We start from the raw sequence: 57,019 nt of genomic DNA, 5'->3' as shown, positions 1-57,019 counted from the left end.
TCGCAGCGCGGCGTACGCAGTGTGTATCTGTCGGACAAGGATTCGGTGTTCGACGGTCAGGAAGCCAGCGACGTGCTGGCGTGGCTCAAGGCTTGCGCCGAGCCCGACCTGGACCGGCCGCTGCGCGCGGCTCTGGCCACCCGCACCCTTGCGTTGCCCCTGGCCGCGCTGGAACGCATCAACCAGGACGAACGCCATTGGGAAGACCGCGTCATGCAGTTCCGCCAGTACCGCGGACTGTGGCGCAAGCAGGGCGTGCTGCCGATGCTGCGGCGGCTGCTGCACGACTTCGATCTGCCGCGCGCATTGATGCAGCGGCCGGACGGCGAACGCGTCCTGACCAATCTGCTGCATCTGGCCGAACTGCTGCAGCAGGCGGCATCGGAGCTGGATGGCGAGCAGGCCGTGATCCGTCACCTGGCCGACCACCTGGGGCAACCCGGGCAGACCGCCGAAGAACAGGTGCTGCGACTCGAAAGCGACGAACAACTGGTGCGGGTGGTGACGGTGCACAAGTCCAAGGGGCTGGAATATCCCCTGGTGTTCCTGCCTTTCGTCTGCGCCTTCAAGCCCGTGGACCCCGCGCGCCCGCCGGTGCGTTTTCATGATGCGCAGGGCAACCTGGTCGTGCGTACCGCCCCCGACCTGGAAGAGGTGGCGCGTGCCGATGACGAGCGCCTGGCGGAAGACCTGCGGCTGTTGTATGTCGCGTTGACCCGCGCGCAGCACGCCTGCTGGGTCGGCGTGGCGGATATGAAGCACAAGGGGGATGCGTCGGTGCTGCATCGGTCGGCACTGGGCTATCTGTTGGGCGGTGGCGATCCGCTGCCGCACAGCGGCGCGCTGGCGGACTGGTTGAATGACCTGACAAGCGGACACCCGGCGCTGCGTGTCGTGCCCGCCCCCGACGCGACCCGAACGGTGGTGCATCAGCCGGCGGCGCCCACGCGCTTGCCGCATGTGCGGCGGCCGCAGCGCAGCAAGGCTGACCATTGGTGGATCGCGTCCTACAGTGCCCTGACGATCATGGATCAGCGGGTGGCGGTTGACGATATGCCCGGTGGAGACGTGATAGAGCCAAGCGACCGGGACGCCGCGACGGACGAGGGCGTTGGCGTCGGGGTAGGCGCCGGCGCGATCGGTCTGGAGGGAGCGGAATACGACCTTGGCGACGACCGGGGCGAGTCCGACCCGGGGCAGGCAGGCCACGGGCCTTTCGGCAGCGACGACGGCCTGGGCGGCGACATCGATGCCACCGACCTTGACGTGCTCGCCTTTGGCGACCGCGACCTGGACTTTGGGGATCCGCAGTACGGCGACCTGAGTCCCGACACGCCAGAAGCCCAGAAGGCTTTCGACGACGACGTGCCCGATGCCGGCGACATAGTGCACGCAGCCTATGCCACCGGCACGCCCGGCGTGGGACTGCACGGCTTTCCCCGGGGTCCGAATCCGGGGACCTTTCTGCACGGCTTGCTGGAATGGGCCGGTGACGAAGGCTTCGGCACGGCCGCCGCCGACCGGGCCGCCCTGGTCGACGCCGTTGCTCGCCGCTGCAATCGTCGCGGCTGGGAAGCGTGGATCCAGCCGCTGAGCGACTGGCTGGCGGCGCTGCTGGTCTGCCCGCTGCCCACCGGTCACGGCGCGCCGGTGCGACTGGCCGCACTGGAGGCGTATCAAGTTGAAATGGAGTTCTGGTTCCAGAGCACGCGGGTTGACGTCACGCGGCTGGATGCCTGGGTCCGCCGTCATACCCTGGGCGGCGCGCCGCGCGCGCCGGCCAATCCGGCGCTGCTCAACGGCATGTTCAAGGGGTTTGTCGATCTGGTCTTCGAGCATGACGGGCGCTATTACGTGGCCGATTACAAGTCCAACTGGCTGGGCGAGGACGACGCCGCCTACACGCAAGACGCCATGCGCAAGGAAATGCTCAAGAAGCGATATGACCTGCAATACGTGCTGTACCTGCTTGCGCTGCATCGGCAACTGAAGGTGCGCCTGCCTGACTACGACTACGACCGGCATGTGGGCGGGGCGCTGTACCTGTTCCTGCGGGGCAGCCGCGCACCGTCCAAAGGGGCATTCCACACCCGGCCGCCGCGGGCCTTGATCGAGGCGCTGGATGCATTGTTTGCGGGCCGGAGTCTGGCGGGAGTTCCACAATGAGGTCCGCGACGAGACCCGCGTCGATGATCGCCATTGCCAGCAAGGGGCCGGTATGAGGAAAAAACCTGTCGTGCCCGAAGGGCAGGGCGACCTGTTCGCAGGGATGGCCATGCCGGCTCTCGAAGAGGCTGGCAAGACTGACAGCAAGTCAGGCGGACCCGCGAACCTTGCCGGGAAAGACGCTGCTGCACAGGACCCTGCTGCAAAGATCCCTGCTGCAAAGATCCCTGACGCGAAGAAGCCCGCCGGGAAGAACCCTGACGCAAAACCACCTGCCGCAAACGACCCGGCTGCAAACAAGCCTGCGGAACAGGATCTAGACGTAATTGCCCGCGCGTATCCCGCGAGCCAGCTCACGCCTGATGACGGGGTCACGCCGCCCCCACATGCTGCCGCCGCGGCGCCATCCGGCCACCTGGACGACAGCGCGTCGCTGCTGACCGTGCTCGACCAATGGACGCAGCGCGGCTGGCTGCGGGCGCTCGACCTGGCGTTCGTCGGCTTCCTGGACCGGTTGCGGCCCGGGGCCGATCCGCGCCTGCTGGTTGCGGCAGCCCTCGCCAGCCACCAACTGGGCCATGGCCATGTCTGCCTGGACCTGGGGGCGACCCTCGACAGCCCCGACTTCGCGTTGTCCTTGCCGCCCGAAGGCGACACGGGTCGTGGCCCCACGCCGCTGCCGTCCGATGTGCTGGCCGGACTCGACGTGGAAACCTGGCGCGCCGCGCTGGCGGCCAGTCCGCTGGTCGAGCAGGTGGACGGCACGCACCTGATGGCCGGCAACGACCCGGCACTCGCTGACCGGCCGATGGTCCTGCTGGGCCACCGCCTGTATCTGCGCCGGTATTGGCGCTACGAACGGCGCGTGGGCGACGCCTTGCGCGCGCGGCTGAGCCTGCCGCCGGCGCCGCCGCCCGCGTTGGCTGCGAGCCTGGGTGCGCTGTTTCCGCGGCTGCCCGATGAAGCGTCCGCGGCCGCCGGCCACCCGTCCCGGACAGACTGGCAAAAGCTTGCCTGCGCGCTGGCTGCCCGGGGTGCCTTCAGCATCATCACCGGCGGCCCCGGGACCGGCAAAACCACCACCGTCATCCGCCTGCTGGCGTTGCTGCAACGTCCGGGCGTCGAAGCCGGGCAACCGTTGCGCATCCGCCTGGCAGCGCCCACCGGCAAGGCCGCCGCCCGCCTGTCGACGTCAATCGGGGAACAGGTCAGCCGCCTGGACGTGGCGCAAGACGTGCGCGCGGCCATTCCCACCGACGTCACGACGCTGCATCGCCTGCTTGGCAATCGCCCTGACAGCCGTCACTTCCGGCATCACGCCGGTCATCTGCTGCCGCTGGACGTGCTGGTGATCGACGAAGCGTCCATGGTCGACCTGGAAATGATGGCCTCCGTGCTTGACGCCTTGCCCTTGCACGCCCGCCTGGTGCTGTTGGGCGACAAGGACCAGCTGGCGTCGGTCGAAGCCGGGGCCGTTCTGGGCGATTTGTGCCGCGATGCCGAAGCGGGACGCTACAGCGATGCGACGCGTGCCTGGCTGGAAGCCGTCAGCGGCGACCCGGTGCAGGACCCGCAATTGCTGCCTGGCACCGAGGATGATTACCCGCTGGCCCAGCAGACGGTCATGCTGCGGCTGTCGCGGCGGTTTGGCGAAGGTAGCGGCATCGGCCGGCTTGCGCGCGACGTGAATGCGGCCGATGCCGACGCTGCCCAGTCCACCCTGGAAGCCCTGTCCAGGCATCCCGATAGCGACACGCGTCACATCGAGCTGGAACGCTCGGGCGCAAAGGCGCTGGAAACGCTGGCGCTGGACGGGTACGGCCACTATCTGGACGTCCTGCAGCGCGAACGCCCGCCTGTGTCCACCGGTGCCGACGATCCGGCATGGGCCGCCTGGGCCAGCGCCGTGCTTGCCGCCTTCGACACCTTCCAACTGTTATGCGCCGTGCGCAAGGGCGACTACGGCGTCGAGCGGTTGAACGCGCGTATCGAAAGCGCGCTGGCCGCCCGCGGATGGATCGATACCCGCCAGGCCTGGTACGAAGGACGGCCCGTGCTCGTCACCCGCAACGATTACGGTCTGGGCCTGATGAACGGCGACGTCGGCATTGCCTTGATGCTGCCCGAAGCCCAGACCTTGAACGGCGCCCCCCGCGAAGCGCGCCTGCGTGTCGCCTTTCCGCGCAACGATGGCAGCGGCGCCTTGCGATTCGTGCTGCCGAGCCGGCTCGGCGCCATCGAAACGGTGTACGCCATGACGGTGCACAAGGCGCAGGGGTCGGAATTTGCGCATACCGCGCTGATCCTTCCGGAAGCCTTGAACCCCGTCTTGACCAAAGAACTGATCTACACCGGCATCACGCGGGCCAAGACCCGCTTTACCCTGATCGAGCCACGACGCGGGGTGTTTCGCGATGCCGTCGGCCGACGCGTGAAGCGCTTGAGCGGCCTGGTCATGCATCTGTCGCAGGGCGATAAGGAAGCGACGTGACGGGCGATCTGTTCGATGCCTTGCCCGACGCACCCGGCGAAGCACAGCCGCTGGCCGAAGGCGCCTGGCTGTTTCCCGCGCTTGCCCGTGCCGACGCGGCAGCCTTGCTGGCCGCCATCCAGACCGTCGTCGATGCCGCGCCGCTGCGCCACATGGTGACGCCCGGCGGTCACACGATGTCGGTCGCCATGACCAACTGCGGTCCGCTGGGATGGGTGTCGGATGCCCGCGGCTACCGGTACGCGCCAACGGATCCGCACACCGGCCAGCCGTGGCCCGTCATGCCTGACGTGCTGCGCAAGCTGTCGATGCATGCAGCCGAGCGCGCCGGCTATCCGGGCTATGAGCCTGACGCCTGCCTGATCAACCGTTACGCGCCGGGTGCGCGCATGTCGCTGCACCAGGACAAGGACGAACGCGACGCGGCCGCGCCGATCGTATCGCTGTCATTGGGTTTGCCGGCAACGTTTCTATTCGGCGGCATGACGCGCGCCGATCGGCCGCAACGCTATCGGCTCGCGCATGGGGATGTCGTCGTGTGGGGCGGACCGTCCCGATTCGTGTTCCATGGGGTCGCGCCCCTGGCCCGCGGGCATCATCCCGAGGTCGGCGATCACCGCTACAACGTGACGTTCCGCAAGGTGACGTAAGCCAAGGTGCACCGAGGTCAGGTAAAGAGGGCGCCTGCCGAGGGCGCTTGCCTTTACACCGGTGCCTGGCTACGTACCCAGGCATCCACCGGTTCACGCGACGCCTCGATGAAGTCGGCCGCCTCGGCCAGAAACGACGAACCCTGGCGGAAATACTCGATCGACACCGCGTGCAACGCGTTCTTCAGGTCGCTGGGCGACAGATAGTCCGACGCAAGAAATTCCTGATACGCGGGCTGCGCGTCCAGACACAGCTCGACGGCCTGCCGATAGCTTTGATGCGCGACCGTGGCATTTGCCTCGCTCAGCATGTCATCGATCTCGGCCAGGTTTTCGCCCCGCGCGTTGTAGAACAGCTGCGCAAAGCCGCCCTGGTCCACGTTGTACTGGAAAAAACTTGCCAGGTAGACCATGAACACCCGCCGTGGTGGGCGCTGCGAGCTGTCGGCGTGCTGCAGCGTTTCCTGGATGACCCTGTTCAATTGTGCGAGCAGGTCGGTCGTATGGACAAGGGATTCGGGCGTCATGACAATTCCGTAGGCGAAGGACTATGCCATGACCTTACACGCTCCTGCCGAAGGGCAGGCTACCAAGCGTGACGACTGTCACTGACGTCTACGGCGGTGTTCCGGTCAGCCTAGCGACACGCGCAACATCGATGGCTCCGCGCCGCAGCAGGTGATGCCCAAGGTAGTGACCTGTGCGTCAATGGACGCAGCGCGGGTCGGGTCCTCGCCCGTGCCCGGATTGACGGGGTAGGCGGGAAAAGCCGATGCCGCGATCGACAGACGCAGCGATTCGCCCGCAGCCAGCGTGACGCAGGTGGCTTGCATGCTGACATCGACCACGTCCTTGGCAGGCGTGCTGCGACAGTGCCGAAAGCCGTCGGTCAGCGCAATCGCCTGGCCCGATGGCGTGACGCGCGACAGCACGCACGACACATCGAATGATGGCCGGTCGCTTGTGACCGACAGGCGGGCGACCACGTCGCCCGCAAGTGTCAGCGGCAAGTCCAGAGGCGCCGTCGTAAAGGTCAGCACGTCGCCACGTGCGTCGATAGCGGCGCGGTCAGCCGGTCCGTTCGGGACACCAAAGGCCCCGCCAAAGGCAGGTACCGGTCGCCACGGATCATGGGCCACGTAGGCGGTGATCGTGGCGGCCGCAAGCGCGGCTACGGGTGAGCCCTCGGGCGCCGATGGCGAAGCGCCAGATACACCGCCCGGCCCACCATCGTCCACTTTTGCAAGATTCGCAAAGCCATCGGGCCGCGCCCATTGCAGCTTTCCATCGGCCACATCGATCGACGCTTTGCCAGACGTCGACAGCGCCATGTCTGTCGACGCCTCGGGCCACGCGTCGAACGCACGCCACGTCTTGCTGCCCAGATCGAACAGATGAACGGGCGGCTCCTGATCGACGCCGTTGTCCACCCCCTTCAGCCAGCGGTCGAACCATCGCACCTGCAATTCATCCATGCCGCCATCGGCCGCCGGGCCAAAGTCGGTTCCGCCAACCTTGCGCACCCACGGAAAATGCAGCCACGGCCCGACGGCCAGGCGCGACGGCACGCCGGCATCGGCCACGGCGCGGTAGCCTTCGATCGTGGGTTCCAGGAACGTGTCATACCAGCCGCCTATGAACAGCATGGGCAGCTTGCGCGCTGCGACCTCAGGCAGCCGGGCGGCGGCGGACAGCGTCGTCCAATAAGGATCTTCCCCCGGCGTGTCGATCCACCGATGGTAATGACTGATCTCGCGATGCCGCTCGATATAGGCCGGCCGCGCCTGCACCGTTTCATACAGAGGCAGCCCGCGCGACGCGGCCATCAGTTCGGTAAAGGCCTGGGTCATGCCTTCGTGCCGCGCTGTGTCGGCGGCCAGCTGCGTTGCCCAGCCGAGCGATCCTTGCAAGCGCAATGCGCCGTTGACATGGCTCCAGCCTTCGCGCCCCTGCCACGGTCCCATGGCCGGGGCGATGGCTTTCAGGGCAGGGCAGTCGTCACCCGCCAAAATCAGCTGATTGAAGGCCTGGTACGAAAATCCGTACATGCCGACCACGCCGGTAGTGTTCGGCAAAGTCGCGGCCCACGCGATCGTGTCGATCCCGTCTTCCCGTTCATGTTCGCCAATGCGAAAAAAGCCCTCGGACGTGCCGCGTCCCCGGATGTCCTGGATGACGACGACATAACCGTGCGCGGCATACCAGGACGGATGCGCATAGCAGACGGTCGACGCCACGCCGCGCCCATACGCCTGCCGCATCAGCAGCACAGGGTAGGGGCCCCCGGTAGCGGGTTGCCAGATGTCGGCATCCAGGCGCACGCCGTCGCGGGTGGTCATGGACAGGGTGTGGGCAGGCAGAACAGGCAGCATGGACATCCTTGGATGGGCGGTTGGCGGGTGGTCGATGGCGGGTGGTCAGATGCCCGGGGTCAGGTGCTGGGCGCAACGCGAAAGGTCAAACGAGCGGGCAATTCGGAACGCTCGGGCTCATTCCGGGAACGCTCAGGGCCAGCAGCCGCCTTACGCCAGCAGCGTTGCCCGCTGGTCCCATGCCCGCAACTTGCCCGGATTGAGCAACCCTTGCGGATCGAAGTCGGCCTTCTTCGCTAGCACGGCCGGGTTCGGTTTTCCCTGTTTGCCGTCCTCGACCACATACACATGCGGATTGTTGATGTGCACGCCTCGATCGCGATGCATCTGCATCAGTTTCTGCAGACGTTCTTCGGTTGAAAAGCGGATCAGTTGCAGTCCGCTGCAATTGATCGCGCCTTCTTTCGTCCTCAAAAACTCCAGGTGCATCAACACCTCGCCATCCAGTTCGCGGTGGATGTCCTTGATCTGCTGGACATAACGTGTCGGGTCGAAAGCGCTCTGGATGTAGGTCAGCGACTTGTCGATCTTCATTGCGTGCAGCGTGGTGTGATTCCACGTGAATTCAATCAGCGTCTTGCGCGATTCGATGACTTCTTCGGCCGACTTGCGGTAAGTGATGCGGCCGCCAAATGCGTCGAGCAGGCCCAGCATGCCAGGCTCCGACGACTCGGAAAGAACCAGCAGCACGGCATGGCAGCCATCGGGCAGATGATCGGCCAGGGCGGTCATATACGTGGGAATCGGGGCGGCCAGCAGGCAGATTTCTTTCTTGATCATGCCCGGCCCGGCGGCCACGGCGGCAGCAAAGTCGACCGCTTCATCAAAGCCGTCGAACACCGCCACGCATTCCATCCAGGCCTGCACGGGCGCCAGGGCAACTTCGACTTCCAGCACGATGCCGTTGGTGCCATAGGCGTGATGAAGCAGCATGGCGTCGGCGCCGCGCAATTCCAGGATGCGGGGTTGCGGTTCGACGGTCATGACCTTGATGCCCAGCACATTTCCGGGCGCCGCCAGCGGGCCATAGGTAATGGACCCGGCACCGCCGAATCCGCCACCGAACAAGCCACCCAGCGTGGCGCTGCGGAAGGTGGACGGCAGCCAGCGCAATTCGAGGCCGGACTTGCGGGCGTATTCATCGAACTGCGCCAGCCGTATGCCCGCCTGCGCACGGCCGACACCCTGCCGCGCCCAACAAAAGCCGTTGTAGCCGCTCATGTCGAGCACGACGCCGCCGTGCAGCGGAATCGCCTGCCCGTAATTGCCGGTACCGCTGCCACGAATCGTGATCGGCACCTTCGCCGACGCGCAGGCTGCCACCAGGCTGCGCAATTCGTCTTCCGTCCGCGGCCGTACGGCAATGTCGGCGGTCTTGTCGGCCAATTGCCGTTTCAGCACGGGGCTGAACCAGGCAAAGTCCTGCGACAGGCGGGCGACGCGCGAGGTATCGGTCACCCAATCCAGATCGGGAAGCAGGCCGGGCAGGGCAGCGGCAGCGGAAGTGACTGCGGACGTATCAAAGGGCATGGCGGTTCCTGGACAGGTCCGGTTATGCGATCCAGAGGACTGGGCATCGCTGACCGATTGATTTGATCGTTCGGTCAGATTAAGCAATCGCCGTGCCATCCGGGGGTTGGCAGCAACCGTCCGCGGAAGGCAGGCTACGTCGTGCGGGCAGCTGCGCTAGAGCGGTGCAAGCCCACAACCCAACAGCACCAGATCGGTGATTTCGCGCACGACGGTGTCACGCGGAAGCTCGTCCGTCACCTGCAACATCACACGGACCTGCAGGGCGTAATCGGCGTAATGCTGCGTCATGGCCCAGATATGCATCAGCAGCAGGCGCGCGTCCAGGGGGCGCAGTTTTCCTTCGGCCACCCAACGCTCGATCAGGTCGATCTTGGTTTGCGTCGATGCAAGGGCGACCGGCCAATAGGTGCCCAGGTTGGGACCGCCATCCAGCAATTCCCGCGTGAACAGTCGGGACAACATCGGATTGTCGAGCGAGTAATCGACCTTCTCCCGGATGTACCGAATCAGCACGGCGCGTGGATCGTCTTCCTTGCCCTCGATCACAAAGACGTTCGACCATCCCGCCAGCACATCCCGAAGCAGCTGTTGGTAGAGCTCGTCCTTGCCGGCAATGTAATAGTGCAGCTGGGGTTTGGTCAGCCCGGCGCGCTGGGCGATCGCCTGTGTCGATGCGCCCTTGAAGCCGTGCTGACTGAATTCAATGATCGCGGCATCGCGGATGGCAGCCAGGATGCGGGCGCGGCCGGGGCGATTCCGGGTGCGGGGAGCGACAGCAACAGGCGATTGCATGGAAGCAGAAGACCGGGGAGGAGGGCAGGGAGCAAGGAAAGGACGCCCCGACGGCAGGGCGCGGGCAGGCTGCGTCGCCAGGAATTTAAGCATGAAACCTTGGCTGCGCCGAAGTGTGACGACCGGCAGCAGGCCCTATGATGTCGGACTGGTGCTTACGTCCCATCCCAGCACCTTCCCATCACAGCACGTTCCCATCCCCAGCACGTCCCATCCTCATCAAGGAAATTCGCCATGTCCCAGTCCCCGTTTGCCACCGTCCAGGCGCTGGTGTTCGATGTCTTCGGCACCGTCGTGGACTGGCGCAGCGGCGTGGCGACGCAGGCAGCGTCCTTCCTGAAAGCCCAGGGTCAGGCATCCGCAGATCCGTACGCGTTTGCCGATGCCTGGCGCAAGCGATATGCGCCGGCCATGGCCGATGTACGCAACGGCAGCCGGCCGTTCGTGCGGCTGGACGTGCTGCACCGCGAGAACCTGGAAGCGATCCTGCCGGACTTCGGCATTCAACGTAAGGATGTCGCCGAAGCAGACCTGGCGTCCCTCAACCTGGCCTGGCACACGCTGACGCCGTGGCCGGATTCGGTGGAGGGGCTGACGCGCCTCAAGACTCGCTACATCATCGCGCCACTGTCCAACGGCAACATCCGGCTCATGGTCGACATGGCGAAGCAGGGCGGTCTGCCGTGGGACGCCATCCTGGGTGCAGAAGTTGCGCAAGCCTACAAACCCGCGCCCGAAGCCTACCTGCGCACGGCCGATGTCCTCGGTCTGGACCCCGCGCAAATGTGCCTGGTCGCCGCCCACAACGCAGACCTGGCCGCCGCGCGCGCCTGCGGCTTCCGCACGGCGTTCGTTGCCCGGCCGACCGAGCACGGCCCGAACCAGACCACCGACCTGGCCGCCGCGCAGGACTGGGACGTCGTCGCCGACGACTTCCGCGCGCTGGCCACCGCATTCGGGGTCTGATCCATGGCCGCTGTCGTCCACGCCGTCCATCTCAGTCCGACCCACAGCTTCAGCAAGACGACGCAATTCAGCATCCGGGTGCTCGAAGGGCTGGGCGTGGAAGGGGACGCGCACATGGGCGTCACCGTCAAACACCGATTCCACGTCAAACGCGATCCCACCGCGCCGAACCTGTGCCAGGTGCATCTGATTCCCGACGAACTGCACGACACGTTGCAGGCCGCCGGCTTTCCGGTAACCGCCGGTCAGTTGGGGGAAAACATCACCACCCGCGGCATGACCCTGGCAAACCTGCCAGTCGGCACGCGTCTGGCCATCGGCAAGGACGTGGTGCTGGAACTGACGGCCATGCGCAATCCGTGCGTATGGATCGAACGGTTCATGCCGGGCTTGCTTGCCCAGGTCAAAACGACCGATGACAACGGGAACGTGGTGCGAAAAGCCGGGGTCATGAGCATCGTCATACGCGGTGGCGAAGTGCATGCCGGCGACGCCATCGAAGTCACCTTGCCGCCGTTGCCGCACCGCGTGCTCAAGCCGATCTGAGCGGGGCGAAGACGATCATCACTTCGGCGCTTGCCGAAACCAGCCGGCCAGCGACAGCCGGTCACGTGTCGACGGCAACACCTCATGCGGCATCTCGGCCGACATGAAAAGAACCAGACGACCCGCATCGGGCTGGACCTCGACCGGCAAGCCGCCGGGCGGGTGCAATCGCAGCGCACCGCCATCCGTCGCCGTCCACGCCTCATTCAGATACAGCACCGCCGACACGACGCGCGCATCGCTGTCCCGAAAGCGGTCCAGGTGCCGCACATAGCCGGCACCCGGGGCATAGCAGGCAAAGTGGGTTTCATAGTCCCGCAAGCCCAGAAAGAACTGACCGTTCAGGGCCTGGCGCACACCCTCCATGACCCCCAGATAGGCATCGCAGGCGTCTGACAGGCCCCGTTCCAGCCAGAGAATCCGATCGCCCCGCAACGTCGGCAGCGTGACTCTCCCGGATCCCGTCCCGACGCCAGCCAGCCGAAAACTGCCGTCATCGGCACGACGGCGGCATTCCGCGGACAGTGCATCGGTCAACGACGGGAGCAGGAACAGCGACTGTTCGGCCCAGGAATGGACAGAAAGATGTTCCAGCGTGTGGGCGGACAGGCACTCCGGTGTGGGCACGGGTACGGGTGCAAGCCCGACATCGGCCAGCGCAAGCGGCGCAGCCACGACGGCACCCGCAGCCTGCGGATAGACGGACGGCATAAGACAAAAACTTCCTGGCGATCGAGCGGTATTGCGACCTGTCGATAGCCAAGAACAGCTAGCGTCCTGAGTGCATCGTCGAGGTGGAAACGGCAACGCTCGACGGCGGGTGCGTGTCGGCCATTATGCACGGCTGGCAGTTCCAACGGGATGATCGGAAGGTGCATCGTGCAAAGGGTGGAGCCCGTCATGGCTGGCAAAAACGGATTTCGAGAGACGGCCGGGAAGCTAGACTGTCAGCAGCCCAAGGAGGCACGGGCGCGCACTTGAAGGACAAATAGAGGGCTGCACACCCTCCACCTGCCAGTCGCTCCATAACTCGCATAATGTATATTATGTCAACTCAATGATTTGGTCGAAGTATGGTTTCCCTGGGAATTCACTTTCTGCCTTCCTAGACGCTCCAACCCCACCCAGTCCAAGTGGCGCAATCCATGTCACCAGTCCAGCCTCCAGCCAATCTCATCTGCCCCGATCCAGACCCACCACTCACCACGCATGTCGAACGCCAATTCCAAGAAATACCCCGACACGCCCGACGGCCGATACTTCGTCGTGCGCAGCCGGCTGTGGCGCAAGTCCAACCCGTCGTTGCCGGCCGATGACCGCGCAGCGTTGGTCAAACAACTGATGGATGCCCGTCGTGCGCTGCGCGGCACGCCAGCACCGTCGGACCGCGACGCTGCTCACGCCGCCGTCGATCAGGCCAAGACGGCGCTGGGTGAACGCGGCCCTGTCTGGTGGACGGATGGCGCGCCCGACTACAACCGCAAGATGGTCAAGAACACGCCGTACTCGGAATGGTTCGACAGCCTGCCCGCCGACCGGGACTGAACCCTCCATTCCCTCAATCCGCATTTCTGCTTTGCCATCCCGGTGCTGGGACCGGGGGCCTTGCCTTCCTATACTCGTGCCAACTCGAAAGGCGCTCATAGCAGCCGACATAGCCGAGCACAGGAGACCGCATGACCCCACTTCGTTTCACGGCAACCGCCGTGGCCGCCGCCGTCGTTACGATCGCGCTTCCTCTTCACACCGCTTACGCTGCCGACAGCTGGCCCAGCCGTCCCATCCGCCTGATCGTTCCGTACGCTGCGGGTGGACCGACGGATGTCATCGCTCGCCTGATCGCCCAGAAGATCGGTCCGTCGCTAGGGCAAGCCGTGGTCGTCGAAAACAAGCCTGGCGCAGGCGGCACAATCGGTGTCGACACCATGGTGCGCGCCGCGGGTGACGGCTACACCATCGCCCTGGCTGCCCCCGGCCCGCTGGCCGGCATGCAGACCTTGATGAAGGTGCCCTATTCGCTGGATGACATTCAATACCTGACGCTGGTCGCACGGATTCCGGCGGTGATCGCGGTCAACGGCAAGTCGCCGTATGCATCGCTGAAAGACCTGGTGGCGGCCGCCAAGGCCAAGCCGGACGCGCTCAATTACAGCTCGGCCGGTGCAGGCACGACGCCGCATATCGGCGCCGAATTGTTCAAGCAGGAAGCCGGCATCCGCATGACGCACGTGCCGTACAAGGGCGCCGCCCCCGCCGTGACAGCTGTGCTCAGCAACGAGGTGCAGATGACCATGGTGGATCTGACGCCCGTGCTGCCGCACGTGGCGACCGGCGGCATGCGGGTATTGGCCATCGCGGGCAAGCAGCGCGCCACGCAACTGCCGGACGTGCCGACCACTGCCGAAGCCGGTCTGCCGAACGTATTGATGGATACCAACTACGGCATTATCGCGCCGATCGCAACGCCGCCCGAGGTGGCGACCAAGCTGCGCAATGCCATCGTGGCCGCGCTGCAGGATCCGGAATTGAAGCAGAGCTTTTCCAAGCAGGGCGCGGACGTGCAGACGTCAACGTCCGCGGATTACCGCGCGTTGATGAAGCAGGAAAACGCCAAGTGGCAGAAGGTCGTGACGCGGGGCAATATCACGCTGGAATGATGTTGCGCAGCCGGTGAGTCAAGCCGGCCTGCCCGTTTGCCCGATAGCGCCTACTTACGCCACTCGGCATTGCCGTCAAGACTTGCGATGCCGACCGTCACACCCCCCCCCCGCCCTGCCCGCCCCACTCAGGATTGTCCATGCCCATCGTTTCGACAGCCATTACCCCCTGCACGCAGGGCCTGCGCGACGCCCAGTGGAAGTTTGCACGCGCCAAGGTGCCGCAGCTCGAAGGATGGGTGTTGAGCCTGACCGACGACGAAGGGTATGTGGGGCACGCCTACGCGCATGCCATCCCGGCGATTTCCACGCATGGAGATGGCGCGCGATCGGCGCTGGAATTCATCGCGCCGTCTTTGATTGGCCGCGATGCGACGGATATTGCCAGCATCATGGAAACCGTCGACGTGCAGTTGGCGTTTCAGCCCAGCGTGAAGGCCGCGGTGGACATGGCCTTGCACGATCTGCTGGCCCGTCGCCTGGGTGTCCCGATCCATGTGCTGCTGGGCGGCAAGTTGCGCGACAGCGTGCCGCAATCAAGGATTCTTCCGATCAAGGCGCCCGCTGAGATGGCAGCGATCGCCGCGCGGCTGGCGGAAGAAGGCTACCGGCAGCTGAAGCTGAAGCTGGCCGGAGACACGTCGTTGGATGTACAGCGCATTGCCGCCGTGCGGGATGCTGTCGGCGATGACGTCGTGCTGACGCTGGATCCGAATCAGTCCTATCACGCCAAGCAGATGATCAGCGCATTCAGCAAGATGGAGCGTTATGACATTGCGTTGATCGAACAACCCGTACCGCAACGGGACTGGGCCGGGCTCAAGCTGGTCACCGACACGCTTCCCGTCGCGATCGAGGCCGACGAAAGCGCGCAGACGCTGGACGATGTCTACCGGCTGGTGACGGGGCGTGTCGCCGATGTCATCAATCTGAAGGTCACGAAGCTGGGCGGTTTCCGACGCTTCATGGACGCCGCGCGCATCTGTGATGCGGGCGGTGTCGGATGCCGCATGGGTGCGGCATTCGGGCCGGCGCTGATGCAGTCAGCCAGCCTGCAGGCGGCAGTGGCACTGCGCGCCCTGCCCTATGCCTGCGAACTGTCGGAACATCAGCACCTGAAGGATGACCCCTTCACGCCGCTGCCTGTCGTGAAGGGGGTGATCCACCTGCCCGACGGCCCCGGCTGCGGCGTGACATTCGCCGGTCAGACTTCGTCGTAGTCGCTGCCACCGTCGTCAAAGAAACCCGAGCCGAAGTCATCGTTGGAGGTGTCGTCGGCCGCCACCTGGTCCTTGTTGCCGCCGCCCCAGTCCCACGTGTCGTTGCCATCGTTCGCGGTGGCGTCGTTGCCGCCCGCATCGTTGCCTTCGCTGCTGTCTGCCAGGGCATCGGGCTTGGCGGCGTCCGCCGCATTCGCATTGGCGCCGTGGCCACCGAACAGCCCGCCGAGCAGGTTGCCGAGCATCATGCCACCGGCGACACCCATTGCCGTCTGCGCGGCGCCGGCCAGAAAGCCACCGCCGCGCCCGGGTGCAGCGGCCTGCGCAGGCGCCATATTGCTCCCGGCAGGTGGCGCGGCGCCCAGCGGCTGCCCGCTGGGCGTCAAGGTTTGCGACGGTGAACGGCCATCATTGAAGGCGCTGGCGCCAGCTGCCGAGCTTGTCGTTCCACGCGGCGGCGTACGGCCAAAGTATCCACCGCTTTCTTCAAGGCGGCCCGGCGGCGCCGCATTGGCTGCACTTTGTGCGGCATTGAACCCGCCGGAAGCCATTCTTGCTTCGGCAGCCTTGAGTGCCTGTTCCTGCATCAGGACCGTTTGCGCCAGGTAATACGCCGCGCCGGGCTGCGCGTCGATACGCGCCTGGATATAGGCTTCGGCTTCGGGATCCCGGGCGGTGCCGTTGCGGGCGACCTCTTCCATGCGTGCAAACAGTCCCTGAATGGCTTTACGGTCTTCGATGTTCATCACGAACGCTCCTGCGGTACGACCCGTCATCCGGACGGGGCGGCAATCATGGGACCGCCCGAAAGAACGGCGGACCCGGCATAGTGGACGCAGCATGCCATGCGTCACGTCGATATGACCGGAGCCGATGCGGCTTGCTCCAGCCATTTACCGCTGCTTACGCTTGGGTCGGCCGCCGCAGCCTGAAGGCAGGGCCGTCGTCTTCTCCCTGTACCAGCAGCACGGGGACCCGGCTCAATCGCAAGACACCTTCGGCGACGCTTCCCATCAACAGTCGGCGAACGCCTCGGCGGCCGTGGGTTCCCATGACGATCAGATCCACCGACGCCTCGCGCGCGGCCTGGTCGATGGTGACGGCAATGTCCGTCGGCGCAAACGGCTCTTCGATCAGGCGTTCGCTGTGCGCGACGCCCGCCGCAGCCAGTTCTGCAGCGGCGCGCTGCAGGTAGTCGCGGCCGGCGTCCAGCAGCTTCGGGTTGGCAGCCGCGGGCTCGAAATAGCCCACATCGTCGGCTGCGGCCCCGTCGTCGACCACGTGCACCAGGTGGACTTCACACCCCAGTGCCTTGCCCAGCTTGATGGCTTCCTTCAACGCCAGCGCGGCGGGTTTGCTGCCGTCGACAGCAAGCATGATGCGTTGGTACATGGGGTTCTCCTTGCCGGAAACATCGATAGCCGGATTATGCGCGACACGCGCCCGGCGCGGCGCTGCCCGGCAGGACAGAAAGCGCCATTGGACAAAAGTGTCCGGGCGCGAAAACGAACGGCTTCGGGTAAGCTCTCGCCACCCTGATTCCTGGCGCTTTCAATGACTACCCGCCCTGCCCCGTCGCCTACTACGCCGTCGTCCCGCGTGCCGTCAGCTGGCGCACCGGCCCGCCTGTCGTGGCGGGATCATGCGAAGCGGGAATGGCTGCTGTGCATCGCCGTCGTGCTCGCGCTGGTGCTGGGGATGGCCGATCCGCAACCGGGCGGCCGATATCTGGAATGGCTTGACGGTCCGACCTTGGCCGGGCTTTTCGCCCTGCTGGTTGCAACGCAGGCCGTCCGGCGCAGCGGCTACGTGCAGGCGGCCGCGTGGCAACTGACCGATCGCATGACAAGCCTGCGCGGGCTGGCGATGGCCCTGGCCGCCGGCGCGGCCGTGTCGTCCATGCTGCTGACCAACGACGTCAGCCTGTTCCTGCTGGTGCCGCTGACGCTTGCCATCGCGCAAACGCTCAACCTGCCTGACGCAGTGCGCCGACAAATGGTGATCGTGCTGGCATTTGCCGTGAACGCCGGTTCCATGCTCAGCCCCATCGGCAACCCGCAGAATCTGTTGGTCTGGCAGCTGTCGGGCGTGGACGCCTGGCACTTTGTTTTGTGGATGCTGCCCGCCTGCGCCGTCAACATGGTCGCGTTGGCGCTGTTCATCGTTCTGACGTTCCCGGCCAGCGCAACCGCCAGCCGCACGGGTCCGGCGCGCGCCATCCGCACCGACACACCCCGCAAGCCTGCCCTGGCGCTGACCGCCGCCGCCATGCTGATCGCAACGATCGCACTGCTGCAGGCGGGGCATGCCTATGTTGCCGGACTGGTGGCGGCGTTGCTGTTCCTGATCGTGGACAGAACGTCCTTGCGGCAGGTCGACTGGGCCTTGCTCGCGACGTTCGCCGCCCTGTTCATTGGACTGGGGCATCTTGCGGATTGGGGACCGGTGCAGGCATTGGCCAGACAGGTCGACTGGTCGCACCGCCTGACCTTGTTTGCCAGTGGCGCCGGCTTGTCGCAGGTCATCAGCAACGTGCCAGCCACTGTGTTCCTGTCGCAATTCACGAAGGAATGGCAGACCCTGCTGATCGCCGTGAACGTCGGCGGCTATGGCCTGGCCATTGGCTCCATGGCCAATCTGATCGCGCTGCGGCTCGAAGGCTCGAAACGTATCTGGTGGGACTTCCACGTGTATAGCGTGCCGTTCTTTGTGGTGGTGGCCGCGGCCACGTATGTCATTGCGGTGGGGGTGTAGAGCCTGACAGGCCCGAGGCGTTGATAAACACCTGAACCCGTCTACCGCGACGTGGACACCAGCAGCAGCACCACGCCTACCAGCACCAGGCCCACGCCCAGACGTTCGCGTCCTGTTGCAGTCTGCGCAAATACCTTGCGCGACACCACCTGCGCAAACAGCACTTCAAGCAGCCCCAGCGTGCGCACGTTGACCGTTGCGGTCAACGCAAAGGCGATGTACCAGAACTGGGACGCCACGGCCCCCACGCACCCTGCAATCAAGGACGACCGCCACGACCGCAGGATGGCCAGCAGCACGTCGCGTTTGAAGACCAGCAGCCACACCACCAGCATGATGGTCTGGACCACCAGGCCCGCAACAAGCGTGGACGTGGCGCGCAACACGAACGATCCGCTGTCCAGCGACAGCACGGCGCCGCGAAAGCCGACCGATGACAAGGCAAAGCCGGCGCCTGACGCGATGCCCAGCAACGCCGGCCGCCAGCCCGAGCCCGCCAGGGTGGCGCCCTTGCCTTTCAAGGACATGAGAACGACCCCGGCGGTCGCCACGATCACCGCGCACGCGCCCCACGCAGACAGGTGATCGCCCAGCACCACCACGCCAAAAACCGCCACCTGCAAGGGTTCGGTCTTGATGTAGACCGTGGACAGCGCGAAGGACCGCAATTGCATCGTGGCCAGCATCAGCGCCGTGGCGGCGATCTGCGTCACCGCCGCGGCGGCTACGAATGCGGCAAAGCGCCAGTTGAACGCAGGCAGGGTCTCGCCCCCGACAAGCAGGACAACCACCAGGAACACCAGCGAGAACGGCAGGCCGTACAAAAAGCGGACTTGCGTTGCGCCTATGGTGCCGAGCGTGTCGGTCAGCCGGTGCTGCATGGTGTTGCGGGCGGTTTGCGCGGCAGCGGCAATGACCGTCGCAGGTATCCAGAGCAGGGTCAGGTCCACGGGACGGCGCCAGGAAGACAGAAGGGGGCGATCATACGCGATGACCTTGAAGCAACACCAGGGTCAAACCCGACGGCCAGCTCTAGGCCGCAGGCAGCCGCTTGGGGACACCAAACAATGTCAGGGTGTACTCGGTCAGCTCATACCCCAATTCGTCCGCGATCGCGGCCAGGCGTTTTTCAATATCAGGATCAAAGAATTCCATGACCTCGCCGGTCGCCTGGGAGACCAGGTGCCCATGGTGCCGCTCGCCATCGTTGAGCTCATACACCGCCTTGCCACTGCCAAGCTGGCTGCGTTTGAGCAGCCCGGCCTGATCGAATTGCGTCAGCACGCGATAGACGGTGGCAAGACCCAGATCGACGTGGTCCTGGGTCAGGATTTTGTAGACATCCTCGGCGCTCAGGTGCCGGTGCGGACTGGTCCGGAACACATCAAGGATCTTCATGCGGGGAAAGGTGACCTTCAGCCCACTGGACTGCAGGTCGATCGGATCGGTACTCATGGGCGCTCCAGACACGCAAGGTATGCGAACGAAAACAGGGCGAACGTGACATCCCATTGTGCACCCGCCCCGCAGCGCCGCAAGCAGGCGTTACACCGCGTCTTTCATTCGCGGCAACCAGGGGATCGCCGTCACGCCCGCAAACACGACCAGTCCCGCCACCACCGACCACAGCACGGCATCCAGGCCACCGCCAAAGCCATGCACCGCGATGCTGCCGATGCCGACCACCACGATCACGCGCAGCACGCCTGCGGCCACCGGCCAGTGCATCCGCCGCGCGCCTTGGGACGCAAAGTAGAGCGACAGGCCGATTCCGATCAAGCCATAGAACGGCGCAACCGTACGCAGATAGCGCAAGCCGATCTCGATCGCGTCGGCATCCTGGGTAAACAGCCCCAGCCACGCCTGCGGGAACAGCGCCGCCCCCAGGCCGACGGCTTCGGTCACGACGGCGGCGACCAGGGCGCCAGTCCAGGCGATCTTGCGCGCCCGCTGCCATTGCCCCGCGCCCACGTTCATGCCGACCATGGCGACCAGCCCGCTGCCCACGCCAAAGACGATCGGAATCTGCAGATATTCCAGTCGGATCCCCAGCCCGAATCCGGCAAGCGCGTGGGTGCCCAGGGGACTGACCAGCGTCGTCGCGACCACCACGGCCAGATTGGTCGTCAGGTTGTTGATCAGCGCCCAGCCGCCCACGCCCAGAATGTCGGCAAACCCTGCCCACTGCAGGCGGTGGTGCCAGCTCAGCTTCAATCCGCCCGTACCGCGCACCAGCTTGAACAGCAGGATCGCCGTTGCCAGCCCGTAATACAGCACCAGCGCAAGGCCGGCGCCGGCAATGCCCATGGCCGGGACCGGACCGAAGCCAAAAATCAGCACCGGCGACGTGACGAACAGCACCACCGTGCCCAGGGTCAACACGATGGCCGGCAGCGCCATGTTGCCAGTGCCCCGAAGCACGCTCGCCATCAGGTTGGCCACCCACAGAAAGACGGCGCCAAGAAAGATCACGTTCGAGTAGGTCAATGCGGCCTTGAGCGCCTCACCCTGCCCGCCCATGGCCGAATACAGCAACGGCCCGCCCACGATTGCCGCAACCGTGAACAGCACCCCCGCGGCGATCGCCAGCACGAAGGCGTGCAGCGCCAGGGCTTCGGCATGGTCATGGCGCCCGGCGCCCAGGGCACGCGCGACCGCGGACGACACGCCGCCGCCGATCCCGCCAGCCGACATCATCTGCATCAGCATGACGACCGGAAACACCAGGGCCGCCCCCGCCAGCGCATCCACGCCCAGCAGACCTACGTAATAGCTTTCCAGGAAGTTGGCGGCCGCTTGCGACAGCATCATCAACAGGTTGGGCGCTGCCAGCAACAAGATGGTGGCCAGCACGGGACCGTGCAGCAGACGCTGCGCGCGCAAGGCCGCGGCCGTGGGGGGAACACCTGATGGGGACGAGACAGCGGCTGCGCCTGGCGCCGACGACGCCGCAGAACTAGACATCGGTGCCACCAATCAAGGATCGCAAGGAAGCCTTCAGGATATCGTCCGACAACGCGCTGCCACGGGTGGCCCGCGCCAGCGTCAACGCGCCCACCAACGTAGCCAGCTGCGCCAGCGCCACGTCACGATCGCCCTGGGCGGACCTTTCGCCGGATATCGCCATCAGCCGCTCGATCATGCCTTCCAACCCCTTCAGGAAGGCGTCCCGTACGGGCTTGCCATCGGGTTCGCGGGCCACATCGGCGGCCAAGGCCACGGCAGTGCACCCCTGCCCTGCCCGTTCGCGATGGTCAGCCGACAGATAGCCTGCAACATACCGCGCGAACTGGTCGGCTTCGGGGCCCCAGTCCTGGAAGCGCGTCTGCCACTTCAAGGCAGACTCTTCGAAGGCGCGCTGGCATGCAATCGTGGCCAGGTCGTCCTTGGACGCAAAGTGGCCGTAAAAGCCGCCGTGGGTCAGCCCGACGTCGGCCATCAGGTTCGACACACTGATGCCATTGAGCCCGTGTTCGCGGAACAAGCGGGCCGATGCGTCGGCAATGGCTTCGCGGTGTGCGGCGGCCTGCTCGCGGGTGACTCGAGCCATGACATTTCCTGGGGCAAAAATCGATCTTACATTACGTCCGTCATTAATGCGAGCATGCAACCCGTACAGACACTCACTTCTTCCCAGGGAACTCGCGTGTAATATCGCGCCATCTCTGACCGCCCTGCCGCCCTTCCCGGGAGGCGACATCCAATGTCCTTCAAAGACCAGCTTTTCGTTCTCAGCCAATATGCAGCGCCGCATGACCTGATCTCGAAAGCGTTTGGTGCTGCCTCGGAATGCCGCACGCCTGCCATCAAGAACTGGATGATCACGACCTTCATCCGCAAGTACGGCGTGGACATGAACGAAGCCTTCGTTCGCGATCCGCTGGCCTACGACACGTTCAACGCCTTTTTTACCCGCGCGCTCAAACACGGCGCGCGGCCGCTCGACGCCACGCAAGGGTCGGTGCTGTGCCCCGCCGACGGCGCGGTCAGCCAGCTGGGCCGGATCGAGCAAGGCAATATCTTCCAGGCCAAGGGCCACAGCTTTACCGCCCGCGATCTGCTTGGCGGGGATGCCGCCCGTGCAGCGCCCTTCATGAACGGCCAGTTCGCGACGATCTACCTGTCACCGCGGGACTACCACCGCGTGCACATGCCGATTGCCGGCACGCTGCGCGAAACGATCTATGTGCCTGGCCGGCTGTTCTCGGTCAACCCGGTCACGGCCAGCCAGGTGCCGGGGCTGTTTGCCCGCAATGAACGCCTGGTGTGCATGTTCGACACGGAACTCGGGCCCATGGCCGTGGTGCTGGTCGGCGCAATGATCGTCGGGTCGATGGAAACGGTCTGGGGCGGACGCGTCGCGCCCCACAGCCCCGACGTGGTGGTCAAGCGCTATAGCGCCGAGGGGACGCCACCCGTTCGCCTGGACAAAGGCGCCGAAATGGGACGATTCCTGCTGGGGTCGACCGTGGTCTTGCTGTTCGGCGCGAACCGCGTGCGGTGGGATCCGAAGTTCGCGGCCCTGGTGCCGACGCGCATGGGCGAACGCATGGCGATGCCCTACCCGTGATGGGCGACTTGCTAGGCGAGCGTCCCGCAGCGGACGTGTAGCCGTGCTGCGCAGCGGTGCAATGCGCCTTGCCCGCCACCATGCCTCCAGGGCCTGCAAGAACGCACCAAACAACAACGCCGCCGTGCTTGCGCAGGGCGGCGTTGTCATTCATGCGGCTGTCATTGACAGGGCGCCATCACGTCATTACGACGCAGCTGGCTCCCCGAAATGCCCTACCGCTCGTGGCTTAGTAGTACACGTGCTCGCCGCGGTTGGCCTTCCATTCCTGCTCGATGAACGCTGCATCTTCGGCGTTCTTTGGACGCACGCCGATCAGGATGCCGCCCTTCTTGACGCCTTCTTCATAGTGACGGACGCGTTCTTCCGGAATGCCCCAGCCGACCAGCGCGCCGACCAGGCCGCCTGCTGCCGCACCGGCGCCTGCGCCAGCAAAGGCCGCTGCCAGCGGACCGGCAATCACCAGGCCCAGGCCCGGCAGGACCAGCGACGTGCCGATGGCGGCGACGGCTGCAGCGATCGCGCCAATGGTGCCGCCAATTGCGCCACCCACGCCGGCGCCCTTGGCAGCCTTGTTGCCCAGCTCGGTTTCAGCCATTTCGGTGTTGCCGAAATGGGTCGCGCGGGTGTCGTCCGACATGACGACGTTGATGTCGTCGCTGCCGTAGCCGCGTGTGCTGACCGAGTTGTACGCGCGCTCGGCGGATTCGCGGTCGTTGAACAGACCGGTGACAGGACGGGTATCGCTAAACGTATCAGCCATGAATTTGCCTCTTCTTGTGGGTGTTGGGTAACGGATGAGCTGTCGCAATCGCCGTTCCCGGGCTGGCTTGCCCAGCGTTATCGCCATCCGCCGCACTTGGCACGATGCCAACTCTGCAGGAATCGCTGGCCGCTTTTGCAAATCTCTCCGAATGTGCCGGTTTCGCACGCGAATCTCGTCTCACTTCCGCACAGAAGGAGATCGAGCTACAGGTAAACCCGGTATTTGAAGTAACCTCGCGGGCTGCTATCACCCCTTCCCTGCCCCTCTTAATGATCCGTTTCCAGCAAGTCACCCTCATCCGCGGTATCAAGCCGCTGCTCGACAAGGTCGATGTCCTCCTTAATCCGGGCGACAAGATCGGCCTGATCGGGGCCAACGGCGCCGGCAAGTCGAGTCTCTTCGGCCTGCTGCGGGGTGAACTGCATCCGGACCAGGGTGATCTCAGCTTTCCGCCCACCTGGCGCGTCGCCTATGTCGCACAGGAAACGCCTGCATTGGACCGGTCGGCCATCGACTATGCCATCGACGGCGACGTCGGCCTGCGCACGCTCGAAGCCCGGCTGACGCAGCTGGAAAGCGAGGCCGATACCGCAGAAAACGGCCTGATGATCGGCGAGCTGTACGGCCTGCTGGCCGACGCCGACGCCTACACGGTGCGCTCGCGCGCCGAACAGCTGCTGCTGGGCCTGGGGTTTTCGCTGGCGCAGATGGACGAACCGCTCACGAGCTTTTCGGGCGGCTGGCGGATGCGCCTGAACCTGGCGCAGGCGCTGATGTGCCCGTCGGACCTGCTGTTGCTGGACGAGCCTACCAATCACCTGGACCTGGACGCCATCATCTGGCTGGAAGACTGGCTCAAGCGCTACCCCGGCACCCTGCTGGTGATCTCGCACGATCGCGACTTCCTGGACGAAGTGGTCAACGTGGTGGTGCATATCGACGACCGCAAGCTCAAGCGCTATTCGGGCAACTACAGTTCGTTCGAGCGCCAGCGCGCCGCGCAGATGATCCTGGCGCAGGGCATGATGGAAAAGCAGCAGCGCCAGCGCGCGCACTTGAAGTCCTTCATTGACCGCTTCTCGGCTCAGGCCAGCAAGGCGCGCCAGGCGCAGAGCCGGATCAAGGCGCTGGCCAAGCTGGAAGAAATCGCCCCGCTGCGTCCGCCGGCAGAGTTTTCATTCACCTTTCGCGAACCGCTGCGCGCACCCGATCCGCTGCTGATCATGGACGGCGTGCAGGCAGGCTATCGGCTGGGCGAGCCGGAAGACAAGAATGCGGCGCACAAGGTCATCATCGATGGCATCAATTTTTCGCTGCAGGGCGGCCAGCGTATCGGCCTGCTGGGCGTGAACGGCGCGGGCAAATCGACCTTCATCAAGACGATCGCGGGCGAGTTGCAGGCCTTGAGCGGCGATACCGTATTCGGCAAGGGCCTGTCGATCGGCTACTTTGCGCAGCACCAGGTCGAAATGCTGCGCCACGACGAATCGCCGTTGTGGCACATGAACAAGATTGCGCCGACAACCCGCGAGCAGGAACTGCGCAACTTCCTGGGCAGCTTCAACTTTGCGGGCGACATGGCGACGGCATCGATCCGGCCGTTTTCGGGCGGTGAAAAGGCGCGGCTGGCCTTGGCGCTGATCGTGTGGCAGCGGCCGAACCTGTTGCTGCTGGACGAGCCGACCAATCACCTGGACCTGGAAACCCGCGAAGCGTTGACCATGGCCCTGGCGCAGTTCGAAGGCACCCTGGTGTTGGTATCGCATGATCGCCACCTGCTGCGGGCCACGACCGACCAGTTCGTGATCGTGGCCGACGGCGCCGTCAAACCCTTCGACGGCGACCTCGACGACTACAAGAGCTGGCTGTTCAAGACCAAGCTTGCCGCCAAGGCGTCGGCGGCGCTGCAATAGGCAGGGCCGCAAGGCTGTCTCACGGCAGCCTGCGGGCGTACCGGGCAGGGGTGATCGGCGACTCGATCACTGCCGTGGCCTGCGCCGTCTCGGTCGCCAGCTTTTCCAGTGCGATCTTGTCTTCCTCGAAAACAAGCGCTTGGCGCGCGCGTTCAAACGCACGCCAGGCCTGCCGTCGCGCAGCGTGGGGCAGTTCGCCATGGGTGCACAGGCTGATCGCGCGCAGGGTTTTCTGGAGCCGCACACCGATCTCGACGAAGCCCGCACCGTCGCGTGCGATCGGATCGAAGGTGTCAAAAATCAGGTCGGACTCGTCCAGCTCAACCAACGTGACACAGGGGAAACGGACGTGGCGGCCCGAATGATCCGTCGCTGGCAACTCCGTGACACCGCCTGATATCCCTTTATTGGCATCTCGCCGTTCCTCCGCCACTGCCGTGTCGATCAGGATGCGGGCGATCGCCGCGATGACACCAATGGCCGTTCCGGGATCGTTGGTGGACGGGGACAAGGCCCGCTGCCCGATCTCCGCCATGACGATGAGTCCGAACCTCGGATCCTGTTCGAAGCTGCGTTCCGCGCCAATCACGAAAGCCACTTCCAGTCCCAGCAAGGTGGCCATATCCAGGCCGGGCGATTCGTCCCAGAAGGCGACCGGGTCGGCGGGATGCACCATGGCACCAGGGCGTACGACAACATGCAGGGTCACGGCCGCTTTCTTCGCGGCGGTGTTCAGGCGCTCCATGTCGATGTGTTGAAGGTAGCCAGTGCGGGTGACGTGGAGCGCAACACCATGGACGGGCTGCCCCGGCGCGGGGTGCGCGCCGAGAAACGGATTGCGCCGAAAAGCCTGCAGTGACGTCGTTGCGGCCTTTTCGACCGTGGCAATGGTCGTACTCATGCGGCCGATCGACGAGAGCGTCTGAATCCATCGCAATAGCGAAACGATGATGTAGACAAGCACGCCGATCGTCCCGGCCAACAGCACGAAACGGCCCGCCGGTCCGTAGTATCCGACGCCCAGGGCACACAAGGCGATGATTGCGTAAATGAACGCAGCGATGAAACTGGCGATGGCCGACTGCGCACGATCGTCGGCCATGACCAAGCGTGTGGCGCGAGGGGTGGCTGACGTCGACGCGGAGGTAAAGGCCCCGACCAGGATGGAGAGCGAAAACGTGCTGACGGCAAGCATGCTTGACGCGATGATCGTCAGGAGACTCTGCAGCGTTTCGCGCTCGATATCGGGCACGGCACTGTCCGGCACGTAATAGTTTGCGCTTGCACCCGCAAGCGCAGCGAACACGGCAAAGATGCTCCAGAGGGTTGGCCGCCACCACATCTGCGACTTCAGACGGTGCCATAACAAAGTCAATCGGAACATGGCTTCTCGCGATTCGGTGCAGGCCCGTCATCCTATCCCGGCCTGAAGGCCAGCCACGTAAGGCACGGTAACTCTGCGTGCGGGAGGACATCACTCTGACCTGCGCGTCGCGCCAACCCGCGATCACGGCAATCGGTGTGCGACCCTGCCTCCCGCTCAACGACCCGGCGGGTCCCGCTTGCGACGCGAACGGATCACCGGCTCAGGCAAGGCCGCGGCCGTAACAGCGATCAGCTCCGCCGCCCACCGGCGGTCATCCCACTGGTCGCCAGGAATGGCAAACCAGGGTTTGGCGCCGGGAAAGGGAAAGCCCTCTTCCACGTCTTCCAGGTAGTCCCGCCCTGCGTCAGTTGCTTTCAGATAGACCTGATCGCTCACCACCAGGGCAACCACCTTGCCATCGCAATACACCGCGTACTCGCCGAACATCTTGCGCGAGGTCATGATGCCCGCGTCGGCAACTTGCTCGAGCAGGTAGTCGATGGTGCTCTGGCGGGTGCCCATGTCGGTCCGCCCGGAAGATCAGGCAGGGGTTGGCGCGGACGTCAAGGCATCGACGCTGATCGTGACCGACATGGATTCCGTCTTGCCCGGTGCGACGACCAGCAGGTCATCCCACACCCGGGCGGTTTCGATGCAGACCATGCGCTGCCACGCATCATCCGGAAATTGCGACAGACGCGCAGCTTTGTCGATCCAGGGATTCCACACCACCGCCGACCGCGACTGCGACGCCTCGATATGAATGCGGCGCTGCCATCCCGGATCCACGATGTCGATCGCCCGATCGATGCCCGTGTAGATCCGGTCGGTCTCGCCTTCGATGCGGACCGGACCGGTCTGGGTGACAGGTTCCCAGTTCCTGAGTGTGTCGATATAGGCGGTGTCTTCAAGACCTTCGATCGTGATCTGGCGGCTGTCGCTGACCGCAAAGTAGGTGTGCAGCGCCTGGCTGACGGTGATCGGCGCATCGCCGAAATTGTGCGTGCAGAGCTGAATCTCGAGCGTCTCGCCCATGCGAAAGCGGATCAGCAGGTCCGCCGGGTGCTTCCACGCGCCGGACCCGTTGGGCATGTGGCAATGGAAATCCATGACGACGCGACCGAATTCGGCGGTCGCCGCACCGGGCTCCCAGTCGACGCCGCGCACGACGCCGTGGGCCGGCGCCGCCGTGTCGGGCGCGAACATGTCACGCACCGCCGACGGGTTTCGCGCCAGGTCGCCAAACCAGGGCCAGCAGACTGGCACACCGCCCCGCAGCGGCTGGCCGCGCAGGAACTTCGCGTCATCGCTCAACCAGACAATCGGCGGCTGGCCATGCGGCGTGTAGCTGAGCAACTGCGCGCCCTGCGTGGCAATGAGGGCTTCCGCCCACTGGGTGCGGACACGCCAGCAGGCAAGTTCGCCAATCTGGACGGATTCGATCGTGGCGGCATCGGGCGCGGCGGACATACGGGTGTTCCTTCGGGACGGCGGCGTCATCGGGGTGGCGGGTAACAAAGCTGCGAAAGTATGGCGACTTTTTCCGCTGCTTGCCACACCACCCAAACGGCTGGCACATCCGCTAACGGATTGATGGTACGGGTGGCATCGCGTCGGTGCGCGGCGCCGGGCGAATCGGGCCAGCCACATCGGCGTGCAGGACGCGGCTGATATACCGATAGTAAGACGCGCGGGGGTAGGACGCGTGATCGTGCGACATGCGATCGCGGCGAGCGTCGAATCCGCGCGTCGGGGCCCCTGCGTCTGCATGGCTGGTGGTCTGCGCAAAAACCGCAAGGGCGACCGCTTCGATTGCCGGAAGTCGCTCCGGCTCCGCGGCTTCGACCAGAACAATGAACTCGTCGCCCGCCGGCCCATCATCCTGATTCGGCATGGCTTGGGGACCGGCCGTGCGGGCGCGCCCGGCGGTGACCCGTGTCACGATCTCGTTCACGCCGTCCGCCAGCAGGCGGCGTACACCCGTTGCGATCACGGCGTCGTTGGTGCCGTCCGGCAACACCATGCGCAGCACCAGCAAGGCGGCACCTCGGGTCACGCCTTCAACGGCGACGCGTGTGCACGGCTTGCGCAAGAAATGTTGAAACGCCGTGCGCATCGACGCGCTCCACGGGGTCGGATGATCGACCAGGTCCTGATAGGCAGGCGTCTCCAGCGCGGACAGGCGCGCCAGGTCGTACAGCGTGAAGTAACGCGGCTGGCCCGGCCGGGTCGCGACATAACGCGTGCCGGCGACAAAACCGGGCGTCCAGACCCGCTCCGGCACGTGCTCCAGCGTGTGCCACCGCTCGTATTCGACGATGCGCGACGGATCGATATCGTTCCAGAGGGCAAGGAAGGCAGACGCTGCGGTCTCGGGCGGGTTCATCGGCGCGGCTTCCTGGGTCGGGGACGGCGTTGCCCCGCCGCAGCGTCATCCGCTGCTCCGGCCACTGGGCCTGGTTCGGACGGGTGTTCCTGCAATCGGGCATCGCGACGGTTCGTCTCGGCCTGCGCCCGGCTTGCATCCTGCTGACTGGCCAGCTCGCCTTGCAGCCGTTCACACGCAGCCTCCCATCGGCTGCTGTCTTCCCGTGCCGCCGCCAGCCGGCCTTCTGCTTCGCCCAGCCGGCCTTGCAGCGATCCGATCTGATTCTGCAGCGTCGCGGTGGCGCGCGCCTGCTCGGACATGGTCTCGGTCAGCCGCTGCTGCACCTGTTCCACTTGTTTGCCGAGCCGATTGTTGCGCTGGCGTTCCTGGTCCAGATCCAGCAGGGCACGCCGTTCGATGGCCAGGTGACGCGCCTCGGACGCGGCGCTGTCCTCCCGAAACCTGTCCAGCTGGGCGTTGAACGTGGCCAGGTTCTTTTCGCCCTCGCCCTGGGCCGCCAGCAATTCCTTGCGAGCGACGTCCCGTTCACTGGCAGCAATGGCTTCGGCCTGCCTGGCGGCCGCCAACTGCCGGACATGCGCGGCGTGATCGCTGGTGCGTTGTTCGGCCAGGCGCGCATAGGCGGCTTCGCGATCGCCCAGCCGGGCCGCCAGGTCATCCGCGCGCCGCCGTTCAGTGTCGAGCAAGGCGCTGAGCCTTGCCTCAGCCGCTTCAAACGCTGCCGCCTGGTCTCGCGCAGCCGCTTCGGCCGCCCTTACCTGCTCGGCTGCCTCGTTCCGAGCGGCAGTCAGGCCGTCGACCGCCGCCTGCTGCGCCAGTGTCCACATTGCCGCCATCGACTCGGCTGCCGCGGTTTTCAGCGCGTCCGGCAGATCGGGATGTTCGATGCGCACCCGGCTTTTCTCACGCAGTTCCTGCCAGAACTGCCGAAGCGCGTCGGACGGCACCGACATGCTGCCGCGACGCACCAGCTGATAGAGGCGATTGACCGTTGGCGTGATGCCATAGCGCAGAAACATCAGCGCGCACACCTCTTTGTAGAGGACCTGCGTGTTTGAAAACTGCTTTTTCAGGTCTTCAACGTCTGCAGCCAGCTGGTTTTCGAGGTCGGCGGGGTTGGTCATGAACGATCCTAACGTAATAGCGGATATTACTACGTAATACGTAATGAATTAGAATATCAGTAATATATTTTTGACATTATTGTTCTACTGTCAAATAATGACGCCGACCGGCTTGAAAGCGTTTGTTCAGTCAGACGCTGGAATGGGTCGGTGGCGCTCGGGGGTCAACTGGACCGACTGAAGATGGATTGGGGTGTGACACAGGAGATGGTGGCGTAATGACTCAAACATGGGTGCCGGCGGCCGGCAACCTCGGCATCGACGCATGCCCCATCGCCCCTTCCGCTCCGCACCACTCCCCTGCCCTGTCGACCTTCCAGACCCTGCTGCAAACGCTTTCCGCCGATCTGGATGGCAGCGCCGGCAGCAATCGCGCCGTCGCTGCGCGGTCGCAGATTGCGGCGAACGCCGACATCGATGCGCTCAAAGCCTGGCTCGCCCGATTTGCGCAGACCAAAACGACCTTTGACAGTTACCGCAAGGAGGCCGAACGCCTGCTGCTCTGGTGTGTCATCGAGCTGCGCAAGCCGCTGGCGTCCCTGACACATGAAGACTTGTTGGCCTACCAGCGATTTCTGGCCGACCCCCAACCCGTGGACCGCTGGGTCATGCCCGCCGGCCGCAAACGGGCGCGGGGGGATCCAGGCTGGCGCCCCTTCGCCGGGCCGCTCTCCCCCGCCAGCCAGCGCCAGGCCATCGTCATCCTGAACACGCTGTTTTCATGGCTTGTGCACGCCGGTTATCTGGCCGGCAATCCGCTGTCGCTGTTCAGGCAGCGGCAACGGCACGCCGCCCCTCGTGTCGTGCGCTACCTGGATGACACGATGTGGGATGAGGTCAAAACCACCATCGCGGGTCTGCCCCGTGATACCCCGCGGGATCTTGAGCACTATCACCGCGCACGCTGGCTGTTCACGCTGCTGTACCTGAGCGGCATGCGGATATCCGAAGTTGCCAACAACACGATGGGGGCTTTTTTTGCACGGCGGGACCGTGCGGGTGTCACACGTTGGTGGCTCGAGATCCTGGGCAAGGGCGACAAGCTGCGACTCGTGCCGGCCACCACCGAATTGATGGACGAGCTGGCCACCTACCGCCGCGCGCTGGGGTTGTCGCCCGAGCCTGCGGTCGGCGAAACGCAGCCGCTGCTGGCGCCCATCGGCGGCAAGGCGCGCGCCATGACACGCAGCGCCCTCCACATCATCGCCAAGCAGGTGTTCGCGCGGACCGCCGACCGCGTGCGCGCCCGGGGGCCCGAGCACGCGCACACCGCGGACATCCTTGCCGCGGCATCGGCCCACTGGCTGCGCCACACGGCCGGGTCCGCCATGGCGACCGGCGACATGGACTTGCGCCACGTGCGCGACAACCTGGGCCATGCGTCACTGACCACCACCAGCCGCTACCTGCACAGCGACGACGTTGCGCGCCACCAGGCGACCGAAGACGGCCACCGCCTGGGGTGGTGACCGATCGTGTCGGTCATAATGTCTTCCATGCACTTCCACGCACTGCCCGCGACGCTGCGTGCGGGTTCCGGCTCCGGTTCGCCTGCACGTTCGGGTCAGGGCCGGGTTCAGGGTCCACAGGGTAATTTTCCCCATGCTTCACCTTCGCTTCCTTGCCGTCTTGTCGGCCCCCCGCTTTGCCCGGCCTGCCATTTCTCGCACGTCGCGGCTCGCCGCACAGGCATTGGCGCGGGCGCCGGTGCGCGCATTGGCCCGGTCAATGACAATCCTTGCCCTGGCGGCGGCCTCGGCCAGCGCCGCGGCCACATCGCCTGCCCCGCTGCAGGTCGCCGCCTCGACCGGCAAACCAGCGCGCTCGGGCGCGTCGGTGTACAGCGTCAGTTGCGCGTCGTGTCACACCTACGGGATGCGCGGCGCCCCCAAATTGACCGACAAGGCCGCATGGGCGCCCCGCCTTGCGCAGCCGCCCGGCACCCTGACCACCCATGTGATCAAGGGCCTGGGTTGGATGCCGCCCCGCGGCACCTGTTCCACCTGCACCGACGACGAGATCAAAGCCGCCGTGGACTACATGGTGTCGCGGCTGCCCGCGCCCTGATCCCCTACAGCGCAAACCCGCTCCCCTATCAGCAAGGCCTTCCATGCCCTACCTTCAGCTCGACGTGAACGACCATTACCCGGCCGACGCCAAACAGCGGCTCGCCGCCAGCATGTGCGAGACCTATGCGCGCATGATGTCGGTCGACATCCGCCGCATCAGCGTAGCGATCCGGGAACTGGGCGAAGGTGGCGTCTGGCGCATTGAGGAACCCGGCAGCAACCCGATCCCCGTATCCATGCTCATGCTCGACATTCGCCGCGGCAGGCCGGCCGAACAGCGCATGGAAGTTGCTCGTGCGCTATGCGCTCACTGCATCGAGATCCTGGGGCTGGCTGAGGACCGGCTGAACGTGGAGTTCACCCAGCACGACGGCGACGAGATGTACCACCCGGCGCTCGGCGGCTACAGCCCCGACTGGACGCCAGGCGAAGCTTGATCCGGCGGGAGTGCTAGCGGCAGCGTGCTCTCGCTGCCAGAGTGCAACTACCAATTCGGGGACCCTCTACTCACCGGCACCGTACTAATCACAGCGCCGAAAAAGCTTGCCCACCGGAGAACGATCGTTCTACCATGCACGACATGACGCCCCGCCATCCCGACCCCAGCCCCGCGCTTGATCCCCTGGACCGCCTGCTCGAAACGACCGAGTCCCTTGTCTATCGCGACGGCATACACGCGACGGGCATCGACGCCATCGTCAAAGCCTCGGGCGCGTCCCGCAAAACCGTCTACGCACACTTCGGGTCGAAAGACGTGCTGGTGGTGGCCGCCTTGCGGGCCCGCCATAACCGCTGGCTGCACTGGTTCCGCACCCGGACGCTGGCGGCCGGGAACGATGCCGCCAGCCGGCTGCTCGGCATGTTCACCGTACTGGAAAGCTGGTTTGTCGACCCGGGCTACCACGGCTGCGCATTCCTGAATGCAGCGGGCGAAATCGGCGATGCGACGTCGGCGATCCGGATGCTTGCACGCGAGCACAAGGCGGACCTGCTGGCCTTCATTCATGAAACGGCTTCCGGACTCGATGCGTCCGACGCCGCCCGCGCTGCCCTTGCCCGCCAGTGGCTGATCCTGATCGACGGCGCGATCGCCGTTGCCCTGGTCAGCGGCAATGCCACCGCCGCGCAAGACGCGCAGGCGGCCGGCGCCGCGCTGCTTGCCGCACAGGGGGCGACTGGAACCCCGTCACCCCCTCTTTCACCCACCCACTGATAGGTCCCGCCATGTCCGACGCCGAGCGCCCGCCCCTGCCTCCTTTCAACTACGCGACCGCCACGCTCAAGGTGCGGCTGGCTGAAAATGCGTGGAACGGCCGTGATCCGGCCAAGGTCGCGCTGGCCTACACCGTCGACAGCCGCTGGCGCAACCGGAACGAATTCGCTACCGGCCGCCCGGAAATCATTGCGCTGCTGGAACGCAAATGGGCACGCGAGCATGACTACCGCCTGATCAAGTCCCTATGGGCATTCCATGACAACCAGATAGCTGTGCGTTTTGCGTACGAATGGCACGACGACCAGGGCAACTGGTTCCGGTCGTATGGCAATGAGAACTGGGCGTTCGATGCCGCCGGCCTGATGGCAGAGCGGCACGCCAGCATCAACGACCTGGCGATCAAGGCGTCGGACCGGGCCTTTCTGTGGCCCCAAGGCCGTCGGCCCGACGACCACCCGGGGCTGGAGCACTTCGGCTTCTGATGATTTCCCAACCGGCGGCGCACAACCGCCACGCGGCAGCGAACGGCACGTTCAACCGGCGCGGACAAAGCGCCGCTTCCGTCCTTACGCGGCCGCCGTCTGCGCCCAGAAGGCATCCAGCTGCACCACCCAGCGCGCCTTCTCCTCGTCGGTCGCAAACGCCGCTTCCAGGCTGTTGCGGGCCAGCAGATACGCGGTCTCTTCGCCCAGCGGCAGCGCCTCGAACACCGCCAGATAGTTGGTGTTCAGATAGCCGCCAAAGTACGCGGGATCGTCGGAATTGAGCGTAACGGCCACGCCGGCGTCCAGCAGGATGGGCAGGCTGTGCGCCGTCATGTCGTCGAATACCTTCAGTTTCACGTTCGATAAGGGGCACACGGTCAACGCGATTTTTTCTTTGGCCAGGCGTATCAGCAGCGACTGGTCTTCGATCGCGGTCACGCCGTGATCGATTCGTTCGGCGTGCAGCAGGTCGAGGGCATCCCGAATGTTCTGGGCCGGGCCTTCTTCACCGGCGTGCGCCACACGGCGCAGGCCCAATGCTTCGCAACGGGCAAACACGCGGGCGAACTTTTCGGGCGGATTGCCTTTCTCTGACGAGTCCAGCCCGACGCCGATCAGCCGCGGCACGGTCTTGAAACAGGCTTCGGCAGCCGCCAGGGTGGCGAAGGCATCCTCTTCCGGCAGGTGGCGCAAGAAGCACAGGATCATCCGGCTCGACAGGCCGTGCCGAGATTCTGCGTCGTCCAGCGCGCGGGCAATGCCGTTTACCACCACGTCCACCGGCACGCCGCGGGCCGTATGCGTTTGCGGATCAAAGAAGATTTCGGTGTGGACGATGTGGTCGGCAAGGGCGCGCTCCACATAGGCCCAGGTCATGTCGTAGAAGTCCTGCTCTGTCAGCAGGACGCTGGCGCCGGCGTAATAGATATCCAGGAAAGACTGCAGGTCGGTAAAGGCATAGGCGTCGCGCAGGGCGTCGACCGACGCATACGGGAGGGTGACACCATTGCGTTCGGCCAGGGCGAAGATCAGCTCGGGCTCGAGCGAGCCTTCGATATGCATGTGCAGTTCGGCCTTGGGCATGGCGCAGAGCCTGCGCGCCAGCGGCGAATCCGAAAACGAGGTGTTGGCAGAGGTTGTGGGGGCAAACAAGGACATGGTCGGGCTCCGTGGCAACTCGACGCGCACGGCGAACGAGGATCGATTGTCGCGCGGCCACAAAAATGGGGGCGCTGCGGCGCGCGTTCAGCGTGCTTGACGAAGGAATGTGTTCCACTTGAAGACACGTCCGGCGCCCGGAATGCGGGCCCGTCGCCTGGTGCGCCGGACCGCGTAGATTACCATTCGGGGCGGTCGCGGCCGGTGTGCTAACGTCACTGTCGCGTGCCCCCTTTCTCTTTTGTTGCACAACTTCGTATGCCGACCCCCTTGCTCCGTTCCGTTGACGACTCCACTCCCGTTCGTTCCGCACCGCATGCCGCGCTGACCTTCACCGCGCCGCCTCAAGTGCGTGTCCTGAGCGACATCCTGCCCGATGACCCCCTCCTGATGATGGGCGCCGGGCCGGTGCCGATCCCCGAGGCGGTGGCGCGAGCGAATTCGGTGGTGATCAATCACCTGGGCGCCACGATGTCGACCATCATCTCGCAGGTCAAGGAGATGGGTCGTTATGTCTTCCAGACCAAGTCGGAATGGGTCATGGGTGTGGCCGGTCCCGGTTCGGCGGCCATGGAAATGGCCATCAGCAACCTGGTGCTGCCAGGACACAAGGTCCTGTGCGTGGTGAACGGCTTTTTCAGTGCGCGGATGGCGGAAATGTCGCGCCGCCTGGGCGCCGAAGTCATCACCTTCGAGGTGGACGGCCACCACTATGCGCCGGCCGACGAGGTCGAAGCGCTGATCGCCAAGCATCGCCCGGAATGCCTGACCATCGTGCAGGGCGAAACGTCCAACACGGTGTTCAACCGCGAACTGCCCGCCATTGCGCGCGCCGCCAAGAAGTACGGCTGTCTGGTGATCGTCGACGCCGTCTGCACCCTGAGCACCATGCCGCTGCAAATGGATGACTGGCAGATCGACGCCGTCATCACCGGCGGCCAGAAGGGTCTGTCGTCCATCCCCGGCGTGTCGCTGATCGCGTTTTCGAACGAAGCCTGGGACCGGATCAACAACCGCACCACCACCAATTCGCACTGGTGCCTGGATGCCAAGCTGGCCGAGAATTTCTGGCACAAGGGCGGCTATCACTACACCGCGCCGGTGTCCGGCGTGCTCGCCTTGCACGAAGCACTGCGCCTGGTCTGCGCTGAAACGCTTGAAGAGCGCTTCGCGCGCCACTACCGCTGCTCGCAAGCCCTGCAGAACGGGATCGAGGCCATGGGCCTGCGCCTGTTCACGCCGCCGACGTCCCGCCTGAACTCGGTGGTCGGCATTGCCATCCCCGACGGCATGAACAACGCCGACATCTGCGCGCATATCTCGAACCGCTATCACGTCGAGATCTCGGGCTCGTTCGGCCTGCCCATGGTCCGGATCGGTCAGATGGGCGAGCAGTGCCGCGCCCACAACCTGTTCCGCACCCTGCACGCACTGGGTTCGACCGTGCGTGACATGGGCGGCAAGGTGGACCTGCCTGCCAGCATGGCGACCCTGGAATACAGCCTGCACAACGCGCTGGTCTGATTCCGCTTCGACCTTTTTTCGACTGCCCGCCGCGCCGGCGACTCTGACGGCTGCGGCGGCGCTTCATGCATGCATCGTGACGACGACTTTCCACCCCGCTGACGATCCGGCCCCCGAGCCCCCCGAACGCCCTGGCGACAATCAGTGTTGCCAGAGCGGCTGCGAACCGTGCATTTTTGATCTGTACGCCGAAGACCTGCAGGCATGGCGTGACGACTTCCGCGCCTGGGAACTGCGCCAGGCAAGCCGCAAGGCGGCCGGCTGATCCGGGCGCGGCACGCTGGTGTGCTTACGCCTGGCCAGCCACCACATTGACGCTCATCGCAATGATGAACACGTTCAAGAAGAACGCAATCACGCTGTGCACCAGCGCCATCCGGCGCAGGTGCCGGCTGGTGATCTGCACGTCGGACACCTGGAACGTCATGCCTATCACCAACGCAAAGTAGGCGAAGTCCCAGTAGTCGGGCGGCTCGTCGCCCGGAAACTCGAGCCCCTGATGGGCCGCGCCGTAGTTGCCATAGAACCCGTGGGCATAGTGCAGCGCGAACATTACGTTCATGTACAGCCACGACAGCAGAATGCTGCCAATGGCGATCACGACGGGCCAGGCACCGCCGCCCTTCCCCAGCCGGAGTTCGACGCCAAGGGCCAGCAGGACCACGGCCGATAGCAGAACGCTCGTCCACAGGATCCCCCACCGCCCCACATCTTCTTCCCTGGCCCGATGGCGCATGGTCTCGGGCGTGGACCTGGCGAAGACGTAGGCCGTCGTGCACAGAAAGAAAAAGGCGGCCGCGTCGAAGCCCAGCAGCAGGCACAAGGGCCATGGCGTTCGGCTCATCCAGAGCGAAGCCGCCACCGCGATCAGGATCAAGGCGGCCACGAACAGCCGGGGATGCGAGCGAATCACCATGAATCGGGCTCTGGGAGCGATGGAAGCGGTCACGACAACTCCGGTGAAAGGAACAACGGAAGAGCAGCAAGCCCAGGCAGTGTGCGGCCTGGCGCCATGAGTGGACATCGGGCGGCGCTCGTCCGCTGCGATTTGTGACACTTCGACGCGAAATGGGGGTATCCCAACGCGTCCAACTGCCGTTAACTAGGCCGTATCCCGTGTTGTATGCAACAACCCTCTCATGCTCCCCATGTCCTCTATCACGCCGATCCGATTTACCGGTACGTTTCACTCTGCATTCACCGTGAATGGCCCCGGCTGCGCCGGTTGCCGTGACGGCGAAGCGCTGGGCTTCGACTTCAGCTACGCGTACCAGCCGATAGTGGACCTCGACAACAATACGATCTTTGCGCACGAGGCCTTGGTGCGCGGACCGGTGGGCGAGCCCGCGTCATGGGTGCTTGGCCGTGTGACCGAAGACAACCGCTATCGGTTCGACCAGGCCTGCCGGCGCAAAGCCATCGAAGGCGCAGCCGACATTGGCCTGGCGCATCGTCTGTCGATCAATTTCCTGCCCAATGCCATCTACCAGCCCGAAGTGTGCATCCGCACCACGCTGGAAGCCGCGCATGAGCACCACTTTCCGGTCGAGCGCATCATTTTCGAGGCAACGGAAGGCGACCGGGTGGAAGACGCCGCGCGGCTTGCGTCCATTCTGCGTTACTACCAACGCAGCGGTTTCCTGACTGCGATCGACGACTTTGGCGCCGGTTATGCAGGGTTGACCCTGCTTGCCGAGTTCCAGCCCGACATTATCAAGCTGGACATGGCCCTGGTGCGCAACATCGATTCAAGCGTGCCGCGCCAGGCCATCGTCAAGGGACTGATGCGGACCTGCTCGGACCTGGGCATCCAGGTCATTGCCGAGGGCATCGAAACGATCGCCGAACGCGACTTCTTCTACAACGAAGGGGTCCGCCTGATGCAGGGCTATCTGTTCAGCAAGCCGGCGTTCCAGTCGCCCGGCACGATCAACCCGTCCTCCTGGGTGTAAGCGGCCGCGGCGGGAACGGCATGCCGCGGCGCCCGGCTTCACAGCGATTCCGGGTCTGACTGCAGCGGCGCCAGGTCCATCGGCGCCAGTGGCACCGGGTCTGACCGCAACGCCGGAGCGATCGGCATCACGTCCACTTCTTCGCAACCGGGCAAGGGAACGCTTGCCAGCGCGCACGCGGCGCTGGCGCTGCCGATGTCATTGATCGCCCGCGCCAGGGCGTCTCCCAGCCGCCGCAGATCGTCTTGCGTCAACCAGCGATCCAGCCCCCCTTTGCCATACGTCGTTTCGAACGTGATCGCATTGACACGGTCCTGCTGCGACCGCCACCACCAGCTTTCCGGAAAGAAGTGGTTTAGAAAGGCCGCGCCAGCATCTTCGTTCTCGGTGGTGACCTGGCCCTCGTAGTACGAGGACGTGAGGGCGACCAGATGTTGCTGCTTGCGCCACAGCCTTTGCTCGGCCGGGCCGAACGCGTCGTCGCCACCAAAATGCGGAATGAAGAACGCTGGCATGTCCACGGCTGCGTTTGATGCGTGGAGATTCAGTGCGATGTCGAATCGCCCACCGGCCTGCAGGACAGGCAGGATGCCGCCTCGCAACAGCACCTGGTTTTCATAAGGCGGCGGCGGTTGACCCGGCGCATCGGCGCCCGAGGCATCGAACCGCCAGCTGTCTTCCAGGTTCACGCTGGCTGGCGTGGTGCGGTAGTTGCCGGCAATCACGCCATCGGGGTTGTGCATGGGTACGATCTTGAAGATGTAGCGCGATCGCAGGGACTCGCCTGCCGCGTCCTCGGCCAGTACACGGGCGATCAGGCCTTCAAGCAGGAAAGACGGCCCGGTTTCGCCTGGATGGGTGCGGGCGTGCAGCCACACATAGCGCTTGGGCACGCCGGGAATGGACAGCCGGGGATCATCGATGGTCAGCAGCGTGATGGGCTTCTGGTAGACCGGCGACACACCGAGCGTTTCGCGTTTGACCAGGGGCGACGCTGCCAGCCTGCTCAGGAACGCATCCAGGTCGGCCGTCGTGTACGGGAACGTGCGCGCAATGGACACCGGACCGGCAAAGGCTTTCCGGACCGTGGCGCGGCAGTTGACCAGCGCCTGGCCGCGGCAGCCTTGCCAGCTGATCTCGTCGTCGCGGAAGTGGGACCACTGCACGCCGTCATACGAATACACCGGCATGACCGGATAGCGCGAGCCGAAACCGTCGAACTCCAGCGTCAGGGGCCGGTCGGGCGATACGTTCGCGATCCTGACATGGAACCAGGTGCGGAAACTCGCCGGCAGATCGGGGTCGTCGTTATCGTTCTTCAGCGACAGCCGCCAGGTGGTTTCCTGCGGGTCCATGGCACGGATCGCGCCAATGCCGCCCGATTCGAATTGGCTGCTGAACACAGGTCGCAGGCGCGCCACGTCGGCGGACTGCTGCGCCGGACCGGTGGCGCAGGCTTGCAGGGCGAGCAACAGGCTGACGGCGAGGGCGCGCCAGAAGGAATGTCTCATGGTGCGTTTCCGTTCAAGAATGGCCATTATCCCTGAAGGCGTACGCCCGGGTGGTGACCGCGGGCGGGGATCGTTGCGTCACGTTGCGAATCTTTCGGCAATCACACACCGCCGCCGGGGCTACGCCGGTCGCCCGGGGCACGCTGTGCTATATATCGTCGATATCCATCGTACCGACGGCGATTGAGGCCGTCCTCCGCGAGCAAGACACCATGACCGACCTTTCCACCCCGCCTTCCCAACCCGAATCCGCCCAGCATCCGCGCCCTGATGCCGTGCCGCTGTGGCCACTCGAACAGATCGTGGCCGACCTGCGCGCCGAGCGCATGAAGTGGCGGTCGGCGCAGCAGCGCCGCATCGAGCCCGGCGCGCGCGAACTGCCGTCGACCGACGTGCTGCGCGAGATCGTCGCCGCGTTTCGTGGCGCCCTCTTTCCGCTGCGCCTGGGCCCGGCCGACCTGCGTCCGAGCAGCGAGGACTATTACGTCGGCCATACGCTGGACGCCGCCCTGCACCGATTGCTGGAACAGGTCCGGCTGGCATTGCGCTATGAACACCGCACCTTGGGTTCGCCGTCTCCGGACGTGGAACAGCAGGCGATTGCGATCGTGCACGACTTCGCGGCCAATCTGCCGCGGGTGCGGGCGCTGCTGGACAGCGACGTCGAAGCAGCCTTTTATGGCGACCCGGCCGCAGGCAGCGTCGACGAAGTCTTGCTGTGCTATCCCGGCGTGGTCGCGCTGATCCACCATCGCCTGGCACACGAGCTGTATCGCCGCGGGGCGCGCTTGCTGGCGCGTATCGTTGCCGAAATCGCGCACTCGCAAACCGGGATCGACATCCACCCGGGCGCCCAGATTGGCAGTGCGTTCTTTATCGACCACGGCACGGGCGTGGTGATCGGCGAAACGGCCGTGATCGGAAATCGTGTGCGTCTCTACCAGGCCGTGACGCTGGGCGCCAAGCGCTTTCCAACCGACGAGACGGGCGCGCTGCAGAAGGGCCTGCCGCGGCATCCGCATGTCGAAGACGACGTCGTCATTTATGCCGGCGCGACGATTCTGGGCAACATCACGATTGGCAAGGGATCGACCATCGGGGGGAACGTGTGGCTGACGCGCAGCGTACCGGCCGGCAGCCATGTGACGCAGGCCAGCAGCCACCAGGAATGCCCGGAAAGCTGAACTGGCCCGCCCGCCCCGGCTGGAACGGGCGGTGTCAGCCCGCCTTCATGCAGGTGCTGACGAAGTTCTTGTAGTCGTCGCCCTTGCGACCCGCGCCCTGCTTGCTGCAGGAGGCCATTCTTTCCTGCGACGTCATGGGCTTGGCCTTCAGGCACTGGCTCATGAAGCCTTTGTATTCATCGCCCTTCTTGCCTTTGGCTTCGACGTTGCACTCGGCCATTTTGGTCTGCTGCGCGGTCTTGGGCTTGGCGGCGGGATCCGCCGTCCCCGCAGTCTGCGCCAGCACGGGCCCGGCCAGCATCGCACTGAACAATGCCCCAGCCATCAGTCCACGCTTCACGCCCTTCGCAAGATATCGCTTCATTGCCTGCTCCTGAGACCGCACGCCGGCTTGCACGGGATGGCTGACCGGATCGAGGCATTATCTGCCGCGACCCCGTAAAGCTCAACCGTTCGGAAGGGGCAAGTCGGTCGGATCCTGCCGCTTGGTGACGGTGACAGTGCCGGTCTCGCCATCCACCCGTACCCAGTCCCCTGTCTCGATCACCGACAGCGGATCCCGGTCGAAGTCGGTCACCGACGGCGCATGGGTCACGACGGCGCCCAATGCCATCTTGGTCGTCATTTCGTTGAACAACATGGCCGCCGGCGCCATGCCGGCAATGCGCGCGATGTGAAATTGACCGGACCAGCCCGACGAACCCTTGGCGCCAGGAAACACCAGCACCTTGCCCGCAAACGAGACGCCGCGCAGTTCATGGCGGGTCTCGATCACGGTGCCCGTGCGCGGGTCGATGCCACCCCAGCCGGAAATGCGTTCGCGCGTGACCAGCGCTTCCCCTTCGGCAACGCCACCGACGATGGCGCGGCCGTGCAGTGTGATCGTGGCCGTGGGCGTCGCGGCGCCAGGGGTACTGCTGGTACTGGAGGCGTCAGACAGGATCGAACTCATCGCAGGCCCCCGTTCCAGCGGCCCGTCACGGCAGCGTCGATACAGTCGGCCGTCGACCCGAACCACGCCTGGATGCCCATAATCGCAGGCAGGTAGTGCACCTGCTTGGCCGAATCGACCGCGGCCACCTTGACTCCTTTCGGCATGACCCGGCCCAGGGCCGAACAGGTATCCGACATCAGGAATCCACCCGCTTCGGTAATGATGCGCGTGTAGCCGTTCTGGTCGCAGATCTGCTTGGTAGCGCGCGGCGTGAAGATCCACAGGTTGGAATTGACGTGCACCTTGCGGCCTTCGAGCAGCTGGCACACTTCCCAGATCTGCTCGATGCTGTAGTGCGGACAGCCCAGCATGACAAAGTCCACGTCCACGTCGGACGCCGTCGCGTTCAGGTTTTCATAGGTCTCGCGCAGTTCCTTGCGGCCGAACACGAAACGCTCGATGGGCCGGTTGCCGCCAAAAGCCGCTGCTACCGTCGGCGCTTCCGGCGTGTAGCCGGGAATGTGATACATCTCCACGCCGCCTGACGATGCCGCAGCCGCGCCGAAGTGCTTGAGACGGACCATGTTCGGCGCCTGGCCGATGCCGGTAATCACGGGCACCCGATCCTGCACGTGATCGCCCACGAAGTAGCCGAGCATGCCCCAGTCCGACATGCTTTCGATCGGCACGTCGACTTCCACCGCGTGCGTGCCGCGGCGATTTTCGTCGATGTGATATCCCCAGTAGGGAATCTTGCCGGTCAGCATCGCGGCGCCGGTGCTCTCGCGGCCTTCGGCGTTGGACTTGGCGCCCAGCACGGCGTTGATGTAGATCACCGCCGACGATTCCATCCACGCACAGTGCTCGCCGCGGGCCGGCAGATTGCCGACCTGGTAGGGCGCGCAGGTGTTCAACAACTGCACGCCCAGGCCGGCGCTGTAGGCGTCGCCCTTGCGGAAGATACGCACGACATCTTCGCCAACACCCTGTTCGGACGCATGTTCCGGGTCGATCCCCTGCTGCAGGTGGCTGCTGTACACCGACACTTTCGGGATACGCACTACTTCGCGGGAGTCCAGGTTGAACTCGGAAAACACGGCGTCCAGGCCGCCTGCCTCGTCGGCATACTTGCGCATGAACGGGGTCGTGGCGCCAATCGTGCCGGCCACGTTGCGGGTATCGACCAGCCGCTCGGCCCCCAAGGCATTGCCGTAGCGGACCAGCAGGTCCATGGCCTTCTGTCGGGCGACGCCATGCTCGCCGTCGTACATCGCCTGCTCGTGATCGGTCAGTCTCATCTCACCTCCTGTATGCGCGGCGTCACACCCAGGCGGACGCCGCGTCTAGGCCACGTTGGACGCGTGGCCCGGGGCGGGCACGAAGCCCCCCACTTCCCTGGCAATCGCCCTTGCGGTCGCCAGCAACATCGGCGCGACGTCCTGCCGAAGATGTCCTTCGGAAAACAGGAACGACGGGCCGCCACAATTGAGTGCGACGATTTCCCCGCCCGGCACCACCAGCGGCACCGCGACCGAATGGATGTCGCGGTGGAACTCGCCCAGCGACAGGCAGTAGCCATGGCGCCCGGCGTCGTCTTGCGCGCGGGCATAGCCCGCCTCCAGGCGTTGCCATTCATCCGCGCCCGCCGACTCCCGCAGCCGCAATTCAAGTCGTTCGCGCTCGCGGATATCACTGACAGCGCTGACATACGCCCGGCCCAGCGCCGAACTCACCATCGGAAACCGGGACCCCACCCGCAAGCGCGCCAGCAGCAGCGCGGCCCGAGGGGATGCCGTTTCCACCAGCACCATATCCAGACCGTCCCGAACGCCCAGATAGACCGCGCCATTCGCCTGGTCGGCAAGCTCTGCCATGTGCGGGCGGGCAAACGCGCGCAGGTCAATGCCGCCCAGGAAGGCCTGCGCCAGCGACACCACACCGGCGCTGAGCGAAAATCGTTCCGTGCCGGGCGCCTGCTTCATCAGTCCCTGGGCCACCAGCGTGGTCGCCAGACGCGTGACGGTGGGCTTTGGAATGCCCGTCATCCGGGCCAGTTCGGCATTGCTCAGGTCACGCACGTCTTCCCGAAAACACCGCAGGACGGCAATGCCACGCTCCAGCGCCGACACCGTCGCGCCCGCGGGCGTGTCGTCGGTGTCGCCGGTTACCGGAGTGCTGTGGGAAGTCTTGCCGCGTGATGCCATCGTCGTCTCCAGGCAGCGCGCCGCAGGCGGCGAGCCGGTCTCTATAAAGGGAACGATCCGCGGAACGAATCGTGTCGCCATTATAGGAAGGCGTCCTGGCATCGCAGTCGTCGGGCAGGACATTCCTGTCCTGCTGCGGTGCGCATTGTCAGTCGGCCACGGCGCCGGTCGTCTTCACCACCTTGGCCCACTTCGCCATCTCCGTCTTGATGTAGGCATCAAACTGCGCGGGCGTGTTGCCCACCGGCGTCATGCCGATGTCGTTCAGGCGCTTCTTGAATTCAGGGGTCGCCAGCACGCTTGCAATGTCCTTGCTGATCTTGTCGACGATGTCGGGCGGCGTGGCGCGTGGCACCACCAGCCCGAACATGCTCTGGACATTGAAGCCCGGCAGGGTCTCGGCCACGGTCGGAATGTCAGGCGCGCTCGGGTCGCGCTGCGCGCCCGCCACAGCGAGCGCCTTCAGCTTTCCGGCCTTGATGTAGGGCATGGACGAGAACAGCGGGTCGATCAGCAAGGGCACGCGTCCTGCCATGACTTCGGTGTAGGCCGGGCCGCTGCCCTTGTAAGGGATGTGCAGCATGTCGATCGACGTCTCGGTCTTGAGCAGTTCGCCCGTCAGGTGCATGGAGCTGCCACTGCCGGGAGACGCGTAGCTGAGCTTGCCCGGCGACTGCTTGGCCATGGCGACCACTTCGGCAATCGAGTTGGCCGGAAAGGACGGCGTTGCCGTGATCACGATCTGGGAGGTCGCCATCAGCGACACTCCGGCCAGATCCTTGATCGTATCGAAGGGCAGCTTCGGACGCATCGCCGGATTGATCACGTGCGAGGTCACCACCATGCCGATGGTCTGTCCGTCCGGTTCCGACCGCGCCACGAAATCCGTGCCGACAACCGTATTGGCGCCAGGTTTGTACATGACGACGACCGGCTGGCCCCAGGTCTTGGTCAGCTGTTCCGACACCAGACGGCTCAGGATGTCGATGGCGCCGCCCGGTGCATTGGGCACGATCAGGGTGACCGGACGCGAAGGATAGTCCTTGGCGGTGGGGGTCGCGCTGGCCACCGGGGATGCGCTCAGGGCCAGTGACGTCAGCCCCACCGACACACAGGCAAGGGTGTGCAGCATTTTTTTCATCGTGTCTCCTTGTGGGTCGGGCCCGGCCGGCGCTGCGGGCGCCTGTTGTCTTGACTGGCTGACCGCCGTTTCAGGACATTGAACGGAACCGGTCAGCGAATGGACACGATTCTGATCCAGTGACTCCGCGAAGTCAATTATTCTGGAACGCCATTCCATATTTCTTAGCAGGCCGTCCGTAAGCGGTCCGGGCCGCCTCTGCCACCGGGTAACAAAGGCTGCTGCATGGACGTTTTGGTCCTGCCCCTGCCTGCAGATCCGCGCCTGACGCGGTACATTGGCAGCCTTGTTTCCGCCCCGCCAGGATCTGCCTCATGTCGACGCCCACCCTCCCCGTGCTTGCCACCCCGCTCACCTCCTCCGCCGTCCGCGTGATGCTGCTGGGATCCGGCGAACTCGGCAAGGAAGTGATCATCGCGCTGCAGCGCCTGGGCGTCGAAGTGATTGCTGTGGACCGGTACCCGAACGCGCCCGGCCACCAGGTCGCCCACCGCGCCCACACGATATCCATGACCGACCGTGACGCGTTGCGCGCCGTCATCGAACTCGAAAAGCCGCACGTCATCGTTCCGGAAATCGAAGCCATTGCCACCGACCTGCTGGTGGAACTCGAGGCGGCTGGCGTCGCCCGTGTCACGCCCACTGCCCGCGCTGCGCAGCTGACCATGAACCGCGAAGGCATCCGCCGCCTTGCCGCCGAAACGCTGGGCCTGCCCACGTCGCCTTACCGTTTTGCGGCCACGCTGGACGAACTGCGGGATGCCCTCGATCACATCGGCTATCCGTGCATCATCAAGCCGGTCATGTCCTCGTCAGGCAAGGGCCAGTCCCGTCTGGACGGTCCGCAAGACATCGAATCGGCCTGGCGTTACGCGCAGGAAGGCGGCCGGGTCGGCGCCGGGCGGGTCATTGTCGAAGGTTTCATCCGGTTCGAGTATGAAATCACCTTGTTGACGGTGCGCGCGGTCGGTGCCGATGGGCAGATCCAGACCCACTTTTGCGATCCGATCGGGCATGTGCAGGTCGATGGCGACTATGTCGAAAGCTGGCAACCACAGCCCATGGCGGCCAAAGCCCTGGAACGCGCCCGCGAGATCGCGCTCAAGGTCACCGGCGAACTGGGCGGCCTGGGATTGTTCGGGGTGGAGTTGTTCGTTGCCGGTGACGAGGTCTGGTTCTCCGAAGTCAGCCCGCGCCCGCACGACACCGGCATGGTCACGATGATCACCCAGGCGCAGAACGAATTTGAACTGCATGCGCGCGCGCTGCTCGGCCTGCCCGTGTCGACCGCCTTGCGCCAGCCCGGCGCCAGCAGCGTGATCTACGGCGGTGTCGATGCCAAGGCGGTGCAATTCGACGGCGTGGCCGCTGCATTGGCCGAGCCGGGTACCGATATCCGGCTTTTCGGCAAACCCGAGTCGTTCGTGAAGCGCCGCATGGGTGTCGCGCTCGCCGTTGCCGATACGGTGGATGCGGCACGCGCCAAGGCGAAGGCAGCCTCGGCCAAAGTGACGCCGCGGGCGGTACCTGACTCGGCGCACGGCTCGGCCCAAGGCTAAGGACGGTCATGGCTTCTTCACCCCCGCTGGCGCTATTCTGGTTCCGCCGCGACCTGCGGCTCGCCGACAATGTCGGCCTGTTCCAGGCTTTGTCGCAAAACGACGCGGTCGTTCCCGTGTTCATCTTCGACAAGGACATTCTTGACGAACTGCCCAGGCACGACCGGCGGGTGGCATTCCTGCATGGCGCCATTGCAGAACTGAAGGCAGCGCTGCAGGCAGCCGGATCGGACCTGGTCGTCCGGCATGCCCGCGGCCGCGAAGCCATTCCGGCGCTGGTGCAGGAATTTGGCGCGTCGGCGGTATTCACGAACGAAGATTACGAGCCTGACGCGCACGAGCGCGATGCGGCGGTGATCGAGGCCCTGGACGCCATGGGTATTCCGCTGCGCCTGTTCAAGGACACCGTGATCTTCGGCAGCAGCGAGATCCTGACCAAGCAGGGCCGGCCCTACACCGTGTTCACGCCGTACAAGAACGCGTGGCGCAAGGCGCTCAAGCCCGAGCACTATGCCGAGGCGCCAAGCAAGGACCATCTGCAGTCGCTCAAGAAGGTGGACGGCGGCAAGATGCCTACGCTGGAAGCCCTGGGATTCGAAGCGCTGTCTAGCAAGGACCCGCACCCGGAACCCACGCCGGAAGGCGCCGCCAAGCGGCTGGACCGCTTCGTGGCCAAGGTGATCGACGGCTACAAGCAGTCGCGCGACCTGCCGGCCGTACCCGGAACGTCCTACCTGTCGGTGTACAACCGCTTCGGGCTGCTGTCAGTGCGCCACCTCGTGCGGGCGTCGTTGCAGGCCATTGAAGGCAGCAAGGGCGCAGCGCGGGAAGGCGCCGAAACCTGGCTGAGCGAGCTGGTGTGGCGCGACTTCTACTTCCAGTTCCTGTATCACCATCCGACGGCCGTGGACGGCCCCTACCGTGAAGAGTACACAGCCCTTCAGTGGGAAAACGACGAGGGCCTGTTCCAGGCGTGGTGCGATGGCCAGACCGGTTACCCGCTGGTGGACGCCGCCATGCATCAGATCAATAGCACGGGGTACATGCACAATCGGCTGCGGATGGTGACGGCGTCGTTCCTGACCAAGGACTTGCTCGTGGACTACCGTAAGGGCGAGGCCTACTTCGCCCTGGCGCTCATCGACTACGACCAGGCGGCCAACAACGGGGGCTGGCAGTGGGCGGCGTCGACCGGGTGCGATCCCCAGCCCTACTTCCGGATCTTCAGCCCATCGCGCCAGAGCGAACGTTACGACCCCGACGGCGAGTTCATCAAACGGTTTCTGCCTGTGTTCAAGGACGTGCCCGGCAAATATCTGCATGCGCCGTGGGAACACACCGCCAAGCTGGCCGAGTTCGGCATCGAGCTGGGCAAGCACTACCCAAAGCCGGTCGTGGACCATGACGAACGCCGCCTCAAGGCGCTGAACCTGTTCAAGGCAGCGCGGGCCAGCAAGGGCGTGCCCGACAAGGAATCGTCCGCCTAGGCGCAGCAGTCGGGCCGCACTGCACTCTGCGTGGCGCGTGGCGCATCGCCCTGGCCGGACGGCATGCAGGGCCTGCGCCCCTGCTCTACCGTAAGCCGTGAATTACACTATGCGGCGGCACTTCCGGCCGCTGGCCGGGGCGCCCGCCGCGTCGCCGGTTGCGCCGTCCGCCCCTCCCCCGTCGTCAGCCCTTCCCGTGCCCCCTCCCGTGTCCCAGACCCCCACTACGTCCCGCCCGTTAGTCGTCGCTGCCATCATGGCGTCAATGAGCATGATTGCGATCGAGGCGACGATCGTCGCCACGGCCATGCCCCAGATTGCCGCCGACCTTGGCGAGCTGCGCTACTACAGCTGGGTGTTTGCCTCCTTCCTGCTGACGCAGACCGCCATGACCGTGGTGTTCGGCAAGCTGTCCGACCTATACGGCCGCAAGCCCATGGTGCTGTTCGGCATTGCCGTCTTCCTGATCGGGTCCATCCTGGCGGGATACGCCTGGTCGATGACGTCCATGATCGTCTTTCGTCTTATCCAGGGCGTGGGCGCCGGCGCGATACAGCCGGTGGTGATGACCATCATTGCCGACCTCTTCCCGGGGCGGGAACGCGGCAAGGTGCAGGGCTGGCTGGCCAGCGTATGGGCGATTTCTGCCGTGCTGGGCCCGATGGTGGGCGCGCTGATCATTCACAGACTGTCGTGGGCGTGGATTTTCTGGATGAACATCCCGGTCGGCATCGCGGCGGCCTGGGGCTTCATCAAGTACCTGCACGAGACACCGAAACGCAAGGAAAGCTCGATCGACTTCCTGGGCGCGGCGCTCTTCACTGCGACTGTCGCGGCCGCCATGATCGCCCTGACCGATGCTGGCACGACCGACCACGTGCGCGCGTGGAGCGCGGCGGGCGCGTTTGTCATTTTTCTGGGGCTTTTCCTGTTGCAGGAGCGGCGGGCAGCCGACCCCATGATTTCGTTCTCGCTGTGGGGCCGCCGTCCGATCGCCGCGGTCAACGGCGCCATGGTCTTTGGCAGCATGTGCATCATGGGCCTGACCACCTTCCTGCCCATGTATGTTCAGGGCGTCATGCACCGCACGCCGGTGGTTGCGGGCCTTGCGCTGACCATGGTGATGCTGGGGTGGCCGGTCGGTTCGGTGATCGCTGCCCGCATGTTCCCGCGTTACGGACTGCGCCGCATGCTCATCATCGGCAGCCTGCTGGTGCCGATGGGCGTGTTCGTGTTCATTTTCCTGAAGCCTGATAGCAGTGCGCTTCTGGCAGGATTTGGTTCGCTCGTGATCGGCTTCGGGATGGGCTTCATGGGCGTGTGCTCGCTGGTGCTGGTCCAGGAGATCGTCGAGCCGAACGAGCGCGGTGCGGCAACGGGTTCCAACCTGTTTGCGCGGAACCTGGGCAGCACGATGGGGGCCACCCTGCTGGGCGCCGTCTTCAACTACGGTCTGGCCCATACCTCGGGGATCGCCGCGGTGACGTCCGAGCAGCTCAAGCAGGTGCTCGAAAACTCAGCTGGCGCGGCGGCCACCAGCGGGCCGGTGCAGCAGGCCATGCACCAGTCCTTGCACATCACCTTTTACGCGATGCTGGTGGTGTCCGTGCTGGTCGTGGTGCTGATGCTGCTGATTCCGCCAGTGCCCCTGGCGGAATCGCGGGCCCGGGCCAAGGCGCCGGCCGATGCGGCGTCGAACGCCGCCCACTGAGCCACTAAGCCATCAAGCCATTAAGGGTTGGGGATACCCAGCCCGACGCTCGGGGTCCCCAACCCGATCAGCGCGGCGACTGCCGCAACCAGGGCCAGGACCAGCGTGGGGTAAAAGGTCAGCGCAAAACCCAGCGACCGCGATGGCGCGCCGCCCGAATAGCCGCGCCAGAACAACACTCGGCCCACGACGAACAGGATGGCGGCCGCTGGCACCGCGGCCTGCCACTGCCTCGGCAGCGTGACCGCCCAGATCAGGTAGGTCGGGATGGCCAGGACCACCTGCTCCAGGGTGTTCTGCAAGATCGCCTGATAGATACGGATGGTCCAGCTGCCACCCGTCATGCCCCGGCTGGCAGTCGCACCGGCGCCGGTCAGCCCGCCACCGGCCAGCCCACTGCCATCGATATCTTCCGCATGAAAAAAGCGGTGCCGCGCCATCAGACCGATCACGGCGGCCAGGCACAGCAAGGGCAGCAGCGCCCAATGCAGCGCGGCGACCAGCGATGCGGTCGGCCCGATCAGGGGCAACAAGGCTCGCGGCGCCAGGGCAATCATCAGGACCAGCAGCACCAAGGTGATCGCCATGCCGACGCCCATGCCGCGCAGCACGCCACGTTGCACGGTGCGGTGCGAGGCGATGGGCGTCGTGCGGTCGATTGGCGGGCGCAAGGTGGCAGTCCGGCGCGGGGGCGTGGCGGTCGTTCTCAAGGCGGCGACTCCGTTGCGCGGCGGGCCCGGGTCGCGGACCCAGCGGACCGCCACAGCGTGAATGAGGGCTGTCTCGGGTCGCGCGCCGGGGGTCGTCGAGTGCGGAACATGCCGTACTGAAGGCGATCATGGGATGCGCGACGTCGGACTGCGTTTCGCAGTTGACAGCCTGGTCAGTAAACCGCAAAACGCGCGCGCAGCGGATCCACCAGATGGCTCAGTCGGCGCCTGAGGGCGGATGAGGCAGATCGGGTCGGACGCCTCGGCCTTCAGCTCGGGTCGTCAGTAATGCGGCGGCAATTCGTCCCGCAGGCTGCGAAACGGCGCGCTGCCTTCCGGCACCTGCTGCCGCAGATCCGCCACTTCGCGCGCCAGCTGCTCGATCAGCTTCTGTTGCCGCACGATCGTCTCGTTCAACTGGTCCAGCAGGTCTTCGGTAAAACTCGCCTTGATCTCGAGCTCGGTCAGTCGATGTTCCAGGGCCTGCGTGTCGGTCACGCCGGCTCCATGCCATTGTCGTGCTTGATGCCCGCCGTGTCGGCCGACACCATGTAGTCGAGCAAGGCGCGCGCGGCGTCGGGCTGGCTGCTGGTGGCGGCGATACCGCCCGAAAATGTGGTCATCAGCTGAATGGCAGCCGGCATGGGGCCCAGGATGGTGATGCCTCCTATCGGCATCAGTTCGCTCAGCTGCTGGAAACCCAGGTCGACTTCACCTTTGGCCATGAAGGCACCGACCGGCACGCCCGGTGGCGCCAGCACGATGCGGTCCTTGATCTGCTCGGTGATGCCCCAGCGGTCGAACAGCTTGGCCAGGTACACGCCGCTTGGGCCGGTCGAATAGCCGATGGTGCGGGCAGCCAGGATGGCCGCTTTGACCGAGGCTTCCGAACTGATGTCCACCGCCGGTTCGCCAGCACGAACTGCAATCGCCACGCCGGACTTGACGATATCGGCGCGGCTGCCGGCGACGATGCAGCCTTTGCCGGTCAACTGGTCGATCGCACTGGCGGCCAGCACCACGATGTCCATGGGCTCGCCCGCTTCCACCCGTCGCGCGGCTTCGACACCCCCGACCGAGACCAGCTCCACGTCGACCTCGGCGGCGGCCGGGTAGCGGGCCACCAGGTCGGCCAGCAGCGCCTTGGTTGCCATGGAAGAAAGGATGCGGATGGGAGTCGCCATGAAGTCACCTCGTGTGATCGGTTGAGCGCGCTGCGCGGGCCTGACGGCGCCGCCGGGCGGGGCCCCGGCATTACACCATAGGCCAGCCTGAGGCGGCCGCGCAACACGCCGGAGCCCAGACGAGAGCAAAGTGCGCAGCGTGGAAGGCAGAGCGCAGATGCAAAAGGCAGGACCAAAACCCGGAGCGCAAAACCCAAACGCAAGAACGCCCGGCCGTCTACCTCCGGCCGGGCGTTCCCGTCATCCGTGCGATTCACTTCATCGCGATCAACCCGACCCGCGACAGCCCGCAGGCATCAATCCTCGATGCCGCGCTCGGCCAGGTATTCCTCGTACGGACCGTGGTAGTCGACGATTTCGCCCGACGGCAGAATTTCGATCACGCGCGTGGCCAGGCCAGAGACGAATTCCCGGTCATGCGACACGAACAGCAGCGTGCCCTGGAATTTTTCAAGCGCAAACTGCAGCGATTCGATCGATTCCATGTCCAGGTGGTTGGTCGGCTCGTCCATCAGCAGCACGTTGTTCTTCGTCAGCATCAGCTTGCCGAACATCATGCGGTTCTTTTCACCGCCCGACAGCACCGGCACGGTCTTGACGATGTCGTCGCTCGAAAACAGCAGACGGCCCAGGATCGAACGCAGGGTCTGGTCGTCTTCGCCACCCAGGCGCCAGCGGCCCATCCAGTCGAACAGGTTGTCGTCGGTCTGGAACTGGTCGGACACGTCCTGGGCCATGTAACCCAGGTTGGCGTTGTCGGACCATTTCAGGCGGCCGCCGCTCGGTTCCAGATCACCGGCCAGCATGCGCAGCAGGGTCGTCTTGCCGACGCCGTTTGCGCCGATGATGGCGATCTTTTCGCCCGCTTCGACCATGGCCGAGAAGGGCTTGATGACGACCTTGTCGTCATACGACTTGCGCAGGTTCTCGATTTCAACTGCCTGACGGTGCATGACCTTGAGCGGTTCGAAACGGATGAACGGGTTCTGACGCGACGACGGCTTGACCTCGACGGCCTCGGACTTGATCTTGTCGATCATCTTGAGGCGCGATGTGGCCTGGCGGGCCTTGGACTTGTTGGCCGAGAAGCGGCGCACGAAGTCCTGCAGGTCGGAAATCCGTTCCTTGGCCTTGCTGTTGCTGGCGCTGATGCGCTCGCGTGCCTGGGTCGACGCCAGCATGTAGTCGTCGTAGTTGCCCGGATAGATCCGGACTTCGCGGTAGTCCAGGTCGGCCATGTGCGTGCAGACCTGGTTCAGGAAGTGGCGATCGTGACTGATGATGATCATCGTCGACTGGTAGCCGTTCAGCACGTTCTCGACCCAGCGGATCGTGTTGATGTCCAGGTTGTTGGTCGGCTCGTCCAGCAGCAGCACGTCCGGGCTCGAGAACAGCGCCTGGGCCAGCAGGATACGCAGCTTCCAGCCCGGCGCGATTTCGCGCATCGGCAGCTGATGCTGTTCGACCGGGATTTCCAGGCCCAGCAACAGCTCGCCGGCGCGGGCCTCGGCGGTGTATCCGTCGTATTCGGCAAACTTGGCTTCCAGTTCGGCCGCATGCATGTAGTCGTCGTCGGTCGCGTCGGGATTCGCGTAAATGGCATCCCGTTCGGTCATGGCCTGCCACATTTCTTCGTGGCCCATGAGCACGACGTCCAGCACGCGGATGTCTTCAAACGCGAACTGGTCCTGGCGCAGCTTGCCCAGACGCGTGTTCGGTTCCAGCGCCACGTTGCCTGCGGTCGGCTCCAGGTCACCGCCGATGATTTTCATCAGCGTCGACTTGCCGCTGCCGTTGGCGCCGATCAGCCCGTATCGGTTGCCTTCGCCGAATTTGACCGAGACGTTTTCGAACAGGGGTTTGGGACCGAACTGGATGGTTAGGTTAGCGGTAGAAATCACGGCTGGTATGGACTCGCTGGAGGACGGTGTGATCAGGAAACATCGCCGGCGCAGCGCGCGGCGATCGATCAACCTGATAGTGTATCAAGCCTTGGCGCGCCACGATACCCAAGGCATGCACCGGGCAGGACGAAATCACGCCAACGAAGCGTTTTCGCGACAACTTGTCAGAAGATTGAGTCAGGTAGCGACCGATCCGTGCGTGTTAGGCGCAGAACCACCGGCTGTTTTTGTCACATTTACTTGCGTCGCCCGGTAAGAACGGCAGGCGGGTTTGTTACCATTGGGCAGCGGCAGTACCCCGGAGGCCGCGCTCCGGGTGCTGCCCTCGCCCTGCCGTGTCGCGCTCGCCTCCGTGTCTGCTCCATGCGCCCTTCCATCGCCGCCGCCTCCATGCGCGACGAGCACGGTGCTGCGTCGGGCCCGGACGTACGCGCCAGACGGCGGGCATCGCCGCCTTCCGTCAATTCACAACTACAAAGAGCGAAGCACGCTACATGTCGCTATTGACCCTTGTCATCCTTCCCTTCATCGGCAGTGTTCTGGCGGGCCTTCTGCCCGCCAATGCCCGCAATCGGGAAGCCTGGCTTGCCGGCTTGATCGCCCTGATCGGCACCGTCCAGGTGGCGATGTTCTACCCCGATGTCTCCTACGGCGGCATCGTCCGCTACGAAGCTGAATGGCTGCCCACGCTGGGCCTGAATTTCTCCTTGCGCATGGACGGCCTCGCCTGGGTCTTCTGTCTGATGATCCTGGCGATCGGCCTGCTGGTGGTGCTGTATGCCCGCTACTACATGTCGCCCGAAGATCCGGTGCCGCGCTTCTTTTCCTTCTTTCTTGCCTTCATGGGCTCGATGCTCGGCATCGTGCTGTCGGGCAACCTGATCCAGCTTGCGTTGTTCTGGGAACTGACCAGCCTGGTTTCCTTCCTGTTGATCGGGTATTGGCATCACCGCGCCGATGCCAGGCGGGGCGCGCGCATGGCGCTGACCGTGACGGCGGCCGGTGGCCTGTGTCTGTTTGCGGGCATCCTGGTGCTCGGTCATATTGTTGGCAGTTACGACCTGGATGTCGTGCTGGCGTCGGGCGACCTGATCCGCACGCATCCCTCATACACCGTGGCGCTGGTACTGATCGCCATCGGCGCGCTGACAAAAAGTGCGCAATTTCCCTTCCATTTCTGGCTGCCGCACGCCATGGCCGCGCCCACGCCGGTGTCGGCCTACCTGCATTCGGCCACCATGGTGAAAGCCGGCGTATTCATCCTGGTGCGGCTGTGGCCTGTTCTGGCAGGTACCAATGAATGGTTCTGGATCATCGGCGGCGCGGGTCTGTGCACGCTGCTGCTGGGCGCGTACGCGGCCATTTTTCAACAGGACCTGAAAGGCCTCCTGGCCTATTCCACGATCAGCCACCTGGGGCTGATCACCTTGCTGCTGGGCCTGGGCAGCCCGCTGGCCACGGTGGCCGCGATCTTCCACATCATGAACCACGCGACCTTCAAGGCCTCGTTGTTCATGGCCGCGGGCATCATCGACCATGAAAGCGGCACCCGCGACATCCGGCGGCTCAGCGGCCTGTATCGTTTGATGCCGGTCACGGCCACGCTGGCCATGGTGGCCAGCGCGGCCATGGCGGGCGTCCCGCTGCTGAACGGCTTCATCTCGAAAGAAATGTTCTTTACCGAGGCCGTGGTGGTGGGCGACGCCATCGGCATGAAGTACGCGCTGCCGATCGCGGCCACGGTGGCCGGCGCCTTCAGCGTGGCGTATTCGCTGCGCTTCATGCATGACGTCTTTTTCGGTCCGCCGCCCAAGGACTTGCCGCGCACGCCCCACGAACCACCGCGCTGGATGCGTTTTCCGGCGGAACTGCTGGCGTTTGCGTGTCTGCTGGTCGGCATCATCCCGAGCTATACGATTGCGCCTTTCCTGGCCACGGCCGCCCGCGCCGTGCTGGGAGACGACGTTCCGTCTTACAGCCTGGCGATCTGGCATGGCTTCACTTTGCCCCTGCTCATGAGTTTCGTTGCGCTCGGTGGCGGCACGCTGCTTTACATGACGCTGCAGAAAACGCTTCGCCTGAACTCGGTCGAGCGGCTTCCGCTGCTGTATCGGCTTAGTGGAAAGCGCAGCTTCGATCGCATCATGGCGCTGTCGACCGGCTTCGCTGAACGACTCACCGGCGGTCCGGGCACTCGCGGGCTGCAGACTCAACTGCTGTGCATCGTGCTGATGGCCTTGCTCGTCGGCACCATCACGCTGTACGGAAGCGGTGACCTGCACGGCACGCTGAGCCCCTCGGCAGTTGACCCGCTTTTTGCATTCATGTGGGTCATCGGCATTGCCTGCGCGATTGGCGCAGCGTTCCAGGCCAAGTACCACCGGTTGGCAGCGCTCATTCTGCTCAGTGGCGCAGGGTTGATCACGTGCGTGACCTTTGCCTGGTTATCTGCGCCAGACCTGGCCTTGACACAATTGGCAGTCGAGGTCGTGACGACCATCCTCATCCTCCTTGGATTGCGGTGGCTGCCACGACGGAAGGAGCCGAAGGAACTCGGCATCCGCACACCTGTGAGCGCCTGGCTGCATCGCCTTCGCGACTTCGCCATCGCGGTCGCGGCGGGCAGCGGCCTCGCGCTGCTCGCCTACGCGGTGCTGACGCGCCCCTATCCTGATTCCATTGCTACGTTCTTTCTCGAAAACGCGCTTCCTGGCGGAGGCGGTGCCAACGTGGTGAATGTGCTGCTGGTGGACTTCCGCGGATTCGATACCTTGGGCGAAATTGCAGTGCTCGGCGTCGTTGCGCTCACGG

53 protein-coding genes (2 of these 53 running past the window's edge) are annotated in these 57,019 nt (G+C 64.9%); 24 read left to right on the top strand and 29 right to left on the bottom strand.

Annotated elements, in window-relative coordinates:
• The 3 genes in view from recB to alkB are tightly spaced (at most 52 nt apart) and all read left to right on the top strand, a layout consistent with a single transcriptional unit that may run on beyond the window.
• Positions 1-2,166, top strand: the end of a protein-coding gene (recB, locus tag IE116_RS04235) for an exodeoxyribonuclease V subunit beta (RefSeq protein ID WP_229827998.1). It extends 2,208 nt beyond the left edge of the window; 2,166 of the gene's 4,374 nt are visible here — the last part of the coding sequence; its start codon lies off the left edge, out of view; its stop codon occupies positions 2,164-2,166.
• A 52-nt stretch (positions 2,167-2,218) separates the two neighbouring features.
• On the top strand, positions 2,219-4,657 hold the full coding sequence (gene recD / locus IE116_RS04225; protein WP_229827997.1) for an exodeoxyribonuclease V subunit alpha: 2,439 nt from the start codon (positions 2,219-2,221) through the stop codon (positions 4,655-4,657).
• Entirely contained in the window at positions 4,654-5,307 is a 654-nt protein-coding gene (alkB, locus tag IE116_RS04220; protein ID WP_189610049.1) for a DNA oxidative demethylase AlkB, read from the top strand. Before recD ends, alkB begins: the two co-directional genes overlap by 4 nt.
• 53 nt (positions 5,308-5,360) lie before the next feature.
• Here the strand turns inward: alkB and IE116_RS04215 are convergent, their stop codons facing one another.
• The 4 genes from IE116_RS04215 to IE116_RS04200 form a co-directional block, all read right to left on the bottom strand.
• Complete coding sequence (locus IE116_RS04215; RefSeq protein WP_189610047.1) at positions 5,361-5,834, bottom strand: DMP19 family protein; 474 nt, start codon at positions 5,832-5,834, stop codon at positions 5,361-5,363.
• A 105-nt stretch (positions 5,835-5,939) separates the two neighbouring features.
• On the bottom strand, positions 5,940-7,679 hold the full coding sequence (locus tag IE116_RS04210) for a CocE/NonD family hydrolase (RefSeq protein WP_189610045.1): 1,740 nt from the start codon (positions 7,677-7,679) through the stop codon (positions 5,940-5,942).
• A gap of 150 nt (positions 7,680-7,829) precedes the next feature.
• Positions 7,830-9,209, bottom strand: a complete 1,380-nt coding sequence (locus tag IE116_RS04205; protein ID WP_189610043.1) for an FAD-binding oxidoreductase — start codon at positions 9,207-9,209, stop codon at positions 7,830-7,832.
• 156 nt (positions 9,210-9,365) lie between these two features.
• Complete coding sequence (locus tag IE116_RS04200) at positions 9,366-10,004, bottom strand: TetR family transcriptional regulator C-terminal domain-containing protein (RefSeq protein WP_189610041.1); 639 nt, start codon at positions 10,002-10,004, stop codon at positions 9,366-9,368.
• A 234-nt stretch (positions 10,005-10,238) separates the two neighbouring features.
• Here IE116_RS04200 and IE116_RS04195 point away from each other — a divergent pair, with 234 nt between their 5' ends.
• Positions 10,239-10,970, top strand: coding sequence for a haloacid dehalogenase type II (locus IE116_RS04195; RefSeq protein WP_189610039.1), 732 nt, complete (start codon positions 10,239-10,241; stop codon positions 10,968-10,970).
• Between the two features lie 3 nt (positions 10,971-10,973).
• Positions 10,974-11,516 carry an MOSC domain-containing protein gene (locus IE116_RS04190; RefSeq protein ID WP_189610037.1) on the top strand — a complete coding sequence of 181 codons (543 nt, stop codon included), beginning with the start codon at positions 10,974-10,976 and terminating at the stop codon, positions 11,514-11,516.
• Between the two features lie 18 nt (positions 11,517-11,534).
• Here the strand turns inward: IE116_RS04190 and IE116_RS04185 are convergent, their stop codons facing one another.
• On the bottom strand, positions 11,535-12,227 hold the full coding sequence (locus IE116_RS04185; protein ID WP_189610036.1) for a 2OG-Fe(II) oxygenase: 693 nt from the start codon (positions 12,225-12,227) through the stop codon (positions 11,535-11,537).
• Between the two features lie 498 nt (positions 12,228-12,725).
• Here IE116_RS04185 and IE116_RS04180 point away from each other — a divergent pair, with 498 nt between their 5' ends.
• The 3 genes from IE116_RS04180 (at position 12,726) to IE116_RS04170 (ending at position 15,393) form a co-directional block, all read left to right on the top strand.
• Entirely contained in the window at positions 12,726-13,061 is a 336-nt protein-coding gene (locus IE116_RS04180) for a hypothetical protein (protein WP_189610034.1), read from the top strand.
• 131 nt (positions 13,062-13,192) lie between these two features.
• Complete coding sequence (locus IE116_RS04175) at positions 13,193-14,173, top strand: Bug family tripartite tricarboxylate transporter substrate binding protein (protein WP_189610032.1); 981 nt, start codon at positions 13,193-13,195, stop codon at positions 14,171-14,173.
• A gap of 140 nt (positions 14,174-14,313) precedes the next feature.
• Positions 14,314-15,393: a mandelate racemase/muconate lactonizing enzyme family protein gene (locus tag IE116_RS04170; protein ID WP_189610030.1), complete on the top strand. Its 1,080-nt coding sequence runs from the start codon at positions 14,314-14,316 to the stop codon at positions 15,391-15,393.
• Here IE116_RS04170 and IE116_RS04165 read toward each other — a convergent pair.
• Both IE116_RS04165 and IE116_RS04160 read right to left on the bottom strand, forming a co-directional pair.
• Positions 15,378-16,139 carry a DUF2076 domain-containing protein gene (locus IE116_RS04165; RefSeq protein ID WP_189610028.1) on the bottom strand — a complete coding sequence of 254 codons (762 nt, stop codon included), beginning with the start codon at positions 16,137-16,139 and terminating at the stop codon, positions 15,378-15,380. The two genes, IE116_RS04170 and IE116_RS04165, sit on opposite strands and share 16 nt — an antisense overlap.
• Positions 16,140-16,296: 157 nt before the next feature.
• Positions 16,297-16,785 (bottom strand): universal stress protein, encoded by a 489-nt coding sequence (locus tag IE116_RS04160; RefSeq protein ID WP_189610026.1) that lies wholly within the window; start codon positions 16,783-16,785, stop codon positions 16,297-16,299.
• A gap of 162 nt (positions 16,786-16,947) precedes the next feature.
• On the opposite strand from IE116_RS04160, the gene IE116_RS04155 reads away from it, so the two are divergent.
• Positions 16,948-18,147 carry an SLC13 family permease gene (locus tag IE116_RS04155; RefSeq protein WP_189610023.1) on the top strand — a complete coding sequence of 400 codons (1,200 nt, stop codon included), beginning with the start codon at positions 16,948-16,950 and terminating at the stop codon, positions 18,145-18,147.
• Positions 18,148-18,188: 41 nt separating this feature from the next.
• Here IE116_RS04155 and IE116_RS04150 read toward each other — a convergent pair whose 3' ends face one another.
• From IE116_RS04150 to IE116_RS04135, 4 genes are all read right to left on the bottom strand, one after another.
• Positions 18,189-19,097, bottom strand: coding sequence for an EamA family transporter (locus IE116_RS04150; RefSeq protein WP_189610022.1), 909 nt, complete (start codon positions 19,095-19,097; stop codon positions 18,189-18,191).
• Positions 19,098-19,179: 82 nt separating this feature from the next.
• A complete protein-coding gene (locus IE116_RS04145) occupies positions 19,180-19,602 on the bottom strand; it encodes a ferric uptake regulation protein (protein WP_189610020.1) in 423 nt (140 codons plus the stop codon).
• A gap of 90 nt (positions 19,603-19,692) precedes the next feature.
• Positions 19,693-21,111, bottom strand: a complete 1,419-nt coding sequence (locus IE116_RS04140) for an MATE family efflux transporter (RefSeq protein WP_189610018.1) — start codon at positions 21,109-21,111, stop codon at positions 19,693-19,695.
• On the bottom strand, positions 21,104-21,697 hold the full coding sequence (locus IE116_RS04135; protein WP_189610016.1) for a TetR/AcrR family transcriptional regulator: 594 nt from the start codon (positions 21,695-21,697) through the stop codon (positions 21,104-21,106). Before IE116_RS04135 ends, IE116_RS04140 begins: the two co-directional genes overlap by 8 nt.
• A gap of 153 nt (positions 21,698-21,850) precedes the next feature.
• Between IE116_RS04135 and asd the strand changes: the two genes are divergently transcribed.
• Positions 21,851-22,717 carry an archaetidylserine decarboxylase gene (gene asd, locus IE116_RS04130; protein WP_189610014.1) on the top strand — a complete coding sequence of 289 codons (867 nt, stop codon included), beginning with the start codon at positions 21,851-21,853 and terminating at the stop codon, positions 22,715-22,717.
• 229 nt (positions 22,718-22,946) lie between these two features.
• On the opposite strand, the gene IE116_RS04125 is transcribed toward asd, so the two are convergent.
• On the bottom strand, positions 22,947-23,480 hold the full coding sequence (locus IE116_RS04125) for a general stress protein (RefSeq protein ID WP_189610012.1): 534 nt from the start codon (positions 23,478-23,480) through the stop codon (positions 22,947-22,949).
• 272 nt (positions 23,481-23,752) lie between these two features.
• On the opposite strand from IE116_RS04125, the gene IE116_RS04120 reads away from it, so the two are divergent.
• Positions 23,753-25,396 carry an ABC-F family ATP-binding cassette domain-containing protein gene (locus tag IE116_RS04120; RefSeq protein WP_189610010.1) on the top strand — a complete coding sequence of 548 codons (1,644 nt, stop codon included), beginning with the start codon at positions 23,753-23,755 and terminating at the stop codon, positions 25,394-25,396.
• A gap of 19 nt (positions 25,397-25,415) precedes the next feature.
• On the opposite strand, the gene IE116_RS04115 is transcribed toward IE116_RS04120, so the two are convergent.
• From IE116_RS04115 to IE116_RS04095, 5 genes are all read right to left on the bottom strand, one after another.
• Entirely contained in the window at positions 25,416-26,780 is a 1,365-nt protein-coding gene (locus IE116_RS04115; protein ID WP_189610008.1) for a DUF2254 domain-containing protein, read from the bottom strand.
• Between the two features lie 156 nt (positions 26,781-26,936).
• The gene (locus tag IE116_RS04110) at positions 26,937-27,284 is read right to left on the bottom strand and encodes a TfoX/Sxy family protein (protein ID WP_189610006.1); all 348 of its coding nucleotides are present in this window, start codon (positions 27,282-27,284) and stop codon (positions 26,937-26,939) included.
• Positions 27,285-27,302: 18 nt separating this feature from the next.
• Complete coding sequence (locus tag IE116_RS04105) at positions 27,303-28,232, bottom strand: D-hexose-6-phosphate mutarotase (RefSeq protein ID WP_189610004.1); 930 nt, start codon at positions 28,230-28,232, stop codon at positions 27,303-27,305.
• A gap of 112 nt (positions 28,233-28,344) precedes the next feature.
• Positions 28,345-29,148, bottom strand: a complete 804-nt coding sequence (locus tag IE116_RS04100; protein ID WP_189610002.1) for a hypothetical protein — start codon at positions 29,146-29,148, stop codon at positions 28,345-28,347.
• Complete coding sequence (locus IE116_RS04095; protein WP_189609999.1) at positions 29,145-30,275, bottom strand: DNA-binding protein; 1,131 nt, start codon at positions 30,273-30,275, stop codon at positions 29,145-29,147. The genes IE116_RS04100 and IE116_RS04095 overlap by 4 nt, the downstream gene beginning before the upstream one ends.
• 218 nt (positions 30,276-30,493) lie before the next feature.
• Between IE116_RS04095 and IE116_RS04090 the strand changes: the two genes are divergently transcribed.
• The 5 genes from IE116_RS04090 to IE116_RS04070 all read left to right on the top strand — a co-directional run bounded on the left by IE116_RS04090 (position 30,494) and on the right by IE116_RS04070 (position 34,042).
• Positions 30,494-31,744, top strand: coding sequence for a tyrosine-type recombinase/integrase (locus tag IE116_RS04090; protein WP_189609997.1), 1,251 nt, complete (start codon positions 30,494-30,496; stop codon positions 31,742-31,744).
• Between the two features lie 259 nt (positions 31,745-32,003).
• Positions 32,004-32,342, top strand: a complete 339-nt coding sequence (locus tag IE116_RS04085) for a c-type cytochrome (RefSeq protein ID WP_189609995.1) — start codon at positions 32,004-32,006, stop codon at positions 32,340-32,342.
• Between the two features lie 43 nt (positions 32,343-32,385).
• The gene (locus tag IE116_RS04080; protein WP_189609993.1) at positions 32,386-32,781 is read left to right on the top strand and encodes a tautomerase family protein; all 396 of its coding nucleotides are present in this window, start codon (positions 32,386-32,388) and stop codon (positions 32,779-32,781) included.
• Between the two features lie 143 nt (positions 32,782-32,924).
• Positions 32,925-33,557 carry a TetR/AcrR family transcriptional regulator gene (locus IE116_RS04075; protein ID WP_189614432.1) on the top strand — a complete coding sequence of 211 codons (633 nt, stop codon included), beginning with the start codon at positions 32,925-32,927 and terminating at the stop codon, positions 33,555-33,557.
• Positions 33,558-33,568: 11 nt separating this feature from the next.
• Positions 33,569-34,042 (top strand): nuclear transport factor 2 family protein, encoded by a 474-nt coding sequence (locus IE116_RS04070; RefSeq protein WP_189609991.1) that lies wholly within the window; start codon positions 33,569-33,571, stop codon positions 34,040-34,042.
• 84 nt (positions 34,043-34,126) lie between these two features.
• Here IE116_RS04070 and IE116_RS04065 read toward each other — a convergent pair whose 3' ends face one another.
• Positions 34,127-35,203: an adenosine deaminase gene (locus tag IE116_RS04065; RefSeq protein ID WP_189609990.1), complete on the bottom strand. Its 1,077-nt coding sequence runs from the start codon at positions 35,201-35,203 to the stop codon at positions 34,127-34,129.
• Positions 35,204-35,593: 390 nt separating this feature from the next.
• Between IE116_RS04065 and IE116_RS04060 the strand changes: the two genes are divergently transcribed.
• Positions 35,594-36,727, top strand: a complete 1,134-nt coding sequence (locus IE116_RS04060) for a pyridoxal-phosphate-dependent aminotransferase family protein (RefSeq protein WP_229828371.1) — start codon at positions 35,594-35,596, stop codon at positions 36,725-36,727.
• Between the two features lie 76 nt (positions 36,728-36,803).
• Positions 36,804-36,992 (top strand): oxidoreductase-like domain-containing protein, encoded by a 189-nt coding sequence (locus tag IE116_RS04055; RefSeq protein WP_189609985.1) that lies wholly within the window; start codon positions 36,804-36,806, stop codon positions 36,990-36,992.
• A gap of 24 nt (positions 36,993-37,016) precedes the next feature.
• Here the strand turns inward: IE116_RS04055 and IE116_RS04050 are convergent, their stop codons facing one another.
• Complete coding sequence (locus tag IE116_RS04050; protein WP_229827995.1) at positions 37,017-37,676, bottom strand: DUF1345 domain-containing protein; 660 nt, start codon at positions 37,674-37,676, stop codon at positions 37,017-37,019.
• 199 nt (positions 37,677-37,875) lie between these two features.
• On the opposite strand from IE116_RS04050, the gene IE116_RS04045 reads away from it, so the two are divergent.
• Positions 37,876-38,679, top strand: a complete 804-nt coding sequence (locus IE116_RS04045; RefSeq protein ID WP_189609983.1) for an EAL domain-containing protein — start codon at positions 37,876-37,878, stop codon at positions 38,677-38,679.
• 38 nt (positions 38,680-38,717) lie between these two features.
• Here the strand turns inward: IE116_RS04045 and IE116_RS04040 are convergent, their stop codons facing one another.
• Complete coding sequence (locus IE116_RS04040) at positions 38,718-40,190, bottom strand: M14-type cytosolic carboxypeptidase (protein ID WP_189609981.1); 1,473 nt, start codon at positions 40,188-40,190, stop codon at positions 38,718-38,720.
• A 275-nt stretch (positions 40,191-40,465) separates the two neighbouring features.
• Here IE116_RS04040 and epsC point away from each other — a divergent pair, with 275 nt between their 5' ends.
• Positions 40,466-41,374 (top strand): serine O-acetyltransferase EpsC, encoded by a 909-nt coding sequence (epsC, locus tag IE116_RS04035; protein ID WP_229828369.1) that lies wholly within the window; start codon positions 40,466-40,468, stop codon positions 41,372-41,374.
• Between the two features lie 34 nt (positions 41,375-41,408).
• On the opposite strand, the gene IE116_RS04030 is transcribed toward epsC, so the two are convergent.
• The 5 genes from IE116_RS04030 to IE116_RS04010 form a co-directional block, all read right to left on the bottom strand.
• The gene (locus IE116_RS04030) at positions 41,409-41,738 is read right to left on the bottom strand and encodes a PsiF family protein (RefSeq protein WP_373302940.1); all 330 of its coding nucleotides are present in this window, start codon (positions 41,736-41,738) and stop codon (positions 41,409-41,411) included.
• 81 nt (positions 41,739-41,819) lie between these two features.
• Positions 41,820-42,326, bottom strand: a complete 507-nt coding sequence (locus IE116_RS04025; RefSeq protein ID WP_189609978.1) for an aconitase X swivel domain-containing protein — start codon at positions 42,324-42,326, stop codon at positions 41,820-41,822.
• Positions 42,323-43,606, bottom strand: coding sequence for an aconitase X (locus tag IE116_RS04020; protein ID WP_189609976.1), 1,284 nt, complete (start codon positions 43,604-43,606; stop codon positions 42,323-42,325). Before IE116_RS04020 ends, IE116_RS04025 begins: the two co-directional genes overlap by 4 nt.
• A 45-nt stretch (positions 43,607-43,651) precedes the next feature.
• Positions 43,652-44,512: an IclR family transcriptional regulator gene (locus tag IE116_RS04015; protein WP_189609974.1), complete on the bottom strand. Its 861-nt coding sequence runs from the start codon at positions 44,510-44,512 to the stop codon at positions 43,652-43,654.
• 148 nt (positions 44,513-44,660) lie between these two features.
• Positions 44,661-45,653: a tripartite tricarboxylate transporter substrate binding protein gene (locus IE116_RS04010; RefSeq protein ID WP_229827994.1), complete on the bottom strand. Its 993-nt coding sequence runs from the start codon at positions 45,651-45,653 to the stop codon at positions 44,661-44,663.
• A gap of 314 nt (positions 45,654-45,967) precedes the next feature.
• Here IE116_RS04010 and purT point away from each other — a divergent pair, with 314 nt between their 5' ends.
• The 3 genes from purT to IE116_RS03995 all read left to right on the top strand — a co-directional run bounded on the left by purT (position 45,968) and on the right by IE116_RS03995 (position 50,410).
• Entirely contained in the window at positions 45,968-47,212 is a 1,245-nt protein-coding gene (purT, locus tag IE116_RS04005) for a formate-dependent phosphoribosylglycinamide formyltransferase (protein ID WP_189609973.1), read from the top strand.
• An 8-nt stretch (positions 47,213-47,220) separates the two neighbouring features.
• The gene (locus IE116_RS04000) at positions 47,221-48,699 is read left to right on the top strand and encodes a cryptochrome/photolyase family protein (protein WP_189609971.1); all 1,479 of its coding nucleotides are present in this window, start codon (positions 47,221-47,223) and stop codon (positions 48,697-48,699) included.
• Positions 48,700-48,907: 208 nt separating this feature from the next.
• Entirely contained in the window at positions 48,908-50,410 is a 1,503-nt protein-coding gene (locus tag IE116_RS03995; RefSeq protein ID WP_189609970.1) for an MDR family MFS transporter, read from the top strand.
• A gap of 20 nt (positions 50,411-50,430) precedes the next feature.
• Here the strand turns inward: IE116_RS03995 and IE116_RS03990 are convergent, their stop codons facing one another.
• The 4 genes from IE116_RS03990 to IE116_RS03975 all read right to left on the bottom strand — a co-directional run bounded on the left by IE116_RS03990 (position 50,431) and on the right by IE116_RS03975 (position 54,205).
• A complete protein-coding gene (locus tag IE116_RS03990; RefSeq protein ID WP_229827993.1) occupies positions 50,431-51,120 on the bottom strand; it encodes an MAPEG family protein in 690 nt (229 codons plus the stop codon).
• A 282-nt stretch (positions 51,121-51,402) separates the two neighbouring features.
• Complete coding sequence (locus IE116_RS03985) at positions 51,403-51,618, bottom strand: SlyX family protein (protein WP_189609968.1); 216 nt, start codon at positions 51,616-51,618, stop codon at positions 51,403-51,405.
• The gene (locus IE116_RS03980; protein ID WP_189609966.1) at positions 51,615-52,304 is read right to left on the bottom strand and encodes a substrate-binding domain-containing protein; all 690 of its coding nucleotides are present in this window, start codon (positions 52,302-52,304) and stop codon (positions 51,615-51,617) included. Before IE116_RS03980 ends, IE116_RS03985 begins: the two co-directional genes overlap by 4 nt.
• Before the next feature lie 296 nt (positions 52,305-52,600).
• Complete coding sequence (locus IE116_RS03975) at positions 52,601-54,205, bottom strand: ABC-F family ATPase (RefSeq protein WP_189609964.1); 1,605 nt, start codon at positions 54,203-54,205, stop codon at positions 52,601-52,603.
• 497 nt (positions 54,206-54,702) lie between these two features.
• Between IE116_RS03975 and IE116_RS03970 the strand changes: the two genes are divergently transcribed.
• Positions 54,703-57,019 carry the 5' portion of a monovalent cation/H+ antiporter subunit A gene (locus IE116_RS03970; RefSeq protein ID WP_189609962.1) on the top strand. It continues 581 nt past the right edge of the window, so only the first 2,317 of its 2,898 coding nucleotides appear in the window; the start codon lies at positions 54,703-54,705; its stop codon lies beyond the right edge, outside the window.

The organism is Pigmentiphaga litoralis, from assembly GCF_014651835.1.
GTDB lineage: Bacteria > Pseudomonadota > Gammaproteobacteria > Burkholderiales > Burkholderiaceae_B > Pigmentiphaga > Pigmentiphaga litoralis.
Note: the sequence above shows the minus strand (reverse complement) of the source record. Positions and strands in the feature narration are given on the sequence as shown.

Coding starts and splice junctions, on each gene's coding strand:
- IE116_RS04115 (WP_189610008.1), bottom strand. CDS start 26,780: ATGTTCCGATTGACTTTGTTATGGCACCGTCTGAAGTCGCAGATGTGG.
- IE116_RS04025 (WP_189609978.1), bottom strand. CDS start 42,326: ATGAGTTCGATCCTGTCTGACGCCTCCAGTACCAGCAGTACCCCTGGC.
- IE116_RS04120 (WP_189610010.1), top strand. CDS start 23,753: ATGATCCGTTTCCAGCAAGTCACCCTCATCCGCGGTATCAAGCCGCTG.
- IE116_RS04075 (WP_189614432.1), top strand. CDS start 32,925: ATGACGCCCCGCCATCCCGACCCCAGCCCCGCGCTTGATCCCCTGGAC.
- IE116_RS04030 (WP_373302940.1), bottom strand. CDS start 41,738: ATGAAGCGATATCTTGCGAAGGGCGTGAAGCGTGGACTGATGGCTGGG.
- IE116_RS04145 (WP_189610020.1), bottom strand. CDS start 19,602: ATGAGTACCGATCCGATCGACCTGCAGTCCAGTGGGCTGAAGGTCACC.
- IE116_RS04140 (WP_189610018.1), bottom strand. CDS start 21,111: ATGTCTAGTTCTGCGGCGTCGTCGGCGCCAGGCGCAGCCGCTGTCTCG.
- IE116_RS04110 (WP_189610006.1), bottom strand. CDS start 27,284: ATGGGCACCCGCCAGAGCACCATCGACTACCTGCTCGAGCAAGTTGCC.
- IE116_RS04125 (WP_189610012.1), bottom strand. CDS start 23,480: ATGGCTGATACGTTTAGCGATACCCGTCCTGTCACCGGTCTGTTCAAC.
- IE116_RS04080 (WP_189609993.1), top strand. CDS start 32,386: ATGCCCTACCTTCAGCTCGACGTGAACGACCATTACCCGGCCGACGCC.
- IE116_RS04090 (WP_189609997.1), top strand. CDS start 30,494: ATGACTCAAACATGGGTGCCGGCGGCCGGCAACCTCGGCATCGACGCA.
- IE116_RS04010 (WP_229827994.1), bottom strand. CDS start 45,653: ATGAAAAAAATGCTGCACACCCTTGCCTGTGTGTCGGTGGGGCTGACG.
- IE116_RS04065 (WP_189609990.1), bottom strand. CDS start 35,203: ATGTCCTTGTTTGCCCCCACAACCTCTGCCAACACCTCGTTTTCGGAT.
- IE116_RS04205 (WP_189610043.1), bottom strand. CDS start 9,209: ATGCCCTTTGATACGTCCGCAGTCACTTCCGCTGCCGCTGCCCTGCCC.
- IE116_RS04060 (WP_229828371.1), top strand. CDS start 35,594: ATGATGGGCGCCGGGCCGGTGCCGATCCCCGAGGCGGTGGCGCGAGCG.
- IE116_RS04045 (WP_189609983.1), top strand. CDS start 37,876: ATGTCCTCTATCACGCCGATCCGATTTACCGGTACGTTTCACTCTGCA.
- IE116_RS04105 (WP_189610004.1), bottom strand. CDS start 28,232: ATGTCCGCCGCGCCCGATGCCGCCACGATCGAATCCGTCCAGATTGGC.
- purT (WP_189609973.1), top strand. CDS start 45,968: ATGTCGACGCCCACCCTCCCCGTGCTTGCCACCCCGCTCACCTCCTCC.
- IE116_RS04020 (WP_189609976.1), bottom strand. CDS start 43,606: ATGAGACTGACCGATCACGAGCAGGCGATGTACGACGGCGAGCATGGC.
- IE116_RS04190 (WP_189610037.1), top strand. CDS start 10,974: ATGGCCGCTGTCGTCCACGCCGTCCATCTCAGTCCGACCCACAGCTTC.
- IE116_RS04135 (WP_189610016.1), bottom strand. CDS start 21,697: ATGGCTCGAGTCACCCGCGAGCAGGCCGCCGCACACCGCGAAGCCATT.
- recD (WP_229827997.1), top strand. CDS start 2,219: ATGAGGAAAAAACCTGTCGTGCCCGAAGGGCAGGGCGACCTGTTCGCA.
- IE116_RS04200 (WP_189610041.1), bottom strand. CDS start 10,004: ATGCAATCGCCTGTTGCTGTCGCTCCCCGCACCCGGAATCGCCCCGGC.
- IE116_RS04070 (WP_189609991.1), top strand. CDS start 33,569: ATGTCCGACGCCGAGCGCCCGCCCCTGCCTCCTTTCAACTACGCGACC.
- IE116_RS04000 (WP_189609971.1), top strand. CDS start 47,221: ATGGCTTCTTCACCCCCGCTGGCGCTATTCTGGTTCCGCCGCGACCTG.
- asd (WP_189610014.1), top strand. CDS start 21,851: ATGTCCTTCAAAGACCAGCTTTTCGTTCTCAGCCAATATGCAGCGCCG.
- IE116_RS04085 (WP_189609995.1), top strand. CDS start 32,004: ATGACAATCCTTGCCCTGGCGGCGGCCTCGGCCAGCGCCGCGGCCACA.
- IE116_RS04215 (WP_189610047.1), bottom strand. CDS start 5,834: ATGACGCCCGAATCCCTTGTCCATACGACCGACCTGCTCGCACAATTG.
- IE116_RS04185 (WP_189610036.1), bottom strand. CDS start 12,227: ATGCCGTCCGTCTATCCGCAGGCTGCGGGTGCCGTCGTGGCTGCGCCG.
- IE116_RS04155 (WP_189610023.1), top strand. CDS start 16,948: ATGACTACCCGCCCTGCCCCGTCGCCTACTACGCCGTCGTCCCGCGTG.
- IE116_RS04015 (WP_189609974.1), bottom strand. CDS start 44,512: ATGGCATCACGCGGCAAGACTTCCCACAGCACTCCGGTAACCGGCGAC.
- IE116_RS04170 (WP_189610030.1), top strand. CDS start 14,314: ATGCCCATCGTTTCGACAGCCATTACCCCCTGCACGCAGGGCCTGCGC.
- IE116_RS04210 (WP_189610045.1), bottom strand. CDS start 7,679: ATGCTGCCTGTTCTGCCTGCCCACACCCTGTCCATGACCACCCGCGAC.
- IE116_RS04175 (WP_189610032.1), top strand. CDS start 13,193: ATGACCCCACTTCGTTTCACGGCAACCGCCGTGGCCGCCGCCGTCGTT.
- IE116_RS04095 (WP_189609999.1), bottom strand. CDS start 30,275: ATGACCAACCCCGCCGACCTCGAAAACCAGCTGGCTGCAGACGTTGAA.
- IE116_RS04195 (WP_189610039.1), top strand. CDS start 10,239: ATGTCCCAGTCCCCGTTTGCCACCGTCCAGGCGCTGGTGTTCGATGTC.
- IE116_RS04165 (WP_189610028.1), bottom strand. CDS start 16,139: ATGAACATCGAAGACCGTAAAGCCATTCAGGGACTGTTTGCACGCATG.
- IE116_RS04160 (WP_189610026.1), bottom strand. CDS start 16,785: ATGTACCAACGCATCATGCTTGCTGTCGACGGCAGCAAACCCGCCGCG.
- IE116_RS03980 (WP_189609966.1), bottom strand. CDS start 52,304: ATGGCGACTCCCATCCGCATCCTTTCTTCCATGGCAACCAAGGCGCTG.
- IE116_RS04180 (WP_189610034.1), top strand. CDS start 12,726: ATGTCGAACGCCAATTCCAAGAAATACCCCGACACGCCCGACGGCCGA.
- IE116_RS04100 (WP_189610002.1), bottom strand. CDS start 29,148: ATGAACCCGCCCGAGACCGCAGCGTCTGCCTTCCTTGCCCTCTGGAAC.
- IE116_RS04040 (WP_189609981.1), bottom strand. CDS start 40,190: ATGAGACATTCCTTCTGGCGCGCCCTCGCCGTCAGCCTGTTGCTCGCC.